Origin of the sequence: Sphingobium cupriresistens (assembly GCF_004152865.1) — a bacterium.
In the GTDB taxonomy this organism is placed as follows: domain Bacteria; phylum Pseudomonadota; class Alphaproteobacteria; order Sphingomonadales; family Sphingomonadaceae; genus Sphingobium; species Sphingobium cupriresistens.
On sequence record NZ_SEOO01000030.1, the window covers coordinates 1 to 45,006 of the forward strand.

Here is a 45,006-nt window from a genome sequence, read left to right on the forward strand (position 1 = left end):
TCCCGGCCCAATATCTCCACCGCCGTCCCTCGCTTTGGCTCAGGACGTCCATAACGACGTCCTTATGGACGTCTCTTACGCGCTCACATCACAGCAAGGCAGGCGGCCTCAACCGGTCGGTTACGGAGAATGTACATGACGGATCAGGTGACGGACGCACTGGAAGCGCGGTTCGATGCGGTGGTGCAGGGGGAGCGGATCGATGGACTGGAGGGGGAGATTGCGGCGCTGAAAGGGGCTTTGCTGGCCGCGCAGCGACCGGCGCTGGATGGCGTGAAAGGGGGCGCGGTCGATCCGGCGCGGGCGGCGTTTGTCGATCGCTATCTGCGGCAGGGGCATGAAGCGGGCGTGGAGCTGAAGAGCTTTTCCGGGGCGAGCGGTGGCGCGGGCGGCTATGCGGTGCCGCGGGAGATCGACCAGTTGATCGGATCGACGCTCAAGGCCATTTCGCCGATCCGCGGCATCGCCAATGTGGTGCGCACCGGAACGGCGGGGTATCGCAAGCTGGTGACGTCGGGCGGCATCGTGTCGGGCTGGGCGAGCGAGACGGGCGCGCGGGCCGAGACGGGGACGCCTGTCTTTAACGAGATCGCGCCGCCCAGCGGCGAGCTGTTCGCCAATCCGGCGGCCAGCCAGGCGATGCTGGACGATGCGCAATTCGATGTCGAAGCCTGGCTGGCGAGCGAGATCGCGCGCGAATTTGCGGCAGCGGAGGGCGCGGCCTTCGTCAACGGCAATGGGACGAACAAGCCCAAGGGTTTCCTGACCTATACCACGACCAATGAGGTCGACGGCGTGCGCGCCTTTGGCTCGCTGCAATATCTGGCGTCGGGCGCGGCGGGCGCCTTTGCCGCGTCGAACCCGCAGGACAAGCTGATCGACCTGGTCCAGAGCCTGCGCGCGCCCTATCGCCAGGGGGCGAGCTTCGTGATGAACAGCGCCACGCTGGCGGCGGTGCGCAAGATGAAGACGAGCGACGGCGCGTTCATCTGGCAGCCGGGGCTGAGCGGCGGACAGCCCGCAACCTTGCTGGGCTATCCGGTGGTCGAGGCGGAGGACATGCCCGATATCGCCGCCAACAGCCTGTCGATCGCTTTCGGCAATTTCCAGGCCGGCTATGTCATCGCCGAACGCAGCGAGACGAGCATCCTGCGCGATCCGTTCAGCAACAAGCCGTTCGTGCATTTCTACGCCGTCAAGCGGATCGGCGGCGCGGTGGCCAATAGCGAGGCGATCAAGTTGATGAAGTTCGCCGCTTCGTGATGGGATGGGGGGAGGCTGCGTGTCCTTCCCCCTCTTCCAACTGCGCCTGAGCCCTGCGGGCTAAGGCTTCGTATCTTTCTCCGCTGGGGGAGAAGGTTCTGGGGGAGCGTCCTTGCGCTCCCCCTTTTTTGTGAGGGGGCGGGCGTGGCGATCACGGAACTGGAGATGGCGGACCTGGTGCGCGAGACGTGCCATGCGGGGGGGCGCGGGGCCGCTGGCGCTGGGCGGGCCGTTGCCGGGCTATCGCGGCTTTGCCGCGGCGACTGGTCCTGGCGCGACCTTTCCCTATGTCATTCAGGGCGTAGCCGATCCCGGCCAATGGGAGGCGGGGACGGGCGGAATCGATGACGAAGGCCGCCTGGTGCGGGCGCCGCAAGCCTCTTCGGCGGGCGGCGGCGCGGTGGATTTCGTTGTAGGCGAGAAGCATGTCGGGCTGGCGCTGCACGCGGGTTGGGTCGCACAGGTCAACGATCATGGCCATGGGTTGGATGAGATTGCGGGGCTGGATACGGCGCTGGCGGGCAAGCAGGCGGCAAGCGACGAATTGAGCGCGATCGCGGCGCTGGCGACGAGCGGGTTCGGACGGGGATTGTTGACGCAGGCCGACGGCGCGGCGGTGCGATCCTATGTCGGGGCGCTGGGGGGCAGCGGCGAGGCGCAGATATCGGCCGGTACGCTGACGGTCAATGCCAGCGGCGCAGCCTTCACCCCGATCGCGAGCGAGACGATCACCGCCTATCGCAATGAAGGGACCGCCATCATGGCGGTGCGCGGCGATGGGATCGGCGCGTCGATGCGGGCCTATGCCCATGGCGCCAGTTCCGCGTCGATGCGGCTCTATCGGGCGCTGGGATCGCAGGCGTCGCCGGCCAATCTGGAGAGCGGCGCGGTGATCGGCGACGTCGCTTCCTTCGCCTATATCGGCGGCGCGTTCGAGGAAGTGACGCGAATGCGCGCGACGCTGATATCGGCGTCGCCGGGCGCGTCGAACAAGCAGGTCATGTTTTCCTGGCACGCGACCCGCGACGGGACGAGCGGGGGGCCGGCCAGCCTGATGCGGTTGCAATATGGCATGGTCGATTTCGCCGGCCATGTCGCGCCGTTGACCGACAATATCTATGCGCTGGGCGGCGCTACGACGCGCTGGAGCCAGGTATATGCGGCGAGCGGGACGATCAACACGTCCGACGCGCGGACCAAATGCGATGTCGGAACGGTCGACGATGCCCTGATCGACGCCTGGGGCGCGGTCGGCTGGCGCCGCTATCGCTTCGTCGAGGCGGTGGCCGAGAAGGGCGACGCGGCGCGCTGGCATCTGGGGCTGGCGGCGCAGCAGGTGCGCGATGTGATCGATGCGCGATTGGGCGAAGGCGCGGCGATCCGCTGGGGGCTGTTGTGCCACGATAGATGGGACGCGGAGCCGGAATTGCGGAGCGAGGACGGCGCGATCGTGCGGGCGGCGCGGGATGCGGGAGAGCGGTGGGGCCTGCGCTATGACGAATGTTTCGCGCTGGAGGCGCTGTGGCAGCGGCGCGCGATCGCGGCGCTGGCGGCGCGTCTGGATGCGCTGGAAACAGGAGGCGGCGATGCTGGCGGGTGAGGCGATCGGCGCGGGCGCGCTGGGCGCGGTGCGGGTGGCGACGCCGGGGCCGTGGGACTGGGGCGTCCGGCCGGGGCAGGGCGCGCGGGTGGCCGCGCGCGAGGGGGCGATGCGGCCCGATCAACATGAGGGGAGCAAGGTCCGATGAGCCTTTTTGTCAAAGACCCGCAGGCGCGGGTCGATCATGCGATCGACTGGTCCGCCTATCTGGCCGGGCAGAGCCTAGTCGCCAGCCTGTGGCGGCGGAGCATTTCGTGGCGCGGGGCGGCGAAAGCGCGCCGCCGGCGGTGGTGAGCGCGCTGTGGCGGCCGTTCCGGCGGATGCGGCTGGCATGAGGGCGCGGCTGGTGGCGCTGGTCGAGGCGCGGGCGGCGCGGCGGCGAGCGCGGATCGTCGCGGCGCTGGAGGCGGCCGGGGTGGCGGCGGTTGTCGAGGGCGCGGCGGTGCGGGCGTCCGCGCCGGGGCTGGCGGCGCGCTGGTGGCGCGATCTGGCGGTGCGGGACGCCGGGAGGAATGGGCTATGAGTGCGGAAGTGGCGGCGCGGGCGGCGGTGATCGCCGCATTGCGGGCGGACGGGGCGCTGATGGACGGGCTGAACGACCTATATGATAGCGAGCCGGGGCGGGCGAGCGCGCCCTATGGCCATGTGGGCGAATGTATCGGCGCGGACTGGGGCGGCAAGGATGTCGAGGGGCGCGAGGTGCGGCTGACCATCGGTCTGCGGAGCGCGGACGAGACGCCGGCGCGGCTGGCGGGGATGATCGCGCGGATCGATCCGGCGATCGGCCAGGCGCAGGCGCGCGATGGATGGCGGATCGTCACCGCGCGGCTGGTGCGGTCGCGGGTGGCGCGGGATGGCGCGGGCGCGGCCTTGGAGTGGCGGGCGGTGATCGACTATCGGTTGCGGGTGGTGCGGGAGGGGTAATGCCCCTCCCGATGGAAGTTAGCCCGACTGGCTGTTTTCCTCATATTCGCTGGTGATCTTGTCGACATATTCCGCGATCTGTTCGTCGGCGTCGCTGTTGGCGGCGGCGTCGGGCATCTTGTCGGCCTTGTTCTGGGCGACGATCGCGGCGCGGAAGGCGGCTTCCTTGTCGGCGCAGGCTTTTTTCATTGCGGACTGGAAATCGCCGACCGGCAATTTCTTTTCCAGCGCGGGCTGAACCTGGGCGCTGAGGCATTTGGAAAATTCCTTGCGCCCGGCGCCGACAGCGTCAGCGGACGGGGCGGCGGCCAGCATCATCACGAGCGAAGCGGCAACAATCATAGAAACCTCTCCATAGCGGCGTCTTCACGTCGATGGCGGCGTGTCCACGCTGCGACCGGATGGTCGAATGCCATCCGAGTCTTTTATTTTTTCGCGATTTTCCGGGCGGCAGCAGGGTGCTTGCCGCGTCGGGGTCGCTTGGCTGGAGAATGCGCCATGGGCGTCGAAAAGGGAAGTGCGTTTCTGCTCAAAGTGAGCGACGGAAACATGCCTGCAACATATGCGACGGTGGCCGGGATGCGGACCACCCAGTTGTCGGTGAATGGCGAGGCGGTGAACATCACCAGCAAGGATTCGGGCGGCTGGCGCGAATTGCTGTCGGGCGCGGGGGTGCGATCGGTCAGCGTGTCGGCGGCGGGGCTGTTCACTGGCTCTGCGGCGGAGGTGCGCATCCGCAACCATGCGCTGTCGGGCACGATCGAGGATTATGAGCTGAGCTTCGAAAGCGGCGAGCGGATGCGCGGGCGATTTCTGGTGACGCGGCTGGACTATGCCGGGGACTATAATGGCGAGCGCAATTATGCGCTGAGCCTGGAAAGCAGCGGCGCGGTGGTGAGCGAATGAGCGGGGCTGGCGCAAACCTGGAGCGGCCCAATCCCGAAAGGGGCGAGGCGGCGCTGGCGCTGGGCGGGGAGGTGCTGGCGCTGCGGCCGAGCTTTGCCGCGCTGGTGGCGGCGGAGGCGGAACTGGGGCCGCTGTTCGATCTGGTCGAGCGGGCGGCGGAGGGCAAGCTGTCGCTGGCCGATCTGGTGGCGTTGTTCTGGCATTGTCTGGTGGATCGCGAGGCGGTGAGCCGCGAGGCGCTGGGCGAGGCGGTGGTGGCGGTCGGGCTGGCGAAGGTGACGCCGGTGCTGAAAGCCGTTTTGCAGCAGATATTGGCGGGGAAGTGACGCGCTTTGCGCAGGCCGCGGGGCGGCTGGCGGGGGTGGCCGGGTGGCTGCTGGGCTGGCGGCCGGACGAGTTCTGGCGCGCGACCCCGGCGGAACTGGCGGCGGTGTTGAAGGCGGCGCGGGGGGACGAGGCGCCGGGGGATGGCGTGGATGGCAGGGAGTTGGCGCGGTTGATGGGGGCGATGCCGGATTAAGCATGAAGGTAGGTGTGTGGGGCGCGCCCCCACCCCAACCCCTCCCCTGAAGGGGAGGGGCTTTTTAGGTTGGGAGGCGGGCTGTGGACGAGGAAATCGAGACGCTGGTGGTGCGGGTGCGGGCCGACACGCAGGGGTTGAACCGCGATGTCGAGGCGATGCGGGCGGGGCTGGAAGGGTCGCTGGGCGATGGGGCGGACCGGGCCGGGCGGCGGATCGAGCAGGGTCTGATGCGCGCGGTGCGGACCGGCAAGTTCGGGTTCGAGGATCTGCGCCGGATCGCGGTCAGTGTGCTGGACGAGATTGCAGCGAGCGCTTTGCGGTCGGCCGTGGGCGGCGGGAGCAGCGGGGGCGGGTTGGGGAGCCTGGGCGCGTCGCTGCTGACGTCGGCATTAGGTTTGCCGGGACGGGCGACCGGGGGGCCGGTGACGCCTGGGCGCGCCTATATGGTCGGTGAGCGCGGGCCGGAGATGTTCGTGCCCACGAGCAGCGGGCAGGTGGTCGCGCATGGCGGCGGCGGGGCGCGCGACGTGCGGGTGAGCATCGCGATCAATGGGCGCGGTGGGGAGAGCGAGCCGCGGTTGCTGGCGCGCAGCGCGCGGCAGGTGGCGCGGGCGGTGAAGGGGGCGCTGGGCTGATGGGCAGGATCGAATATTGGCTGGCGGATACGCGGCGGGGACAGGAGACGCGCTGGATCAAGCGGTTCGCGGCGACGCACTGGACCGTCAATTTCCCGCGGCCGATGATGGCGAGCGTGGTGACGAGCGCGCCCGACGCATTGCGGGTGGACACGGTGTTTTACGGGTCGGGCGATCTGGCGGGGCTGATCTGGGACGCGGCGGACCAGTGGAGCCATCCCTTGCTGGCCTATGACACGGATCGGGATTTTAGGGACTGTGTGCTGTCGTTCCGCTGGCGCAGCGGCGGCGTGCGGACATTGGACGAGACGCATGGGCCGACGCTGACGATCGAGGGGCGGGATCAGGACGGCAATCCGCGCGCCTGGTATGTGCGGTTGTGGAACTATGCCAATGGCGTGCCGGAAGATGCTGTCATTACGCTGGATTTTTCCGTCATTATGGGCGGTTACGACCTGCCGGACGACGATGATCCGGTGTGGGCGGGCGATGTCGATCGGATGTTTATTTCGCTGGTGCCGCCCGGTTATGACGAGGGCGACACGCCCTTTGCCGGGCCGCAGGAGGGATGGGCGGAACTGAGCGAGATCGCCTGTGACGGGGCGGGGTCCATGCTGACGATCGGCGACGCGATGCTGCCCGAACATGGGCTGTCGATGGCGACCGGCTATGACGATTGTTTCAACCAGACGCCGGAGCGGGTGGTCGGCGCGATCCAGGCGCTGGGCTATCGCGGGGCGATCAACCATTATGTCGGGATGAGCCATTATTTCCGGCTCGAACGCTTGGGCGAGGGGCTTTACGTCAGTCTGGCTGGCGGGGTGCTCAATGCGCCCTGCGCGGCCTGGCATCGGGATTTTGCGGCGCGGGCCAGGGCATTGGGGTTCGGCGTCATCTGGTCACTATCCTATGAACTGTTCGATGCGCATTGCTGGAACGACTGGAAGCAGCGGGCCGAGAATGGCGATCCGGCGCTGACCGGATGGTCGCCGCCATCGACATTGCTGTCGCCGGCCCATGGCGGGGCGATGAGCTATTTGCAGCAGGTAGCATGGGCCTTTGTTTCCATTGGGTTGGAGGCGGGCTTGCCGATCCTGTTTCAGGTGGGTGAACCCTGGTGGTGGGTGATGCCGGGCGACGGGCGGATATGCCTGTATGACGATGCGGCGCGGGCGGCGCTGGGCGGCAGTCCGGTGTCGATCCCGGATGTGCGCGGCGCGCTGGACGGCGCGCAATGCGCGTTGCTGGATGCGGCGGGGGCCTTGCTGGCGGCGTCGACCGCGGCGCTCTGTGCGGCGGTGAAGGCGGTCGCACCGGGGGCGGTGACGCACTTGCTGGCCTATCTGCCGACCATATTGGACGCGCGCGCGCCGGAGGCGAAGCGAGCGAACATGCCGCTGGGGTGGGCGACGCCCGCTTTCGATGTGCTGCAACTGGAAGATTATGACTGGGTGACCGAGGGGCGGCCGGGACTGACCGCGCGGGGCGTGGAGATGGCGACGGCGCGGCTGGGCTATCCGATCGAAGAGCAGCATTATTTGTCGGGCTTCGTGTTGTTGCCGCAGCAGGCGGGGCAATGGCGGGAGATAGCCGCAGCGGCGCAGGCGTCGGTGGCGCGGGGGACGGCGCAGACATTCGTCTGGGCGCTGCCGCAGGTGTGCCGCGACGGCTTTACCTGCTTCAGCATCGATGGGGAGGATGATATGCAAGCCTTTGACGATATTATCTTTCCGCTGGCGATCGGGCGGGAGGCGAGCCTGTCGCCGGCCTTTTCGACGCAGATCGTGGAAAGCCCGTCGGGTCATGAGCGGCGCAGCAGCGACTGGGCGGATGCGCGGCTGTCCTTCGACGCGGGGCCGGGGGTAAGGTCCGAAGCGGACATCGCGACGCTGATCGCTTTCTTTCGCGCGCGCAGGGGCGCGGCGCGCGGGTTCCGCTTCACCGACCCCTATGACGACCGCAGCGGCGCGCCGGGCGTGGCGCCTTCGCCGATCGACCAGCGGCTGGGGATTGGCGACGGGGTGCGGGCGACGTTCCAGTTGATGCGCTATTATGGCGTGGGCGAGGAGGCGCAGGGGCGGATCATCACCCGGCCGGTGGCGGGGAGCATCCGGGTAGCGGCTGATGGGGGCGAGATGACCGAGGGGTGGAGCCATGCGGGGTTGGGCGTGATCGCGTTTGACGAGGCGCCGGATGCGGGCGTGGTGCTGAGCGCCGGTTATCGGTTCGACGTGCCGGTGCGCTTCGCCGAGGACCGGCTGGACATCAACCGGGCGACCTTTGCCGCGGGCGAAGCGCCGTCGGTGCCGTTGGTGGAGATACGGGAATGACCGATGCGGAACGGCTGGGTGCGCCGCTCAATACGCTGGCCTTTTGCTGGCGGATCGAGCGGCGGGACGGGGTGACGATCGGGCTGACCAGCCATGATCGGGATCTGGACATCGGCGGGCTGACCTATCGCGCCGCGCCGGGGATGACGCCCTCGGCGGTGCGCGCAGGCATCGGGCTGGACGGCGAGGATAGCGACGTCGCGGGCGCGCTGTCGAGCGATGCGATCGGCGAGGCGGACCTGATGGCGGGGCGCTGGGATGGGGCGGCGCTGGAATTGCGGCTGACCCAGTGGGAGGCTTTGGGGGAGGAGCCGGGCGCGCTGTGGCTGTTGCTGGCGCGGGGCGAGATCGGCGCGGTGGCGCGCAAGGGCGGGGCGTTTACCGCCGAACTGCTGGGCGCGGCGGCGGTGCTGGGCGGGCCGGTGGCGCCGTCTACCTCGCCTGATTGCAGAGCGCGACTGGGCGACGGGGCGTGCCGGGTCGATATGGCCGGGCGGCGCAAGATCGTGACGGTTGGCGCTATAGATGATGTGGACGTGGCGGTTAGCGGGCTGACGGCGGGCGTCTATGCCTTTGGGACGCTGCGCTGGCTGAGCGGGGCCAATGCGGGGCTGACGCAGGCGGTGGTCGACAATGGCGCGGATGGGGTGGCGCTGGCCGATCCGCCGGCCTTTGCGGTGGCGGCGGGGACGTTGGCGTTGTTGACGCAGGGGTGCGACCGGCAATTGGCGACCTGTGCGGCGCGGTTCGGCAATGCGCGCAATTTTCGTGGGGAGCCTTATCTGCCGGGCATGGACCTGCTCACCCGCTATCCCGGCGCATGAGCGCGGTGGTGGCGCGGGCGCGCGCTTTGGTGGGGGTGCCGTTTCGATTGCATGGGCGCAGCCGCGCGGGGCTGGATTGCGTGGGGCTGGCGGCGCTGGCGATGGGACGGGAGGCGCATGGCGCCTATGGCTTGCGGAGCGGGGATATCGAGCGGGCGGAGCGCTGGCTGGCGGCGGCGGGATTGCGGCCGGTGGCGCAAGGGCAGCCGGGCGATCTGGCGCTGGTGCGGCCGGGGCCGTTGCAACTGCATCTGATGATCGGGACGGGGGCGGGGTTTATTCACGCCCATGCGGGGATCGGGCGGGTGGTGGAGATGCCGGGCGCGTCGCCATGGCCGGTCTTGAGTTGGTGGCGTGCGGCATGAAGTCGCGCGCTCGTTGTTTCTCGACTGCGCTCGAAACGAACGGAGGATAATATTATGGCGACGGTGGTGCTGACGGCGGTGGGGACCGTGCTGGGCGGGCCGATCGGCGCTGCGATCGGCGCGGTGATCGGCAATGTCATCGACAATCAGATATTGTTCAAGGGGCGCGAGGGCGCGCGGCTGTCCGACCTGCAATTGCAGACGTCGAGCTATGGCACGCAGCTTCCCAGGCTGTTCGGGACGATGCGGGTGGCGGGGACGGTGATCTGGGCGACCGACCTGAAGGAGACGAAGAGCAAGAGCGGCGGCGGCAAGGGGCGGCCGAGCGTGACCAGCTATGCCTATTCGGCGAGTTTCGCGGTGGCGCTGTCGGCGCGGGCGATCGGGCAGATCCGGCGCATCTGGGCGGACGGGAACCTGCTGCGCGGGGCGGCGGGGGATTTCAAGACGGAGATTTCCGCCTTTCGCGTCCATGCGGGCGACGAGGACCAGCCGGTCGATCCGCTGATCGCGGCGGCAGAGGGTGTGGGCCTGACCCCGGCGCATCGGGGGATCGCCTATGTCGTGTTCGAGGATCTGGCGCTGGCCGATTATGGCAATCGCATCCCGTCGCTGACGTTCGAGGTGGAGGCCGATGCTGCGCCGGTGCCGATCGGTGCAGTGGCGGCGGCGTTGAGCGCGGGGCGGCTGGAGGGCGACGGACTGGCTGCGGTGGATGGCTTTGCGGCAAGCGGGGCGGACGTCCGGGCCGCGATCGCGCCTTTGGTCGAGGCGCATGGGCTGGCGCTGCGGTCCGGCGCCGATGGTTTGCGATTGACGGCCATAGGCGCTGCGGACGGGGCGATCGGGGCGGACGGGCTGGCGCGGCGGGTAAACGGGCAGGCGATCGATGCGGTCGAGCGATCGGGCGCAGCAGCCGATGGCGTGCCGGTGGCGCTGAGCCTGCGCCACTATGATGCCGCGCGCGATTATCAGACCGGGGTGCAGCGGGTGACGCGGCCGGGGCCGGGGCGGCAGGAACTGGGGATCGAACTGCCCGCGGTGATGGCGGCGGACGCGGCGCGGGCGGTGGCGGCGGAGCGGCTGGGCGCGGGTTGGACCGGGCGGGCGACGATGACGTTGCGCTGCGATTGGCGGGCGCTGGCGCTGGACCCCGGCGCGGTGGTGACGGTGGCCGATGCGCCGGGACTGTGGCGGATCGAGGAACGGGAATGGGAGGCGATGGCGGTGCGGCTGGCGCTGCGCCGGGTGCCGGGCGCGGGCGGGGCGCTGCCCGGCGGGGCGTCTTCGGGCGCGATCGTGCGGCAGGCGGATGCGCCCCACGGCGCGACGACATTGATGCTGGCCGACCTGCCGCAGATACAGGACGGGGCGGCGAGCGCACCTTTGCTGGTCGTGGCGGCGAGCGGCGGGGAGGGATGGCGCAACGCGGCGCTGTTCGTGATGGGCGAGAGCGGGGAGGCGATGCCGATCGGGCGCAGCGCGCTCCGGGCGGTGATGGGGGCGAGCGACGCCGCGCTGCCGGACGGGAGCGCGGCGCTGGTTGATCGGCGGCACGGCCTGCTGGTGACGTTGCTGGCGGCGGACATGGACTTGAGCGATGCGGATGAAGCGGGGTTAGCGCAGGGGCGGAACCTGTGCCTGATCGGGCGCGAGCTGGTGCAGTTCGAGACGGCGGTGCGAACCGGACCGGCCAGCTATCGGCTGGGTGGACTGCGCCGGGGGCTGCGCGGCACCGAATGGGCGATGGCCGGGCATGAGGCCGGCGAGCCGTTCCTGCTGATCGAGGAGGAGCGATTGGTTCAGCCGCTGGCGGCGCTGGGCACGGTGGGGGAGGTCGGGGCGACGCTGCGGCTGGCGGCGGTCGGACTGGGCGATGTCGAGCCGGTGGAGGCGGCGATCGCGATCAGCGGCGAGGCGCTGATGCCGCCATCGCCGGTGCACCTGAGGGTGCGGGGGCTGGATGGCGGGCAGGCGTTCGACTGGGTCCGGCGCAGTCGCGCCGGGTGGCGATGGAGCAATGGCGGCGACGTACCGCTGGGCGAGGAGGCGGAGCGTTATCGCATAGCGGTGATGGACGGAGCGAGCGTGATCCGCAGCGCGGAGAGCGGGGCGCCGGGCTGGACCTATTCCGCGGCGATGATCGCGGCGGATGGGACGGCGGGGCAGTCGCTGATGGTGGAGGTGCGCCAGTTGGGGACGCTGGCGCAGGGGCGGGCGGCGATGATCGGCTTTATCGCCTGACGCTTTTCACGGATGATCGAGGAGGAGACGAGCATGGACGAAACGCCGCGTTGGGCGTTGCCGCTGCTATTCGCAGGGCAGGCGCAGAAGGAAATCCAGCATAATGAAGCGCTGGTGGTGGTCGATGCATTGTTGCACGGACGAGTGGAGAGCGCCGACCTGAGCGCCCCGCCGGGTGCGCCGATGGTCGGCCAGTGCTGGATCGTCGCGGCCGGCGCGTCGGGCGACTGGGCGGGGCAGGCGGATACGGTCGCGCTATGGACGGAGGGCGGTTGGCGTTTCGTCGCGCCGCGCGCCGGGCTTCGGGTCGCGGCGGCCGACCGCGATCATGCCCTTTTCTTCGACGGGACACTATGGCGGAGCGATGCGGTGCGTGGCGATGGCGTCTATCTGGACGAAGAACGAGTGGTGGGACCGCGGATGGCGGCTATCGCGGCGCCGAGCGGGGGCGGCGTGATTGACGCTGAGGCGCGCTCTACGCTGATGGACATTCTGGCCGCCTTGCGCACCCACGGCCTGATCGCGACCTAATATTACGGGCCTGCGCATTTCTTGTTGCAGGCCCGCGTCAATAGTCTAGGATTCCTCCACATTAGCTTGGTAAAGCTGTGAAAGCCGGGCTAGTGCGTTATTTTTGCAACGGTTTCACTAATTGTGGACTTGCCATGAAACCTTCTTGCGAATACAGGGTTTCAGCAGTCCTTCGTGACACTCTTGAAAGGGGAATTCAAATGCGGAAGCTTGCCCTCGCGGCTGCGCTTGCGACCACCGTCCTGGCCACCCCGGCCATGGCGCGTGACAATAGCTGGTATGTCGGCGTCGACGCCGGCGTCCTGCTCGTCGAAGACCAGGACCTCACCTTCTCGTCCATTCCTCCCGGCGGTTCGGTCGTTCCTTCGATCGACTACCATAAGGGCTATGATTTCGACGCCAACATCGGCTACGACTTCGGCGGCTTCCGCCTGGAGGCCGAAGCGGCCTACAAGCGCGCCAAGATCGATTTCGACAAGACCGGCGGCGGCTTCGGCGGCGCAGCTTCGGCTTTGTCGTTCATGCTGAACGGTTTGCTGGACTTCGGTCCCGATGACGGCCTGCAGGGCTTCGTCGGCGGCGGTGTCGGCGTATCGCGCGGCAAGCTGGCTTCGGACATCGTGAACGACAGCGACACCGGTTTCGCCTGGCAGGCGATTGCGGGCGTTCGTTACCCCGTCACCAACAATGTCGATGTCTCGCTGAAGTATCGCTTCTTCAACCAGGACGACATCAAGGTCATCCCGGCTTATCAGAGCATCTACGGCCAGGCGGGTTCGACCGGCGACACCAAGCTGCGCACGCACAGCCTGCTGCTCGGCCTGACCTACAACTTCGGTGGCGAAACGGCTCCTCCGCCGCCGCCCCCGCCGCCCCCGCCGCCCCCGCCCCCGCCGCCCCCGCCGCCGCCGCCGGTTGCCGAATGCAACCCTGGCCCGTACATCGTGTTCTTCGAATGGGACAAGTCGGACATCACGCCTGATGCCGCCACCATCCTGGACAACGCGGTTTCGGCCTATAGCAGCTGCGGTAGCGCACAGGTCATGCTGGCCGGTCACGCTGACCGTTCGGGCGCCGCTTCCTACAATGTCGGCCTCTCGCAGCGCCGCGCTGACTCGACCAAGGCCTATCTGGCCTCGAAGGGTATCCCTGATGGTGTCATCACCACCCAGGCCTTCGGTGAATCGAAGCCGCGCGTCGATACCGCGGACGGCGTTCGCGAAGTCCAGAACCGTCGCGTGGAAATCAGCTACGGTCCCGGCGCGGGCATGTAAGCCGATTTCCATTCCTCGGAATGGAAATAGAATGGGGGGCTGGTCGCAGGACCAGCCCCTTTTTCTTTGCGCGGCGCCAAGAGAAGATTGTCTGGCCGGCATCTATTGCTCAGGTGATTGCGAAGCCCCGACGCGCCACGTTCGGTCCGATGTCCGGTCATCAATTATGCAACGCCGTGGCATGGCCGAACGGCGCGTGGTCTAGGGCCGGCCGGCGAGATGATGGGGCTGTTGCCGAAGCGTCGATCCCGCGCCATGGCGCGGCGAGGGGATGGCGCGACCGATCGGTTCTGTCGCCGTCAAGCCGACGTCGCTCATGACCTTGCGATATTGTCCGCCGGCGGCCAGTTCCCCGACATCGAACAGGTTCCGGCCATCAACGGTCAACCCGACCTATCCGACGTCACCATTTGCCCCGCCAGGATGGGTTCATGGAAGCAGACGACCGCTTCGGCGATGTAAGTGAACCGGGTTGTGATCCTGATCCAGCTTCTTGCGAAAGCTTGTCAGAAGGGCGGTGACAAATTGGTGCGGTTGGGCAACAAAAGCGCTCCAGCGGCGTTAGCGCCTTATCTTGCCCTTTTCTGGGAGCTATCCATGAAAATTATTCCGCTTCTCACCGCCTTGCCGATCGTCCTCGCCGCGTCGGCCTGCGCCACCACGACGGGAACCGCCAGCGCCGCGCCGACGGCTTCGGCCAAGCTGGCGGCCGCCGACGGATCGGCGCGCGGCATGGCGACGGTGACGCAGGCGGCCGACGGGTTGCATGTCGTGGTCAAGGCGATGGGGCTGACGCCCGGCATCCACGCGGTGCATATCCACACCACCGGCCAGTGCGCCGCGCCAGACTTCGCCAGCGCCGGCGGCCACTGGAACCCGACTGCGCGCCAGCATGGCAAGGATAATCCCGCCGGAATGCATATGGGCGACATGCCCAATATGACGGTGGGACCGGATGGCGCCGGCGCGATCGAATATCATATCGCCGACGCGATGATCGGCGAGGGGGTGACGCCTCTGCTCGATGCCGATGGCGCGGCGGTGGTGGTTCATGCGCAGGCCGACGACAATAAGAGCGATCCGGCCGGCAATGCCGGTGGCCGCGTGGCGTGCGGGGTGCTGGCGGCGGGTTGAGCGCGTCAGGGCGTGTTGCTGTAAACTCATGCGCACGCCGGCTGTTGACGCCGCATCGTCAAGCCATGACGACTTCAGGCTCCGCGATACGAGCAAAGGAAGCGCTCTGGACCTTCGGGTTCGGGGCGCTTTTGCGATGGGCGGACCGTCAATCCAGCGACGGTCGCGCCGCGCCGTTGGCGAGGTAGTCCGCTATCGCGTGATAGATCGCGCCCTGCTGACCCAGCCGGCTTTCGAACAGGGTGAAGCGATCGACCCTGAAGGGCGCGCGGTTGAGGGCGGCGTGGCGGGCCAGGAAGGGGTCGATCAGGCCGCCTGATCGGCCGAAGCGGGCAAGGGTGACATGGGGGAGATAGGCGCGGCTTTCGGGCGACAGGCCGATGGACACGCAGGCGCGGTCGATTTTCCGATGCAGCGCGGCCAACGGATCGCGCGGCTTCACGCCGGCCCAGAGCGTATCGACCACGCCCTTGCGGTCGAACGCGCCGACGCCTGTCAGATGGACGTCGAACGGGGCGAAGCGGATCGCGCCCAGCGCGTCGGCGATGTCGTTGGCGCGGTGGCGGTCGACTGCGCCGATGAAGCGCAGCGTCAGGTGCAGTTGATCGTCGCTTTGCCACCGTGCGCCATCGACCCCGTCCATCAGGGACAGGAGGTGGGCGCGCTGATCGGCGGGCGGGCGGATGGCGACGAACAGGCGGTGCATGGGGCCGATATAGGATGATCGACGCGATCCGTCACCGCTCGTGCCGGTTTGGCTTGAATCATGCGACCAATGCGCCGATAATAGGGATACCGGCAAGACATGCCGGTGAAGGAGACGATTTTCATGGCCAACTGGTCCGACCCCCGTTCCGACATTGCGGGCTTTGGCGGCGCCACCGCTGCGCGCGGCGAGGCGTTCGACGCCGGGCTTCGCAGCTATATGCTGTCGGTCTATAATTATATGGCGAGCGGCGTGCTGCTGACGGGCGTCGTCGCGCTGCTGTTCGCATCGAGCGGCATGGCGGCGTCCGTGTTCACCGGCCCCGGCATCCTGAAATATATCGTGATGTTCGCGCCTTTGCTGTTCGTTATGGTGCTGAGTTTCGGGATTAATCGCCTGTCCACCGTGGCGGCGCAGGGCCTGTTCTGGGCCTATGCGGCGGTGATGGGCGTATCGTTGTCCTACATCTTCCTGGCCTATACCGGCACGTCGATCGCGCAGACGTTCTTTGCGACGGCAGCGGCCTTTGCGGGGTTGAGCCTGTGGGGCTACACCACCAAGAAGGATCTGTCGGGTTTCGGCACCTTCCTGATCATGGGCGTGGTCGGTCTGCTGGTGGCGAGCCTGATCAACATCTTCATGCAATCGAATGCGATGAGCCTGGTCATCAGCGGCGTCGGCGTGCTGCTGTTCGCGGGTCTGACCGCCTATGACACGCAGAAGATCAAGAGCATTTATGCGCAGGTCGCGGGCACCGACATGATGGGCAAGTCGGTGGTGATGGGAGCGTTGAACCTCTATCTCGACTTCATCAACATGTTCATGTTCCTGCTGCGCCTGTTCGGCGATCGTCGCTGATCCTTGCGGACTTGTGCGTATAAAAGGCCCGGCGGAGCGATCCGCCGGGCCTTTTCGTTGATGAGACAATGGCCGGTCGTTTCGAGCGCAGTCGAACAACGCATGGGAAGCGCCAGCCGCTTCTCGACTGCGCTCGAAGCGAGTGGAGGGGTAGCTCAGCCCTCTTTCTGCATCGCGGCGATCAGGGCGCCGTCTATTTCTTTCTGCCGCTTATAGGCGGGGCGGTCGCGCAGGCGGGCGGCATAGGCTTCGAAAACGGGGCGACTAGGGATGGACTGGAAGCTGATGCCCCAGTCGATCTGCGAGCCGACATAAACGTCGGCGGCGGTGAATTGGTCACCGCAGATCCAGGCGTCACCCGATATCGCGGTTTCCAGCGCATCGATCGTGTCTTCGAACCTGCCATAGCCCGCTGTGCGCTCGCGCCCTTCGGGCAGGGCGAAGCCCATCGCCTTGTTGGTGACGGCGGCTTCGACCGGGCCGGCGGCGAAGAAGAAGAGCCAGCGATAATAGGCATGGCGATCGGCCGGGGGCGGGGCGAGGTTGGCGGCCGGGAAGGCGTCGGCCAGATAGGCGCAGATGGCGGCGCATTCGGTGACGATCCGGCCGCCATGGACGATGGCCGGCACCTTGCCCATCGGGTTGACCGCCAGATAGTCGGGCGCCTTCATCGACGCGGCATAATCGAGGACGACCGTTTCATAGGACGCGCCGACCTCCTCCAGCATCCAGCGGGCGATCTGCCCGCGCGACATGGGGTTGGTGTAGAAAATCAGCTCTTGGGTCATGACGCGCTCCTGAATCGCAAGGCGGCAAGGGTGGCGCACGGACGGGCCGAGCGCCACCCCGTTTCGATCAGCAGCCCACACCCATGGCGCCGCCGAGCATCCCGCCCAAGCCGCCGCGACACTTGTTTTTCTTCGGCTGGGGCGCGGGTTCGTCGCCTTCATCCGCGTCGTCGGCCTGGCTCATCATGTCCCCCATGTCCGGGCCGTTCAGCATCCACATTGTGTTGGCGCGATAGCGGACGCGGGCGATCCATTCCGGCTTCCAGGCGATCTTGGGATCTGCGGGGCGGGGCGGGTAGGCGAAGTTCGCTTCGGGACCATAGGCGTAGAGGCTGCCCATCAGCATCTCTCCGCCCGCCTGGGTGACCGCGGCGGGGACGGTGCAACTGGTCTGGCTGGGCGGCATGACGATTTTCTGCGCGATCATCTTTTGCACGGCGGCGGGCGACATCCAGTCCCAGACCGGGCCGCCGAACGCCTGGGTGGCGGAAGACGCCCACCAGACCATGTCGCCGTTGCCCTGCGCGCCGAAGGCCCATGCATAATAGCCGGTCGCCTGGGGCAGGCTGTTCCAGCTAATGATCGTGGCGCCACCGGCGATCTGCCGGGCGGCGCCGGTGATGGCGGGCATGAAATCCTGTCTCAGGGTGAAGGCGATGTCGGGGCTGTAATTGCCGGCGATGCGATGGTCGCCGAGCAGGGAGCTGTTGGCGGGGACGGTCTTACGGGTCTGGCCGTTGGGCCAGTCGCCATAGGTCTTGCTGTTCGAGGCGCGGATTTGCCATTCCTGTGGAATCGATGCGCCGCTCATGTAGAGGCCGGGGGGCATCTGACCCTTCGCAACCTTGGCGAAGTCGATCACGACCGGCTGGCCGGGGCCGGGCGTCGCGCCGCAGCCCCAATAGATGAGCAGGCGGCCCCTGGGGCGTTCGCCGGGGATGGGCTGGTCGTCGCTGGGGATGACGCGCGGGGTGACGAGCGGGACCGAAGCGCCCAGGCCAGCGGTGGCAGGCAGGAAATGGTCGGCCGCGGGCGCGCCGCTGGTGGGCGCGCGGGTGGAGCCGAGGCGCAGGACGAGTTCGTGGAGCGGCTGGTTGCGGCCGCCGCCCATTATCATGCCCATGGCCGCGCCCATGCCGCCTCCACCACCGGCCATGGCGGCCATGCCGGACATTGTGCCAGCGTCGATCGTGTAGCGGGCGATGGGGCCGGACGCCTGCTGGCTGGTGCCGGGGGCGGCGAGGAGGGTGAAGGATGCAAGCAGAAACGCGCCGCGAGCGGGGCGCGAAGTCAGGAGTTTGCGCACAACATCTGTTCCTTGATCGTTACGGAAGAGATGCGACCTTTTTTCTGGGATGGGCGCTTGTAGCAGAGATTCAGGCGGCCGGGGAGGGTCGTTCGAACTGACCATGGCGCAGAAAATGCGTGATCTGGTCGGTGACCGGACGGCGGTAGATCATGGCGGTATGGGCGACGGGAAGAACGAGATGATCGGTCTGGCCGGGCAGGTGCGTAGCGGCGACGCTGACCTTGCCGTCATTGGGTGCGCGGAAGACGAGGTGGGAGAGCGCGCTGATCATCGGGCGGTCGCCGGCTATAATGCCGAGAGGATAGTCGATCGGGCCGAACAGCGCATGTGTCGCGGCGTCGCGTCGGGTGCGCAGGAGCGCCCCCGAATTGTTGAGGATCGGGCGATCAAGGCGCAAACGATAGAGGAGATCTGCTAGTTCGCTGCCGCTGTTGGGCGTGCCGAGCATGACGACGCGGCCGAGATGGGCAGGACGGTGGCGGGCGAGATAGGCGCGCAGTAGCAGACCGCCCATCGAGTGGCCGACGCAATGGAGGCGGTGGGCGGTGTAGGCGGGAGCGGCGGTGATACGCTGGTGGAGATGCGCCAGCACGCGGTCGATCGGCCAGCGCCAGCTAGGGTAGCCGATGTTCGCGACGGTGTAGCCGGCAGCGTGGAGGCGGCGGGCGAGGAGGGTGGTCTGGAGCGGGTGACCGCCGAAGCCGTGGAGGAGGAGGATGGATTCGGTCGGCTGGGTCATGGGGTTAGGTTCATCTTGCGGTGTGTCGGCGAAAGCAGGCGTTCAAGTCCGCGAGCGGCTTTCCCCCCTCATCCAACTTCGCCTAACGCGCTGCGCGCTTGAGGCTGCGTATCCTTCTCCCCGCGGGGAGAAGGGCAAATAGAAAGGGCGGCCGTTGCGGGCCGCCCTTGTTTATCTTGCTGGAAGGCTCTTATTTCGTGCCTTCCGATGCCTTGGCCTTGCCGCCCTTCTTGCCCTTTTTGGGGGCGGCGGGGGTGATCTGGAAGGCCAAAGCTTCGTCCTTCATATGGACATGGACCTCGCCGCCATGGACCAGCTTGCCGAACAACAGTTCCTCGGCCAGCGGCTGCTTGATTTTTTCCTGCATCAGGCGGCCCATCGGACGGGCGCCGTACAGCTTGTCATAGCCCTTCTTGGTCAGCCAGTCCTTGGCATCCTGATCCAGGGTGATGTGAACGTCGCGGTCGGCCAGTTGCAGTTCCAGTTGCAGCACGAACTTGTCGATGACGCGGGCCACCACTTCGGTCGGCAGATAGTCGAACGGCACGATCGCATCGAGGCGGTTGCGGAATTCGGGGGTGAAGAGTTTCTTCACCGCATCCTCCTGCACATCTTCGCGGGTAAATTCGCCGAAACCGATGCTTTCCTTCGCCATGTCCGACGCACCGGCATTGGTGGTCATGATGAGGATGGTGTTGCGGAAATCGACGGTCTTGCCGTGATGATCGGTCAGGCGGCCATTATCCATCACCTGCAAGAGGATGTTGAACAGGTCCGGGTGCGCCTTTTCGATCTCGTCCAGCAGCAGCACGCTGTGCGGTTGCTGGTCGACGGCGTCGGTCAGCAGGCCGCCCTGGTCATAGCCGACATAGCCCGGAGGCGCGCCGATCAGACGGCTGACCGAATGGCGTTCCATATATTCCGACATGTCGAAACGCTGGAGCGGGATGCCCATGATCGATGCGAGCTGGCGCGCGACCTCCGTCTTGCCGACGCCGGTGGGGCCGGAGAAAAGATAGTTGCCGATCGGCTTGTCGGGATCCCGCAGGCCCGCGCGCGACAGCTTGATCGCGGAGGACAGCACCTCGATCGCCTTGTCCTGACCGAAGACGACGCGCTTCAAGTCCGTAGTCAGGGAACTGAGCACGGTCTTGTCGTCGGACGACACAGTCTTGGGCGGGATGCGGGCCATGGTCGCGATGACCTGCTCGATCTCCTTGGGCGTGATCGTCTTCTTGCGCTTGGACGGCACCACGAGCATCTGCATGGCGCCGACCTCGTCGATTACGTCGATCGCCTTGTCGGGCAATTTCCGGTCGTTGATGTAGCGCGCCGACAACTCCACCGCCGCCTTGATCGCGTCGGGCGTATATTTGACGTGGTGATGCTCCTCGAACGCGGTGCGCAGGCCGGCGAGAATCTTGATCGTATCCTCGATCGTGGGTTCGTTCACGTCGATCTTCTGGAAGCGCCGCAGCAGCGCACGATCCTTTTCGAAATGGTTGCGGAATTCCTTGTAGGTGGTCGATCCGATGCAGCGGATCGTGCCGCCCGACAGAGCGGGTTTCAGCAGGTTCGACGCATCCATCGCGCCGCCACTGGTCGCGCCAGCGCCGATCACGGTGTGAATCTCATCGATGAAGAGGACCGCGTGCGGCATCTTTTCCAATTCGGTGACGACGGCCTTCAATCGTTCCTCGAAATCGCCGCGATAGCGGGTGCCGGCCAGCAGCGCGCCCATGTCGAGCGAGTAGATGACCGCTTCCTTGAGCACGTCGGGCACTTCGCCCTCGACGATCTTGCGCGCCAGACCTTCCGCGATCGCAGTCTTGCCCACGCCCGGATCGCCGACATAGAGCGGGTTGTTCTTGGACCGGCGGCACAGGATCTGGATCGTGCGATCCACTTCGGCAGTGCGGCCGATCAGCGGATCGACCTTGCCCCGGCCCGCTTTCTCGTTGAGGTTGACGGTGAACTGTTCGAGGGCGCTGTCCTTCTTGGCCTTGCCGTCCTGCACCTTCTTTTCCTCCTCGGAAGCGCCCTTTGTCTCCTGACGCTCGGGCGTGGGCGTGCCCTTGCCGACGCCATGGCTGATGAAGCTCACGGCATCGAGGCGGCTCATATCCTGCTGTTGCAGGAAATAGACGGCATAGGATTCGCGTTCGGAGAAGAGCGCGACGAGCACATTGGCGCCCGTCACCTCATCCTTGCCGGACGACTGGACATGGAGGATGGCGCGTTGAACCACGCGCTGGAAACCGCTGGTGGGGGAAGGATCGCTGGACCCCTCGACCTTCAGGCTGTCGAGTTCGGTATCGAGATACTGGGTGACGGCGTCGCCCAGTTCGCCGATTTCCACGCCGCACGCCTGCATCACCTTTGACGCATGTTCGTCATCAATCAGCGCCAGAAGCAGATGCTCCAGCGTGGCATATTCATGCTTGCGCTCCGACGCATGGGTCAGCGCATTGTGCAGGGTGGTTTCCAGAGCGGGTGCGAAAGAAGGCATGTCTGTTCTACTCCTGGCCCCAAAGAGGGGCGGTATCGAACCATATGTCGGCATTGCTCGACGCGGGATCAAGGCCATGGCCCTGACCAGCGGAATTGCCTGACTGCCCAAGCCCAATGGCGCCCTTATCGGCGCAGGGGGCACGGCGCGGGTTCATCGCCTGAATAACGCCTCGGCACTTGCCTTATGGTTAACGGCGTTTTCTTTTGTCGATCTGGTGCGCGCGATTTCCGTTTCCAGAGCGCGGATGCGGGCGTCCAGTTCGGCAACGGACAAAGGCCCCAGATCCTGCCTGGGCAGGCGGGCCAGAGGATCATCTCCCTTGTTCGGCAGATCGTCATCCAAGTCCATGACGCCAATGTTGACCCTGCGGGCCACTCTGTCAATAAGGGCGCTGGCTCCGTCCGTCGATTTCTGGTGCGGTGCAACATGGTTAATCACCGGGGACAGTAAGATGGCGGATGTGGACGCAATAGCGCGCGAAATGACGGCGATCGCGATTCCCACGCCGGGCGGGCCGGAAGCGCTGGTGCCGGAACGGCGGCCGGTGCCGGTGCCGGGCGCGGGCGAGGTGCTGATCCGCGTGGCCGCTGCGGGCGTCAATCGGCCCGACGTGCTGCAACGGCAGGGCAAATATCCGCCGCCGCCGGGGGCTTCGGACATTCCGGGGCTGGAGGTGGCCGGAACCATCGTGGCGGCCGGCAGCGGCGCGGATAAGCTGGTGGGGCAGAAGGTCTGCGCGCTGCTGGCGGGCGGCGGCTATGCCGAATATGCGGTGGCGCCGGCGGGGCAATGCCTGCCGCTGCCCGACGATTATGATCTGGCCGAGGCGGCGGCGCTGCCCGAAACCCTGTTCACCGTGTGGACCAACTTGTTCGAGCGCGCCTATGCGGTGGGCGGCGATACGGTGCTGGTCCATGGCGGGACCAGCGGCATCGGCACGATGGCGATCCGCTTGTGCAACTTGTTCGACGTGCGCGTGATCGTGACCTGCGGGTCGGACGAGAAATGCGCACAGGCCAAGGCGTGGGGCGCGGACCATGCGGTCAATTACAAGACGCAGGACTATGTCGAGGAAGTGAAGACGATCACCGGCGGGCAGGGGGTGCAGGCGGTGCTCGACATGGTCGGCGGCGATTATGTGCCGCGTAACCTGTCCTGTCTGGCCGAGGATGGGCGGCATGTGTCGATAGCGGTGCTGGGCGGGCCGAAGGCGGAAATCTTCATCCCGGCGATCATGAGTAAGCGGTTGACCATCACCGGATCGACGCTGCGGGCGCGGTCGGTGGGCTTCAAGAGCCTGGTCGCGGATGAGCTGATGCGGACGGTGTGGTCGTTCGTGGGCGAGGAGAAGCTTCGCCCGGCGATGGACCAGAAGTTCGCGCTGACGGATGCGGCGAAGGCGCACGCGCGGATGGATGCGGGCGAGCATTTCGGGAAGATCGTGCTGGTGGTTTGATGGGGGTCATTAGCGAACCCGAAGGCTGTAAGCGTTGCGGACATCTCATCGGTTATCACTGGGATGGTGACGGGGAAATGTGGTGCACCGCCTGCGAGTGTAAGGGATATGTTGACCCCGATGAGCCAAAAGTCGTGAGCCGACGTCCTAATGCTGCGGATGATAAAAGGGAGATGTCACCCTGAACTTGTTTAGCTGCGCTGGCCTTCGGCTCAGGGTCCATTTTGCCAAATCGAGGGAAGGTTGGTGCCGCGCGATGGATGCTGAAGCAAGTTCAGCATGACAAATCAAATGAGGCGCGCTCCTCCGGTCAAGCCCCGCAAACCGTAGCATTTCCGTCATATTCTCTTCGGAACTGTAACATTGCGCGCTTAAGGATTCGCTCCCAAGGACATTGGTCTTTGGGGATCGTATCATGAACGCCATCACGCGCCTGCCCTTCCTGAGCGAGCTGGAAGAGGGCGCGGACGACCGCTTCCATATCCCTGAACGGGAAGGGCAGCGGCGCCGCTATCGCACCATCTGGATTTCGGACATCCACCTCGGCACGCGCGGTTGCAATGCCGCGATGCTGATCGATTTCCTCGACAATGTGGATAGCGACACCATCTATCTGGTCGGCGACATCATCGACGGTTGGCGGCTGAAGAAGCGCTTCTACTGGCCCGCCAGCCATAATGACGTGGTGTGGCGGCTGATGAAGCGGGCCAAGCGCGGCACGCGGGTCGTCTATATCCCCGGCAATCATGACGAGATGTTCCGGCAGTTCACCGGCATGAGCTTTGGCGGCGTCGAAATCCGGCGCAAGGCGATCCACACCACCGCCGACGGGCGGAAGCTGCTGGTGCTGCATGGCGACGAGTTCGACACGATCATGCTGGCGCATCGCTGGCTCGCCTTCGTGGGAGACGCGGCCTATACCACGCTGATGCGGCTCAACGTCGTGGTCAATGCGGTGCGGCAGAAGATGGGGCTGCCCTATTGGTCGCTCAGCAAGATGGCCAAGCACAAGGTCAAGAACGCGGTGTCCTTCATCTCCCGCTTCGAGGAGGTGGTGGCGCATGAGGCCGGGGCGCGCGGCGTCGACGGCGTGGTATGCGGCCATATCCACAATGCCGAGATGCGTGAGATCGAAGGCATCGACTATTATAATGACGGCGACTGGGTGGAAGGCTGCACCGCGCTGGTCGAGCATGATGACGGCCGGATGGACGTGCTGCACTGGGCCGACGAGATCGCCAAGCGGGAGCAGGGCGAGCAGGATGTTCGGGCGCGGATGGCGGCTTGAGGATTCCCGCCTGCGCGGGAATATGCTGGATTTGACGGGATGATGGAGTTGATCCCCATGCGCATAGCGATCGTCACCGACGCCTGGAGCCCGCAGGTCAATGGCGTCGTGCGCACGCTCCAGACGATCCGCGCCGAACTGGAGCAGATGGGGCATGTGGTCGAGGTCATCTCGCCCGATCTCTATGGCTCCATTCCTTGCCCGACCTATCCCGAAATCCGGCTGGCGCTGGTGCGATCGACCGTCGTGGGTCAGGCGATCGCGGCGTTCCAGCCCGATGCGGTGCATCTGGCGACCGAAGGCCCGCTGTGCCTGGCGGCGCGGCGCTGGTGTCTGCGCAGCGGGGTGCCGTTCACCACCGCCTATCACACCCATTTCCCCGATTATGTCGCGCAGCGCACCGGCCTGCCTGCGGCCTGGTTCTGGCGCTATATCCGCTGGTTCCACGGGCCGGCGCAGGCGGTGCTGGTATCGACCCGATCCGTGCGCGAGCAACTCCGCACGCATGGCGTGCCCAATGTGCGGCCATGGGGCAGGGGCGTAGACCTGGCTGCCTTCACCCCCGATGCGCCGCCGCCCGCGCTTTACGCCTATCTGCCGCGCCCGATCATGCTCTATGTCGGGCGGGTCGCGGTGGAAAAGAATTTGGAGGCGTTCCTGGCCACCGACCATGTCGGGACCAAGGTGGTGGTGGGCGATGGACCGGCGCGCGCGGCGCTGGCGCGGGCCTATCCGCAGGCCCGCTTCATCGGGCCGATGTTCGGTGCTGAACTGGCGGGGGCTTATGCCGGGGCGGATGTGTTCGTCTTCCCCAGCCGCACCGACACGTTCGGGCTGGTGATGATCGAGGCGCTGGCCTGCGGCACGCCGGTCGCGGCCTATCCGGTGACCGGGCCGGTCGATATCGTGACGGCGGAATGCGGGGCGCTGTCGGAGGATCTGGGGCAGGCGATCGCCGCCGCATTGCCGTGCGATCGCGCCGCCTGCGCCGCCTATGGGCGCAGCTTCAGCTGGGAGCGCAGCGCGCGCGAGTTCCTGGCGGGGCTGCACGCCATCCCGGCCACGCTGATCGAAAGCGCCGCCTGACGCTTTTCCTTGCTCAGCCTGCCGTCATGGACTATCTCTTATCCGTCGTGGCCGCCCTGCTTGGGCGGCCCTTATCGTTTTTACGCCGGAGAAGACCCCGTGTCCCAGCCCCTCATGCCTCACGCGACCGCCAGCTGGCTGATCGACAATAGCGCCCTGAGCTTCGACCAGATCGCGGAATTTTGCGGGCTCCACATTTTGGAAGTGCAGGCGATCGCCGACGACACCGCCAGCATCAAATATACCGGCCGCGATCCGGTGCGCGCCCATGAAATCACCATGGAGGAAATCCACAAGGGCGAGAGCAATTCCGACTATCGGCTCAAGATGCTCAAAGGCCCTGAGCCGGTCCGCCGCACCAAGGGGCCGCGTTACACCCCCGTCAGCAAGCGTCAGGACAAGCCGGACGGCATCGCCTGGATACTGCGCAATCATCCCGAAGTGTCCGATGGCGCGATCGGCAAGCTGATCGGCACCACGCGCACCACCATCGCGGCGATCCGCGACCGCACTCACTGGAACATCTCCAACATCACGCCCAAAGACCCGGTGACGCTGGGACTGTGTTCGCAGCGGGAGCTGGACGCTCTGGTCGCCAAGACGGCCAAGAAGCTGGGCATCGAGGCGCCGACCGATTCGCGCCTGGATGGCGACCGCGAGGCCTTGATCGAGGAACTGCGGCGGGAGCGTCAGGAGACGGTGCGCCGCGCCGAAGAGGCGTTGAAGGCCGAGACGGACCTGATTTCGGCGACAGCCACGATCCTCGATCCGTTCAGCAGCAACAAGGGCGAGGTGTAATGCCGTAGCGTCATCGGCGACTTGCTCCAAGTCGCGGCGACGCAGCATTTTTCAGGGCCGCGCGGTTCACGCCGCGTGGCCCTTTTTGCGTTGGTTGACGCTTGCGTAAAGTGCCCGGTGCCCATACACTTCGGGCATGGAGAGCATAGAAAAAATCTGGCGAGAACGCTATCAGCACCCCACGGCCTGGGACCAGACATTCCCCCCGTTGTCGATGGGCGACATGGTCACGAACAGCGCAACGGCCCACCCCGACGCGCCGATGATCGATTTCATGGGGCGGCATTTCAGCTATGGCGCGGTGCTGGAGCAAATTCGCAGGATCGCCTGCGGCTTGCAGGCCATGGGCGTGCGCAAAGGCGACCGGGTCGGCCTCTATCTGCCCAACACCCCCCATTATGTCGCGGCCTATTATGGCGCGCTGATGGCCGGCGCGATCGTCGTCAACTTCTCCCCCCTCTACACCGCGGCCGAACTGGAACATCAGGTCGAAGATAGCGGCACGAAGATTTTATTCACCCTGTCAGCCAAGGCGCTGCTGCCCACCGCGCTGCAGGTGCTGGACCATAGCGCGCTGGAGACGCTGATCGTCGGGTCGGTCGCCGAGATGCTGCCGCCGGTCAAATCGCTGCTGTTCCGTTGGTTCAAGGCCAGCGAGTCCACGCCCTTGCCGGACGATCCGCGCATCATCCGCTACGACCGGCTGGTCGCCAATGCGGGGGGGTGTTCCGTGCCGGAGATCGACCCGGTCAACGACGTCGCGTTGCTGCAATATACCGGTGGGACGACCGGCACGCCCAAGGGGGCGATGCTGACCCACCAGAACCTGACCGCCAATGCGCGGCAGGCGCAGGCGATCGATCCGCACGCGAACGAGCCGGATCGGATCATCGCGGTGCTGCCCTTCTTCCATGTCTTCGCCAATACCTGCACGCTCAACCGGACGGTGGTGAATGGGGGCGAGATGGTGATGCTGCCGCGCTTCGACGCGGCGCAGGTGCTGGCGGCTGTGCAGCGGGTCAAGGCGACGTCGCTGCCCGGCGTGCCGACGATGTTCCAGGCGCTGCTGGACCATCCCGCCATTCGCAACATCGATTTCTCCTCCTTGCGCGCCTGCATTTCCGGCGGCGCGCCGCTGGCGCTGGAGTTGAAGCAGAAGTTCGAGGCGGCGACCGGCGCCAAACTGATCGAAGGCTATGGCCTGACCGAAACCAGTCCGATCGTCTGCACCAATCCCTATGAGGGGTTGAACAAGAGCGGGACGGTGGGTCAGCCCGTGCCAGGGACGCGGGTGAAGCTGGTCGATCGTGAAGACCCGACCCGCCCGCCGGCCGAAGGCGAACCGGGCGAACTGCTCTTTGCCGGGCCGCAGATCATGAAGGGCTATTGGAACCGGCCGGACGCCGATGCCGAAGTGTTCGTCGGCGACTATGTCCGCACCGGCGATGTCGGCCTGATCGACGAGGACGGCTATGTGAAGATCGTAGACCGGTTGAAGGACATGATCGCGGTCGGCGGCTTCAAGGTGTTTCCAAGCCAGGTGGAATCGGTCCTGTATCACCATCCTGCGGTCAAGGAGGCGCTGGTGATCGGCATACCCGACCATTATCGCGGTGAGCAGCCCAAGGCGTTCGTGACCCTGAACGAAGGCGCGGAGATGGACGGCGGGGCGCTCATGGACTGGCTCAATCCGCAACTGGGCAAGCATGAGCGGGTCTGCGCGGTCGAGGTGCGGCTGAACCTGCCCAAGACGCTGGTGGGCAAGCTGTCGCGCAAGGAACTGGTGGCCGAAGAGCGCGCCAAGGCGGACGCGGCGCGGGCGGAGGCTGGAACCGCGGCGTGAGAATGCTTATCTGTGGCGTCGAACATGGATAAGGAATGAACATGGCGCAGGAAATCGCGACGCTGGCCGGTGGCTGCTTCTGGTGCACCGAAGCGGTCTACCAGAATCTCAAGGGCGTCGAGGGCGTGGAAAGCGGCTATATCGGCGGCGCGTTGCCCGATCCGACCTATGAACAGGTCTGTTCGGGCGCGACCGGCCATGCCGAAGCGATCCGCATCACCTATGATCCGGCGATCATCAGCTATGCCGACCTGCTCGACATCTTCTTCGCGACCCATAATCCCACGACCCTGAACCGGCAGGGCAATGATGTCGGCACCCAATATCGGTCGGCGATATTTCCCCATTCGGCGGAGCAGGAAGCGCAGGCGCGCGCGGGCATCGAACGAGCGCAGGCGGACCAGGCCGATCCGATCGTCACGACGATCGAGCCCGACGCGCCCTGGTATCCCGCCGAGGATTATCACCAGAAATATTGGGACCGGGTCGGCGACCGGAACCCCTATTGCATGGCGGTGATCCCGCCCAAGCTCGCCAAGCTGCGCAAGGGCTTCGCGGCCCGGATCGAGGGCTGAGCCGTCGCTACGGCCCGTCGCTTTTCGCGCCGTTCTTAGTGGGCTGTTCATGTCGCCCGTGTTAGGGAGGCGCGAACGACAAGTCGGGAATGGACGATGAAAAAATGGGTATTGCTGGCGACGCCCTTATTGCTGTTGGCGCTGCCGGCTTGCGTGCGCACGGTGGCGAGCGTCGTGACCGCGCCGGTGCGCGCCGGATCGCAGATCGTGGACTGGTCTACCACCAGTCAGGATGAAGCCGACCGCAATTATGGCCGCAAGATGCGCAAGCAGGAAGCGCGCGAGGGCAAGGAGCGCAAGAAGGCGGACAAGGAGCGGCGCAGACAGTGCCGCGACGCGGGTTATGACAATTGCGGGTGAGGCTGGGTTGAACGGGAATGCCAGGCGTTTGACCGGGGCGGAGCGTATGTCTGGTTTGGGTGGAGAGCGTACTGTCTACTTTGTGCGAGACTTCACGCGACAGGCAACGTAAAAATCCCGTCACCCCAGCGAAGGCTGGGGTCTCGTGCGGGGGCAAGCGGCGGTCCGGCTTGGCACATACTCAACCGCATCGCACTGTCGCCTGAGACCCCAGCCTTCGCTGGGGTGACGGTAGTGGGTCATCCGCTTGCCGATCATAAAGCCCGTCTGCTCAACGTCTGCTTTCTGTCGCGACCAACTAATCCCGATCAAGCCGCGGCCCGCCGCAGCCGGTCGTTGATCGCCGCGCCGATGCCCTCGTTCGGGATGGGCGCCACGGCGATGCGGGCGGCAGCGCTGGCGTCGGCGACGTGCAGGGCGGCGAACAGATGGGCCGCGGCCTCGCGCAGGTCCGCCTCCTGACTGAGGTTGATATGGCAGGGCATCAGCCCGAAGCCGATCAGATATTCGTCCTTTTCCGCCCGCAGCGCATTCAGTCGCACCGGCTTTGACGGCGCATAATGGCTTTCCAACTGGCCGGGCGCCTCGATCTTCCCATCATCGGTCATCATCACCGGCAGTCCGGTCGCTTGCTCCAGCATGGCGGCGGTGACGGGGCCGGGGCGCAGCAGGCGGACGCGATCCTCTGCGGGCGCGGCGATGGTGGATTCCAGTCCCTCGCTGGTCGGCCCCTCGTCCAATATCATGCGGATCTTGCCGCCCAGGCTGGCCAGCACATGTTCGGCGCAGGTCGGGCTGATCGATCCGCTGCGATTGGCGGAGGGGGCGGCGAGCGGGCAGCCGCTTTCCCGGATCAGCGCGCGCATCGCCGGATGAGCGGGCAGGCGCAGCGCGACGGTCGGCAGCCCCGCCGTCACCAGCGGCGACAGGCCGCTGTCGCTGCGCACCGGCAACACCAATGTCAGCGGGCCTGGCCAGAAATGGTCGGCGAGCAGACCCGCCACGGCCGAGAAATCGGCCAGCCGCTCCGCCATGGCGCGGTCGGCGACATGGACGATCAGCGGATTGAAGCTGGGCCGCCCCTTGGCGCTGTAGACCGCGGCGACGGCATTGCTGTCGGTGGCGTCGGCGGCCAGGCCATAGACCGTCTCGGTAGGCACCGCCACCGGCTCGCCCGCACGGATCAGCAAGGCCGCCTCGCGCAGGGCTTCGGCGCCATAGCGGCAGGATTTCGTCGAAAATGATGGATGAGCGATAGTCACGACCCCCGCGATATAGACCCCGGATTAGGCAAGTAAAAGGCCATTGCGTCAGGGAAATGACATCGACGCGCAGAGAGGAGCAGGGCGCTTGCAGCCGCGCGGATCGGCGGTTAAGCCGCGACCATGACCGACGCCCTCCTTATCCGTATCGCCGAAGCGCTGGAACGGCTCGCGCCGCCGCCTCCCTCGTGCGCCGATCTCGCCGCTTTCCCCGCCTATGTCTGGGACGGGCGGGCGATCCATGCGGTGGAGGCATTCGCGCCGGTGGACTATGCGCTGCTGACCGGGATCGATGCGCAGAAGGGCGCGCTGCTGGACAATAGCCGCCGCCATGCGGCCGGCCATGCCGCGCATGACGTGCTGCTGTGGGGCGCGCGCGGGACCGGCAAATCGGCGGCCGTAGCGTCCGTCGTCGGCCTGTTGCAGGCGGAAGGGCAGGACATCGCCCTGATGCAATGCGCAATCGATGAACTGGCGAGCCTGCCCGCGCTCTTTGCCCTGCTGCGCGGCACGACGCGCCCCTTCATCCTGTTCCTCGACGATCTGGGGTTCGAGGAACAGGGCGTGGGCGACGCGCGGGCGCTGCGGTCGCTGTTGCAGGGGGGCACGGCGGCGCGGCCCGCCAATGTCCGCCTCTATGTGACGTCGAACCGCCGCCATATTGTGCCGCGCCACCTGTCCGAACAGGATGATCCCATCAATCCGCGCGATGTGGTGGACGACAAGATGGCGCTGTCCGACCGCTTCGGTCTCAGCCTCGGCTTCCATGCGCTGGATCAGGACGCCTATGTTGCGATCGTGGGCGGCTATGCGGCCAAGCTGGACTTGGCGTTCGATCCGCTGGAGGCGATCCAGTGGGCGACCCAGCGCGGCAGCCGGTCGGGCCGTGTCGCCTGGCAGTATGTGGTCGACCTGGCCGGGCGCAATGGGCTGAGTGTGTAAAGCCTGCATCCGTTCGCTCGAAGCGAACGGATGATTGCCATCACTGCGCCTTCGTCACCCGCCACACCACGCCCCCGACATCGTCGCTGACCAGCAGCGCGCCCTTGGCGTCGGCGGTGACGTCGACCGGCCGACCATGCGCGGCGCCATCCTTGTCCAGGAAGCCGGTCAGCAGGTCCACCGGCTTGGCCTTGCCCGCTTCGCCATCGGCAAAGCCGACATAGACGACCTTGTAACCGGCGGCCGGTTTGCGGTTCCAACTGCCGTGCAGGCCCACGATCGCGCCGTCGGTATAGGGCGCGCCCAGTTGCAGCTTGTCGGCGAAGGTCAGGCCCAGCGGCGCGACATGGTTGCCCAGCGCATAGTCGGGCCGGTGGGTATATTCGCGGATTTCCGGTCGCTGCGGCTGGACGCGGCGATCTTCATAACCGCCCCAGTAATTCCATGGCCAGCCGTAGAAAGCGCCGAACTCCACCCGCGTCAGATAGTCGGGGACGAGGTCGCCGCCCAGCATGTCGCGTTCGTTGACCACGCCCCACAGCGCGCCGCTCTTGGGTTCGAAGGCAAGGCCCACGGGGTTGCGCAGGCCCGATGCGAATATGCGCTTATAGCCGGTCTTGGGATTGACTTCGAGCACGAGGGCGCGGCCCTTTTCCACTTCCAGCCCATTGTCGGCGACATTGCTGTTGGAGCCGACGCCGACATAGAGCAGCCCTTCGGGGCTGGCGGCCAGGCTCTTGGTCCAATGCTGGTTGGGCGCCTGCGCGGGCAGGTCGATGATCTTGCGCCCCTTGGCGGTGATCCTGATATCGCCTTCCTTATAGGGGAAGGCCATCAGCGCGTCGGTGTTCGCTACATAGAGCGTGTCGCCGATCAGCGCCATGCCATAAGGGGAGTTGAGGCCGGTCAGGAAAGCGGTCTTGGTTTCCGCCCGCCCGTCGCCATCGACGTCGCGCAGCAGCGTGATGCGATTGGCGGACGGTGCGCCAGCCCCCGCCTTGTCCATCAGATAGCTCATCACCCGGCTGACGATGCCGTTCTTGGGCCGCGGCGGGCTGTTGGTTTCGGCCACCAGCACGTCGCCATTGGGCAGGCGCAGCAGCGAGCGCGGATGGGCCAGGCCATCGGCATAGCGCGCCACGTTCAGTCCCTTGGCCGCGACCGGCTTTTCATCGCCGGTCCACGGCTTCACCTCGGCGATATTGACCGTCGGAATCATTTCGTTGCGCGGGGTAGTGAACAGCGGCTCGCGCCCGGTATCCGCGCCCGGCGGGAGTTGCGCCGTGTTGCCCTGGGCCAGATAAAGGAAAATGCCGCCCGCGATCAGGAGCGCGATGAGGGCGAGGGCGATGATATGCTTCTTCATGCGCTCACATCTATGCGGACGCAGGGCGGCGGGCAAGGCGGCGTGTGCGGCTTATTTGCCGCGTTCGCGCAGCCACAGCAGGACGGCGATCAGCACGCCCGCGCTTGCGCCCGCCAGCAGCCCGATGCTGGGCTGGCCCAGCAAGCCGCCGCCGATCGTACCGGCCAGGATGAGGAAGGCGATGATCGCGCCAGCGCCGGTCGGGTTTTTCGTCTCCTTGGTCATGGCGGCCCCTTGCCATGGACCGCGCGACAAGGCCAGCGGCTTTGAAGGCCATCCCGGACAGCCCCGTTTCGGGAAGCATCGTCCCGTGACGGGATGGCTGATCCATATCGGGACTTCCCTAATGGACGATTTACCGTCCAAACCAGCCATTCACGCCAAAGCGTTGAAATGGCACGGTGATTGAACAGCGTGCTCCATAATAAGGTCGCCAGGAACGAGTCGGGGGTCGCAATGCAGGTGCCATATCTTTCGAACCGAAAGAGCTATGAAGACGCGACCGAGCTGATGGCGGCTTTCGGTGACAATGCCGGCTATGAAGCCGCCGCGCGCGCCGACCGCAGCCTGGATCAGGGCAATCATATCCATTTCTGCCATTGGCGTCAGATCGAGCGGCTGATCGTGCTGCTGACCTACGACCAGCCGCTCGGCACCATCCACTAAAATCCACGGCCGCAGTTACAACCGCAGGCCCGCGGTTTCGGGCAGGCCCGCCAGGATGTTGAGATTCTGCACGGCCGCGCCGGCCGCGCCCTTGCCCAGATTGTCGAGCGCCGCCACCAGCCGGGCCTGCCCGCTGTCGGCGTTGCCGCAGACGAAGAGCGCCAGCCGGTCGGTCGCGCCGACATGCTCCAACGCCACCTGGCCGATGCTCAGGCTGTCCTCCAGCGATGCCACGCTGACGATTTGCGACCCGGCATAAGCGGCGGCAAGAGCGGCATGGATGTCGGCCAGCGCCGGCGCGCCCGGCATCGCCCGCAACTGCAACGGCACTTCCACGATCATGCCGCGATAGGCGTCGGCCACCGCGGGCGCGAACAGCGGCGGGTGGGTCAGCCCCGAATAGCGAGTCATTTCCGGCACATGCTTGTGGCCCAGGGCCATGCCATAGGGACGGAAGGCGCTGGGCGCGCCGGTATCGCCCTCATAGTCCGCGATCATCGCCTTGCCGCCGCCCGAATAGCCCGAAGCGCCTGACACCGTCACCGGCCAATCGGCGGGGATCAGCCCCGCCAGCACCAACGGACGGACGAGCGCCAGAAAGCCGGTCGGCCAGCAGCCGGGATTGGCGACGAAGCGGCTGCCCGCCAGCACCTCACGATGACCCGGCTCCAATTCGGGAAAGCCATAGGTCCAGCCATTGGCCACGCGATGCGCGGTCGATGCGTCGATGACGCGGGTGCGATCATTGTCGATCAGCGCTACCGCTTCGCGCGCGGCATCGTCGGGCAAGCACAGGATGACGATATCGGCGGCGTTCAGCGCATCGCGGCGCGCGCCGGCGTCCCGCCGCTGCTCTTCCGGCACGGTGATCAGCGACAATTCGGAACGCCCCGCCAGCCGGTCGGCGATTTCGATCCCGGTGGTGCCGTGACCGCCGTCGATGAAGACGTTGATGCTCATGCGCTGATCCTCCGCCGGGCGATGATCGGCTGCGGGTGCGCGTCGGCCAGCCGGGCGACGACGTCCGCCAGCGGCTCCTTCACAACCGCCATCCAATAGGCGTTGGCGTGCAGCAGGGTCTTGGCGTCGGCCATGATGCCGACATGGCCGGGGAAGAAGACCAGGTCGCCGCGTTGCAGCGCCGCGTCGCCGTCGATCGGCATCCCGATGCCTTCGCATTGCAGGTCGGTGTCGCGCGGGACGCTGATGCCCGCCTGCCCCAGAGCGGCCTGCACCAGGCCCGAACAGTCGATCCCGCGATGGCCGCGTCCACCCCAGACATAGGGCTGGCCCAGATAGCGTTCCGCCACGGATACCCAGTCGGATGACTTGGCATCGATCGGCTGGGCATGGCGGATATGGACGAAGCCTTCGGCGCAGGCGATGAAGTCGCCCTGTACAACGCCGGAAAACAGCGCGCCGCTCGGCCAATGTTCGGCAATGGACGACTTGATGTCGGCGGCGCTGAACAGTGGCGCGCTTTCCACCATGATGCGATGGCTGGGCGTTTCCAGAATGTCGAGCGCATCGCGGCGAATATAGCCGACATAGCCATCATGGCCGCAAAAGCCCCATGCCCAGTCGGTCATCACGTCGAGTGCATGGAAGGTTTCGCCGCGCAGCAATTCGCTGACGGCTTCGGCTGTCGGCGTGGGGGCCGATGTTATCGCGGCGCCGGGCGCAACGCAGGTGAGCGGCACGGCGCGGGCATAATGGGCGGAAAACAGGACGCCAGCCAGCGACAGGTCCGCCAGGTCGCCGCGCGCCGCATGGATGCGCCGATCCAGCGCGACCGACCGGCCATCAAGCTCGAAGCGGGTTCGTTCAGGCGGTCCGTTCCGCAGGGGTGTAATTATGCCGTTCATCGCGCGCGGTTCCTGCGATGAAATGGTGAAAGGCGTCAAGAAATTCCGCGCCTTTTGGCGTCCGGGTGATGAAAATATTACGACGGTCCGCCACATCGCGTTCCCGGCGGAGGTAGCCGAGCGCCGACAGCTTGTTCAGTGCGCGCGTGATGACGGGCTTTGAAACATGGAGCGCTTCGGCCAGGCCGCGCACCGTATGGGGACCGGACCCGATATAGACGGTCATCATCAACGCCATCTGGCGGTTGGTCAGGTCGGGTTTGCCCGATCGGACATAATCGACGAGGGTGCGCATCCATTGGCCAAGCGATTGCAGGCCGGGGCGGTCGATTTCGGTTGCGGATAGCGCGTTCATGTCACCTTAACGCACCATTCCCAATCCGGTTGCGTAACGGATGAGACGCAATCGCAGCCTTTATCCGGCCCGCCCATAGCGATGTTGCAGCAGGCGGAAGACCGCGCGCAGCCCCAGCGCCTCGCCGCCCTTGGGTCGGCCGGGCTTGGCGGAGGGGCGCCAGGCGAAGGTGTCGAGATGCAGCCAGGGCGTGTCGTCGGGCACGAAGCGCTTGAGGAACAGCGCCGCTGTGATCGCGCCGGCAAAGCCCCCTTCGCCCGCATTGTTGAGGTCCGCGATATCGGACTTCAGCATGTCGGCATAGCCATCCCATAGGGGCAGTCGCCAGGTCGGATCGTCCACCTCGCCACCCGCGACCGCCATATCGGCCGCCAGCGCATCGTCATTGGCGAACAAAGCGGGCAGGTCGGGGCCGACAGCCACGCGCGCCGCGCCGGTCAGGGTCGCGAAATCGACGATCAGTTCCGGCTTTTCCTCCCCCGCGCGGGTCAGGGCATCGCCCAGCACCAGCCGCCCTTCGGCATCGGTATTGCCGATTTCGACGCTCAGCCCCTTGCGGCTGCGCAATATGTCGCCGGGGCGAAACGCATTGCCCGCGATCGCATTTTCCGCCGCCGGGACCAGCAGGTGCAGCCGCACCGGCAACCGCGCCGCCATGATGAGCTGCGCCAGCGCCAGCGCATGGGCCGCGCCGCCCATATCCTTCTTCATCAGGCGCATTCCCGACGACGGCTTGATATCCAGCCCCCCGCTATCGAAGCAAATGCCCTTGCCCACGATCGCAATGCGCGGCGCGGCAGGGTCACCCCACCGCAATTCGATCAGGCGCGGCGCGAACCTCTTGTCAGCCGCCTTGCCGACCGCGTGGATCATCGGATAGCCCTGTTCCAGCGCATCGCCGCTGATGGTCGCCACATGCGCGCCAAAGGCGGCGGCGACCTTCTCCACCGCGGCTTCCAGATCGGGCGGCCCCATGTCGGCGGCGGGCGTGTTCACCAGGTCGCGGACCAGCGCGACGGCTTGGCCCAGTTGCACCGTCGGCGCGATCCGGGCGACATCGCTCGTCAGCAGGACGCGCGCGCCAGCCGACGCATCATCCCGGCGATAGCGGTCGAAGCGATATTGCGCCGTCAGCCACCCCAGCGCCGCGGCTCCCGCCGACCCCTGCGCCAGCCGATAGACGCCTTCGGGCAGGGTTTCGGCCGCCCGCGCCAGACACCATGATCCCAGGGCGTCGCCATGGGCCACCCCGGCGACCACCGACCAGTCATCGTCCCTCTCGCCCGGCAGAATCGCGACGTCATGGGGCTGGCCCCTGAATTTCTGCGCCGAAACCAGGGCGCGCGCCCGCGCCGGCTGGGCCGCGATCCATGCGTCATAACCCCTGGCGTCGACAAGCTGGATCGATCGGGCGGGTTGCTGGTTGTCGGCTTTGAGCAGGTCGGAAAAATCGGTCATTGCGCGGGTGTAAGGGAAAGGGAATGTGGATGGAAAGCGCAATTTTTTCATCGCGCACCCGGCACGTTCGGCCCTTTCTTCGTTTGCGCTGCGCACCGGGCGGGCCTAGATTCACAGGCATAGATTAAAGGAGACGGACAATGATTCACGGTGATGACCGGGGCCTTCAGGCCGCCAGGGCGCGCGCCTATGCGCTGGCCGAAACGGGCCAATTCGATAACAGCCATGCGGTGCAGCAAGCATTGATCGCGGAAGGCTGGCCCAATGCCGGCTTGGCGCTGGGCAGCGATTACGCGCGCAAGGCGGTCGGCGAACGCTGCCGCGCAGCGAAGGCGCATTGATGCGATCAGGCGGGGTCGGGGGCAGGGGACTGGTTCCGGCGGCGGCCCTGTTGGCCGCCGCCTGCACGCCTTCGCAGGATAATGGCGGCGGCGACGCGGCGGCCAATGCGGCCGCCTCCCGCTATGTGGGAAAGATGGTCGGCGTCGAAGCGCCGACGCCGCCGGCCAAGCCCTTTGCCGAGAAGGACAAAAATCCTTTCCTCGAATTTTCCTATGCCTATCCGGCGCAGGCCGCGGCGGTGCCCGTCATAGTGGAGAAGTTCGCGAAGGACAGGGCTGCATCCAAGGCGGATGCGCTGTCCATGGCGAAGGAAGACAGCGCCGCCGCCAAGGAGTCGGGCTTTCCGTTCCGGCCCCACAGCCTGGAAACCCAATGGCGCGTCGCTGCGGACACGCCGCGCTTTCTGGCGCTCCAGTCGGAAACCTATGTCTATACCGGCGGCGCGCATGGCATGACTGGCTTTGAGGCGCTGCTGTGGGACAAGGCGCGCAAGCGCGAGACGAGCGTCAAGGCGATGATGACGTCGCCCGCCGCCTTCGCAGCGGTGATCCAAGAACCCTTCTGCGCGGCGCTCGACAAGCAGCGCGCGGAAAAGCGTGGCGCGCCGGTGGTGCGCGGCGACGATGAATTCACCAAATGCATCGACCCGATGGAACAGGTTTTGGTGCCGACGTCGAAGGACGGCAAGCTGATCGACAGCATCACCGTGATCGTTGGTCCCTACAGCGCCGGACCCTATGCGGAAGGCAGCTATGACGTGCCGCTGCCGGTCGATGCGGCGATGCGCAAGGCGATCAAGACCGAATATCAGGATGGGTTCGTGGCCCGGTAACCTGTGGCGCAAAGTGACTGTGTTCCCGTGAAGGCGGGAACACAGTCCCGCCGTCTGAACTGGGTTCCGCCCTCGCGGGAACGCATGTCGTAATGTACGACCCTGACTTATCGCGTTTCAGTCCTGAACAGGCGTCCCATAAAGGTCATGCTCGTCGGCATCCTCGATCACGACGTCGAATATATCGCCTGCCCTCCGCCCTTCGCCGACATCGCGCAGGAAGACATTGCCGTCGATTTCCGGCGCATCCGCCTGGCTGCGCGCGGTCGCGCCGACGCTGCCATCTTCCTCGTCCGGCTCGCCCACTTCGTCGATGATGACGGGCAGCACCCGGCCGATCTTCGCCTGCAACTTGGCGGCGCTGATCGCGGCGGTTTTCTCCATGATCCGCTGGTAACGCTCTTCCTTGACCTCTTGGGGCAAGGCGCCCGGCAGGGCGTTCGCCGGCGCGCCCTCGACCGGCTCGAAGCGGAAGGCGCCGACGCGATCGAGCTGCGCCTCGTCCAGCCAGTCGAGCAGATATTGGAAATCGGCCTCCGTTTCGCCGGGGAAACCCACGACGAAGGTCGACCGGATCGTGATGTCGGGGCAGATCGCCCGCCATTTATGGATGCGATCCAGCACCTTGGCTTCGTTGGCCGGGCGCTTCATGGCTTTCAGTACCGACGGCGCGGCGTGCTGGAACGGGATGTCGAGATAGGGCGTCAGCAGCCCGTCGGCCATCAGCGGAATGACATGATCGACATGGGGATAGGGATAGACATAGTGGAGCCGCACCCAGGGCGCGACGTCATCCGCCGTGCGCAACTGCCCCAGTTCGCGGGCCAGGTCGGTCATGTGCGCGCGCACCTCGCGCCCCTTCCACAGGCGGGGATCGTGCCGCGTATCGACGCCATAGGCCGACGTATCCTGGCTGATGACCAGCAATTCCTTCGTGCCCGCCTGCACCAGCTTTTCGGCTTCGCGCAGCACCGCGTCGATCCGGCGCGACACCAGGTCGCCGCGGATCGAGGGGATGATGCAGAAGGAGCAGCGATGGTTGCAGCCCTCCGAAATCTTCAGATAGCTGTAGTGGCGCGGCGTCAGTTTCAGCCCGCCTTCGGGCACCAGGTCGACAAAAGCGTTGGGGATGGGCGGCGACGCATCATGCACCGCATTGACCACCTGCTCATATTGATGCGCGCCGGTAACGGCCAGCACCTGCGGGAATTTCGCACGGATGACATCCGCCTCGTCGCCCATGCAGCCGGTCACGATCACACGGCCATTTTCGGCCATCGCCTCGCCGATCGCCTCCAGCGATTCCTCCTTGGCGGAATCCAGGAAGCCGCAGGTGTTGACCAGCACGACGTCGGCGCCGGCATAGTCGGGCGACATCTGATAGCCGTCGGAACGCAGCTTCGTCAGGATGCGCTCGGAATCGACCAGGTTCTTGGGACAGCCGAGCGAAACCATGCCGATCTTCGGCGCGTCAGGAAATTTGGTTGCCATGATGGTCGCGCACATAGGGATTTACGCGCCAAATGTCACGCGCCGCCATAGCGTCCCCGGAATCAGTCGCCGTCCGCAGGTTCGGGGAGGCCATTCCCTTCGGTGATCTCGATGATGACGTCGCCGCTCTGGAGCCGCTTGGCCTCCTCCTCCCAAAAGCCGATCGGGCGGTCGCCGCGATAGATGCGCAGGCCAAGGCCGGTGCCGATCGCCGACAATGGCCCGCCCACCTCTTCGGGCAGCACGGTTCGCTCGTTCAGCTTCACCCGCCCGCCCGATGCGGCCAGATCCGCCATATAATCGGCGATATGCCGGCCGCTGGTGCTGCCGGCCAGCAGCAGTCCGGCAAAACTGACCGGGTTGATGACCGTGGTCGCCCCGGCCTGCCGCGCGGGCAACTCATTATCTTCGTTGCGCACGACGATGCTGATCGGCAGGCGCGGCGCCAGGTGGCGGGCGGTGAGCGTGATGAGGATCGAGGTATCGTCGCGCCCCGCCGACACGATCATGCTGCGGGCGCGGTGGATCGCCACATCCTTGAGCGTGCGGTCGCGCGTCGAATCGCCGCACAGCACATTGCATCCCTGCGCTTCGGCCAGTTCCAGCGCCTTTTCGCTGCCGTCGATGACGACGATCTCGCGCGGGTCGGTGCCGCGGGCGAGAAGTTCATGCACCGCTTCCTGCCCGCTGGTGCCGAAACCGGTGACGATGATGTGATTGTGCAGATCAGCCTGAATACGCGCCATGCGCCACCTGTAGAGGATGTTGCGGAGGAAGAGGTTATAGGCCGTGCCGAGGAAGATCAGCCAGACGAACAATCGGATGGGGGTGACGAGCAGCGCTTCGAACAGCCGTGCTTCCGGCGTCACCGGGACGATATCGCCATAGCCGACCGTCGTCACCGTGACCGTGGTGAAGTAAAGGACATCGACGAAGCTGATATCGTTGTCGAGATTGTCCTTCAGCCCATCGCGCCCGACCCAGTGCAGCAACAGCACCAGCGCGATCAGCCCGAACACCAGCGCGACGCGCCACACCAGGTCCGCCCACATCGGCATAGACGATCGTCGCCGCAGAAAGCCAGCGGCGCCAAGCGCGGGGCGGGCTTCGTTGATCCTCATGCCGGCGGCAACTGACCGATCGGGTTCACCGGCGCCCGGTCCTTGCGCAATTCGAAATGCAGCTTGGGCTTGCTGGCGTAACCGGTGTCGCCGACCAGGCCGATCACCTGACCCCTGGTCACCTTCTGCCCGCGCACCACATCGACACGGGCGGCATGGCCATAGGCGCTGACCCAACTGCCGCCATGGTTGATGAGGACCAGGCCGCCGAACACCGCCACCTTGTCCCCGGCATAGGCGACGACGCCGTCCGCGGTCGCACGGATCGGCGTGCCGGCGGGCGCGGCGATGTCGATGCCGTTGTTCTTCGCGCCGCTTTCACCGGGGCCGAAACGCGACAGGATCACGCCCTTGACCGGCCAGGCGAAGCTGCCGGCGAAGCGCGTGGGCTGGGCGATCGGCACGTTGGAGGGCAGGGGGCGTGGCGCGCTGGATGCGACGGCGACCGCCGCATTGTCGGCCGCGGCGGGCTGGCCGCCGGTCAGCACATCGTCGATATCGATGCGGAAGGCGGCGGCGCGTTGCTCGATGCCCGGCGCGCGGGCGGGCGCGTCGCCGGGCAGCAAAAGCCGCTGGCCCCGCCGCAGCATATAGGGTTCGCTCAGGTCATTGACCGCGACGATCCTGCTCCACGCGACGCCATAGGCCGATGCGATGGCGATGCCCGTCTCCCCCTCCGCCACCAGATGATAACGGCCGCCGGGGATGTGGAGCTTCTGCCCCGCCCGGATCGCATAGGGCGCGGTCAGGCCATTGTGGCGCGCGATCGCCTCCGACCCTGCGCCGGTGCGATTGCCGACCCCGCGCAGCGTATCGCCGGGCTGCACGACATAGGTGGCGCTGGCCACGGTGCGGGCGTTCGCCACAACCTGCTGCGCGGTCCAGACCGGCTGCTTTTCCGCCAGTTCGACGGTCGATGCGTCCGCATCCATCTGCGGCGGCGGCGTGGGCGCCGGATCGGCGCGTTCGGCCTGATAGGGAATACAGGCGGCCAGCAGGAGCGTGCCGAGCGGCAGGATCAGAAGAAACGGGCGCTGCATCGCGCCGTGTGTATCTGATCCTGCCATGGTTTCCAGCATTTTCAGTCCGCAGCGAGGCGGAGCGTGATTCAGTTAGTTAGCTAACTAAAAAATAGCGCAATCGCGTGCAACTGTCGCACTCCCTGTCTCAAACGCCCGTTCGGTTCGCGCCTGTCGAGAACCGAACGGGGCAGGGTTCAGCGCGGCTCCAGCTTCGTGATCCCGCCCATATAGGGCGCCAGCACGTCCGGCACGGTGACGCTGCCATCGGCCTGCTGGTAATTTTCCAGCACCGCGACCAGCGTCCGCCCCACCGCCAGTCCCGACCCGTTGAGCGTGTGGAGGAAGCGGGTCTGCTTCTCGCCCTCTGGCTTGTAGCGCGCATTCATCCGCCGCGCCTGGAAATCGCCGCAGTTGGAGACGGAACTGATCTCGCGATAGGTGGCCTGGCTGGGCAGCCACACTTCCAAATCCCATGTCTTGCGCGCGCCAAAGCCCATGTCGCCGGTGCACAGCAGCATCTTGCGATAGGGCAGGTCCAGCGCCTGCAAAATCCCCTCCGCCGCCGCGCACATGCGCGCATGTTCGGCCTCGGACTGTTCGGGCTTGGCGATCGCGACCAGCTCGACCTTCTCGAACTGATGCTGGCGGATGAAGCCGCGCGTATCGCGCCCCGCCGAACCGGCTTCGGACCGGAAGCACGGGGTCAGCGCGGTCAGCCGCAGCGGCAGGCTGTCGGTCGGCACAATGTGGTCGGCAACCAGATTGGTCAGCGAGACTTCGGCGGTCGGGATCAGCCAGCGGCCGTCGGTCGTGCGAAACAGATCCTCGGCGAACTTGGGCAACTGCCCCGTCCCGAACAGCGCCTCATCCCGCACCAACAGCGGCGGGTTGACCTCCTCATAGCCGTTGGCGCCCGTCTGGGTATCCAGCATATATTGCGCCAGCGCCCGATGCAGCCGCGCCATCTGCCCGCGCAGCGCCGTGAAACGCGCGCCCGACAGCTTCGCGCCGCCCTCGAAATCCAGCCCCAGCGCCGGCCCGAAATCGGCATGGTCCTGCGGCGGAAAGTCGAAATCGCGCGGCGTGCCCCAGCGGCTGACCTCCACATTATCCGCCTCGTCCGCGCCCTGCGGCACATCGTCGGCGGGCAGGTTGGGGATGGCGGCCAGCATCGCGGTCAGCGCGTCGCCGACCGCCTTGTCCTGGGCTTCCAGCGCGGGCGCGCCTTCTTTCAGCGCCGCGACTTCCGCCTTCAACGCATCGGCCTTGGCCATATCCCTGGCGGCCATCGCCTGCCCGATCGCCTTGCTCGCCTCGTTGCGGCGGGCCTGGTCCTGCTGCAATTGCGTCTTGATCGACCGACTCTGCTCATCCAGCGCCAATATCTCGGCGGAGAGCGGGGCCAGACCGCGCCGGGCAAGGTCAGCGTCGAAGGCGGCGGGGGTTTCGCGGATGAAGCGGATATCATGCATGGGGCAGTCCTATGCCGCCGCGCGACGGGCCGCGCAACCCTATGCGCCGCTGGCTCGTTAGTCCTGCATCAATCAAAAAGAAAAGGACGAAGCGATGCAGATCGAACATGACGCGATGGTGCTGGTGGCGGACGGCCGCAAGCTGCTTTTCTTCCGCAACAAGGGCGATGACGCCTTTCCCCAACTGGAGGCGGAAGAGGTCAAGGTGCAGGATAACCCCGCCAATCGCGATCAGGCTTCGGACGCGGCGGGTCGGTCTTCGTCCCCCATGGGCGGGCGTCAGAGTTCGATGGAGCAGGTCAACTTTCATGATCTGGAAGAAGCGCGCTTCGCCACCGAAGCGACCGACCTGCTCAAGCGTCGGGCCTTTGCGCAGGATTACGAGAAGCTGATCATCGTCGCCCCGCCCACCGCACTGGGCGAGATGCGCAAACATTATCATAAGGAAGTGCAGAGCCGCCTGGTCGGTGAGATCGCTAAGGATCTGACCAATCATCCGGTGTTGGAGATCGAGAAAATTATCGCAGCGGCCTGACCCGTCCGGCTTGGCACGACAAAAAGGGGCGGCGCCCGATGCCGGGGCCGCCCCTTTTTGTGGCGGGCGCTGCAATTAAGCGGCGGCCTTCGCCTTGCGTTCGGCGAAACGGCGGCGGGCGACAAGCGCCACGGCCGCCGCGCCAAACAGGAGCACCATGGGCGGAGCCGGAACATCGGTGCCCCCGGTGCTGCTCGAACCCCCGCTCGAACTGCTGGATGACGAACTGCTGGACGAAGAGGAAGAGCTGCCGCTCGACCCGCTGGAACCGGAACTGCCGCTCGATCCGGTGCTGCCCGTGCTGCCGAAGCTGGACGAGCCGCCCGACGAGGAAGAACTGCTGGACGACGAACTGGACGAGGAGGACGAACCGGACCCGCCGCTGGACCCGGAGCTGCCGCTGGACCCCGAACTGCCGCTGGAGCCGCTGCTGCCCGAACTGCCGCCGCTCGAACCGGGGTGACCCGGCTTGGGTGGCTTGCCGCCGCTCGAACCGCCCGAACTGCTCGACGACGAACTGGACGAGGAGGAGGAACTGGAACTGGAGCTGGACGAAGAAGACGAGCTGCTGCTGACATTGCCCGACGACGTCGACACATTGCCGGAAGAGGTCGACACATTCCCGCTCGACGTCGAAACGCCGCCGGTCGATGTGGACACGCCGCCGGTGGAGGTCGAGACGCCGCCCGTGGTCGAACTGGTCGAGCTGCTGATGCCGCCGGTCGAGCTGCTGGTCGAGGAGATCACGACCGATCCACCGCCGCTGCCGCCGCCACCGCCGCCGAAGAAACCGCCGATGAACCCGCCGCCGCCAAAGCCGCCGCCACCGCCCATCACGACCGGCACGGCGCCGCCACCGCCCGACATCATCGGCATTTCTGCGCGTGGCATCGGCGCGGGCAGCGGAATGGGCGCGGCCTGCGTCACCACCGTCACCGTCTGCGGCTTGGTGACCTGCACGGTCTTGACGATCTTGCGTTGCACCGTGCGGACGGCCAGGCGCTTCTTGGGCGCGGCCTTCATGCTCTTGCTGCTGTGAACCACCGCCGGCCGGGCGTTTTCGGCGACATGGACGGCGCCGCCGCCAATGATCGCTCCGCCGCAAGTGCAGGCGCATAATTTCGCCAAAGCCATCCGTACCGACATAGGATCCACTCTTCTCTTGTTACCCCGCGCCTCTCTCTGGATTTCCAGCGATGGGCTGACGGGAACTTCCTATGCGCATGAACGCAAAAGAAAGGGTTAACTGCAATCCCGTTAACCCTCAATATCATCTCTAAGAGCCGGATTCGGAAGTTTCTCAATTCTGACAATACCTTGCGGTTCTGCGTGTGAGCATGCGGATTGAGGCGATGAGGGCCCAAGCTGTTGATGAGGCGATGGATCGCTCCCAGTCTTTCGCGAGC

Annotated in this window: 50 protein-coding genes and 3 pseudogenes; 33 read left to right on the forward strand and 20 right to left on the reverse strand. The window is 66.1% G+C overall.

Annotation, left to right across the window (positions count from 1 at the left end; translation table 11 throughout):
- The first annotated feature begins 135 nt into the window (after window positions 1–135).
- From EWH12_RS16140 to gp17, 7 genes and pseudogenes are all read left to right on the forward strand, one after another.
- Window positions 136–1,263 carry a phage major capsid protein gene (locus tag EWH12_RS16140; protein ID WP_129927219.1) on the forward strand — a complete coding sequence of 376 codons (1,128 nt, stop codon included), beginning with the start codon at window positions 136–138 and terminating at the stop codon, window positions 1,261–1,263.
- A gap of 193 nt (window positions 1,264–1,456) precedes the next feature.
- Window positions 1,457–2,863, forward strand: coding sequence for a tail fiber domain-containing protein (locus EWH12_RS16145; protein ID WP_129927220.1), 1,407 nt, complete (start codon window positions 1,457–1,459; stop codon window positions 2,861–2,863).
- Window positions 2,826–3,011: a hypothetical protein gene (locus EWH12_RS22285; RefSeq protein ID WP_066601195.1), complete on the forward strand. Its 186-nt coding sequence runs from the start codon at window positions 2,826–2,828 to the stop codon at window positions 3,009–3,011. The genes EWH12_RS16145 and EWH12_RS22285 overlap by 38 nt, the downstream gene beginning before the upstream one ends.
- Window positions 3,008–3,067 (forward strand): annotated as a pseudogene (locus EWH12_RS22995) (phage fiber-tail adaptor protein); the annotation flags it as partial. The gene EWH12_RS22285 and the pseudogene EWH12_RS22995, both read left to right, overlap by 4 nt.
- Window positions 3,067–3,198 (forward strand): annotated as a pseudogene (locus tag EWH12_RS23045) (head-tail connector protein); the annotation flags it as partial. The pseudogenes EWH12_RS22995 and EWH12_RS23045, both read left to right, overlap by 1 nt.
- A complete protein-coding gene (locus EWH12_RS16150; RefSeq protein WP_066601199.1) occupies window positions 3,195–3,386 on the forward strand; it encodes a hypothetical protein in 192 nt (63 codons plus the stop codon). The pseudogene EWH12_RS23045 and the gene EWH12_RS16150, both read left to right, overlap by 4 nt.
- Entirely contained in the window at window positions 3,383–3,787 is a 405-nt protein-coding gene (gp17, locus tag EWH12_RS16155) for a tail completion protein gp17 (protein ID WP_066601200.1), read from the forward strand. The genes EWH12_RS16150 and gp17 overlap by 4 nt, the downstream gene beginning before the upstream one ends.
- A gap of 18 nt (window positions 3,788–3,805) precedes the next feature.
- Here gp17 and EWH12_RS16160 read toward each other — a convergent pair whose 3' ends face one another.
- A complete protein-coding gene (locus EWH12_RS16160; RefSeq protein WP_066601202.1) occupies window positions 3,806–4,129 on the reverse strand; it encodes a hypothetical protein in 324 nt (107 codons plus the stop codon).
- A 156-nt stretch (window positions 4,130–4,285) separates the two neighbouring features.
- Between EWH12_RS16160 and EWH12_RS16165 the strand changes: the two genes are divergently transcribed.
- The 10 genes from EWH12_RS16165 (at window position 4,286) to EWH12_RS16210 (ending at window position 13,419) form a co-directional block, all read left to right on the forward strand.
- Window positions 4,286–4,693, forward strand: coding sequence for a phage major tail protein, TP901-1 family (locus EWH12_RS16165; protein WP_066601203.1), 408 nt, complete (start codon window positions 4,286–4,288; stop codon window positions 4,691–4,693).
- Entirely contained in the window at window positions 4,690–5,019 is a 330-nt protein-coding gene (locus tag EWH12_RS16170; protein WP_129927221.1) for a gene transfer agent family protein, read from the forward strand. The genes EWH12_RS16165 and EWH12_RS16170 overlap by 4 nt, the downstream gene beginning before the upstream one ends.
- Window positions 5,016–5,213, forward strand: coding sequence for a phage tail assembly chaperone (locus tag EWH12_RS16175; RefSeq protein WP_066601205.1), 198 nt, complete (start codon window positions 5,016–5,018; stop codon window positions 5,211–5,213). The genes EWH12_RS16170 and EWH12_RS16175 overlap by 4 nt, the downstream gene beginning before the upstream one ends.
- Window positions 5,214–5,296: 83 nt before the next feature.
- The gene (locus EWH12_RS16180; RefSeq protein WP_129927222.1) at window positions 5,297–5,851 is read left to right on the forward strand and encodes a tail tape measure protein; all 555 of its coding nucleotides are present in this window, start codon (window positions 5,297–5,299) and stop codon (window positions 5,849–5,851) included.
- The gene (locus tag EWH12_RS16185) at window positions 5,851–8,181 is read left to right on the forward strand and encodes a DUF2460 domain-containing protein (protein ID WP_129927223.1); all 2,331 of its coding nucleotides are present in this window, start codon (window positions 5,851–5,853) and stop codon (window positions 8,179–8,181) included. Before EWH12_RS16180 ends, EWH12_RS16185 begins: the two co-directional genes overlap by 1 nt.
- Window positions 8,178–9,005, forward strand: coding sequence for a DUF2163 domain-containing protein (locus tag EWH12_RS16190; RefSeq protein WP_129927224.1), 828 nt, complete (start codon window positions 8,178–8,180; stop codon window positions 9,003–9,005). Before EWH12_RS16185 ends, EWH12_RS16190 begins: the two co-directional genes overlap by 4 nt.
- Window positions 9,006–9,013: 8 nt before the next feature.
- On the forward strand, window positions 9,014–9,370 hold the full coding sequence (locus EWH12_RS16195) for an NlpC/P60 family protein (RefSeq protein WP_129927243.1): 357 nt from the start codon (window positions 9,014–9,016) through the stop codon (window positions 9,368–9,370).
- Window positions 9,371–9,424: 54 nt separating this feature from the next.
- Window positions 9,425–11,614 carry a phage tail protein gene (locus EWH12_RS16200; RefSeq protein ID WP_129927225.1) on the forward strand — a complete coding sequence of 730 codons (2,190 nt, stop codon included), beginning with the start codon at window positions 9,425–9,427 and terminating at the stop codon, window positions 11,612–11,614.
- 33 nt (window positions 11,615–11,647) lie between these two features.
- Entirely contained in the window at window positions 11,648–12,145 is a 498-nt protein-coding gene (locus tag EWH12_RS16205; RefSeq protein WP_066605089.1) for a DUF2793 domain-containing protein, read from the forward strand.
- A 200-nt stretch (window positions 12,146–12,345) separates the two neighbouring features.
- Entirely contained in the window at window positions 12,346–13,419 is a 1,074-nt protein-coding gene (locus EWH12_RS16210; protein WP_129927226.1) for an OmpA family protein, read from the forward strand.
- Window positions 13,420–13,620: 201 nt separating this feature from the next.
- Here EWH12_RS16210 and EWH12_RS16215 read toward each other — a convergent pair whose 3' ends face one another.
- Window positions 13,621–13,806: a hypothetical protein gene (locus EWH12_RS16215; protein WP_129927227.1), complete on the reverse strand. Its 186-nt coding sequence runs from the start codon at window positions 13,804–13,806 to the stop codon at window positions 13,621–13,623.
- A 210-nt stretch (window positions 13,807–14,016) separates the two neighbouring features.
- Here EWH12_RS16215 and EWH12_RS16220 point away from each other — a divergent pair, with 210 nt between their 5' ends.
- Window positions 14,017–14,553: a superoxide dismutase family protein gene (locus tag EWH12_RS16220; protein WP_129927228.1), complete on the forward strand. Its 537-nt coding sequence runs from the start codon at window positions 14,017–14,019 to the stop codon at window positions 14,551–14,553.
- Window positions 14,554–14,701: 148 nt separating this feature from the next.
- On the opposite strand, the gene thpR is transcribed toward EWH12_RS16220, so the two are convergent.
- Window positions 14,702–15,259 carry an RNA 2',3'-cyclic phosphodiesterase gene (thpR, locus tag EWH12_RS16225; RefSeq protein WP_129927229.1) on the reverse strand — a complete coding sequence of 186 codons (558 nt, stop codon included), beginning with the start codon at window positions 15,257–15,259 and terminating at the stop codon, window positions 14,702–14,704.
- A gap of 123 nt (window positions 15,260–15,382) precedes the next feature.
- Here thpR and EWH12_RS16230 point away from each other — a divergent pair, with 123 nt between their 5' ends.
- Window positions 15,383–16,117, forward strand: a complete 735-nt coding sequence (locus EWH12_RS16230; protein ID WP_066605094.1) for a Bax inhibitor-1/YccA family protein — start codon at window positions 15,383–15,385, stop codon at window positions 16,115–16,117.
- A 155-nt stretch (window positions 16,118–16,272) separates the two neighbouring features.
- On the opposite strand, the gene EWH12_RS16235 is transcribed toward EWH12_RS16230, so the two are convergent.
- The 5 genes from EWH12_RS16235 to EWH12_RS16255 all read right to left on the reverse strand — a co-directional run bounded on the left by EWH12_RS16235 (window position 16,273) and on the right by EWH12_RS16255 (window position 21,813).
- Window positions 16,273–16,905, reverse strand: coding sequence for a glutathione S-transferase family protein (locus EWH12_RS16235; protein ID WP_129927230.1), 633 nt, complete (start codon window positions 16,903–16,905; stop codon window positions 16,273–16,275).
- A gap of 67 nt (window positions 16,906–16,972) precedes the next feature.
- Window positions 16,973–18,211, reverse strand: a complete 1,239-nt coding sequence (locus EWH12_RS16240; protein WP_066601224.1) for a hypothetical protein — start codon at window positions 18,209–18,211, stop codon at window positions 16,973–16,975.
- 70 nt (window positions 18,212–18,281) lie between these two features.
- Entirely contained in the window at window positions 18,282–18,953 is a 672-nt protein-coding gene (locus EWH12_RS16245) for an alpha/beta fold hydrolase (protein WP_129927231.1), read from the reverse strand.
- 190 nt (window positions 18,954–19,143) lie between these two features.
- A complete protein-coding gene (clpA, locus tag EWH12_RS16250; protein ID WP_129927232.1) occupies window positions 19,144–21,462 on the reverse strand; it encodes an ATP-dependent Clp protease ATP-binding subunit ClpA in 2,319 nt (772 codons plus the stop codon).
- Window positions 21,463–21,615: 153 nt separating this feature from the next.
- The gene (locus EWH12_RS16255; RefSeq protein WP_129927233.1) at window positions 21,616–21,813 is read right to left on the reverse strand and encodes a DUF1192 domain-containing protein; all 198 of its coding nucleotides are present in this window, start codon (window positions 21,811–21,813) and stop codon (window positions 21,616–21,618) included.
- Window positions 21,814–21,946: 133 nt separating this feature from the next.
- On the opposite strand from EWH12_RS16255, the gene EWH12_RS16260 reads away from it, so the two are divergent.
- From EWH12_RS16260 to EWH12_RS16290, 7 genes are all read left to right on the forward strand, one after another.
- Window positions 21,947–22,921: an NAD(P)H-quinone oxidoreductase gene (locus tag EWH12_RS16260; RefSeq protein WP_422917738.1), complete on the forward strand. Its 975-nt coding sequence runs from the start codon at window positions 21,947–21,949 to the stop codon at window positions 22,919–22,921.
- A 415-nt stretch (window positions 22,922–23,336) separates the two neighbouring features.
- Window positions 23,337–24,209: a UDP-2,3-diacylglucosamine diphosphatase gene (locus tag EWH12_RS16265; protein ID WP_129927235.1), complete on the forward strand. Its 873-nt coding sequence runs from the start codon at window positions 23,337–23,339 to the stop codon at window positions 24,207–24,209.
- A gap of 57 nt (window positions 24,210–24,266) precedes the next feature.
- Window positions 24,267–25,295: a glycosyltransferase family 4 protein gene (locus EWH12_RS16270; RefSeq protein ID WP_066605097.1), complete on the forward strand. Its 1,029-nt coding sequence runs from the start codon at window positions 24,267–24,269 to the stop codon at window positions 25,293–25,295.
- A gap of 114 nt (window positions 25,296–25,409) precedes the next feature.
- On the forward strand, window positions 25,410–26,093 hold the full coding sequence (locus tag EWH12_RS16275; protein WP_066601244.1) for a DUF1013 domain-containing protein: 684 nt from the start codon (window positions 25,410–25,412) through the stop codon (window positions 26,091–26,093).
- 136 nt (window positions 26,094–26,229) lie between these two features.
- The gene (locus EWH12_RS16280; RefSeq protein ID WP_066601246.1) at window positions 26,230–27,936 is read left to right on the forward strand and encodes a long-chain-fatty-acid--CoA ligase; all 1,707 of its coding nucleotides are present in this window, start codon (window positions 26,230–26,232) and stop codon (window positions 27,934–27,936) included.
- Between the two features lie 41 nt (window positions 27,937–27,977).
- On the forward strand, window positions 27,978–28,511 hold the full coding sequence (gene msrA, locus EWH12_RS16285; protein ID WP_066605100.1) for a peptide-methionine (S)-S-oxide reductase MsrA: 534 nt from the start codon (window positions 27,978–27,980) through the stop codon (window positions 28,509–28,511).
- Window positions 28,512–28,607: 96 nt separating this feature from the next.
- Window positions 28,608–28,871 (forward strand): hypothetical protein, encoded by a 264-nt coding sequence (locus EWH12_RS16290; protein WP_129927236.1) that lies wholly within the window; start codon window positions 28,608–28,610, stop codon window positions 28,869–28,871.
- A 308-nt stretch (window positions 28,872–29,179) separates the two neighbouring features.
- On the opposite strand, the gene EWH12_RS16295 is transcribed toward EWH12_RS16290, so the two are convergent.
- The gene (locus EWH12_RS16295; protein ID WP_066601250.1) at window positions 29,180–30,133 is read right to left on the reverse strand and encodes an L-threonylcarbamoyladenylate synthase; all 954 of its coding nucleotides are present in this window, start codon (window positions 30,131–30,133) and stop codon (window positions 29,180–29,182) included.
- A gap of 123 nt (window positions 30,134–30,256) precedes the next feature.
- On the opposite strand from EWH12_RS16295, the gene EWH12_RS16300 reads away from it, so the two are divergent.
- A complete protein-coding gene (locus tag EWH12_RS16300; RefSeq protein WP_129927237.1) occupies window positions 30,257–31,075 on the forward strand; it encodes an ATP-binding protein in 819 nt (272 codons plus the stop codon).
- 40 nt (window positions 31,076–31,115) lie between these two features.
- Here the strand turns inward: EWH12_RS16300 and EWH12_RS16305 are convergent, their stop codons facing one another.
- Both EWH12_RS16305 and EWH12_RS22295 read right to left on the reverse strand, forming a co-directional pair.
- A complete protein-coding gene (locus tag EWH12_RS16305; RefSeq protein WP_066601254.1) occupies window positions 31,116–32,441 on the reverse strand; it encodes a PQQ-dependent sugar dehydrogenase in 1,326 nt (441 codons plus the stop codon).
- A 51-nt stretch (window positions 32,442–32,492) separates the two neighbouring features.
- A complete protein-coding gene (locus tag EWH12_RS22295) occupies window positions 32,493–32,666 on the reverse strand; it encodes a hypothetical protein (RefSeq protein WP_165363646.1) in 174 nt (57 codons plus the stop codon).
- 231 nt (window positions 32,667–32,897) lie between these two features.
- Between EWH12_RS22295 and EWH12_RS16310 the strand changes: the two genes are divergently transcribed.
- Window positions 32,898–33,107, forward strand: coding sequence for a hypothetical protein (locus tag EWH12_RS16310; RefSeq protein ID WP_201785474.1), 210 nt, complete (start codon window positions 32,898–32,900; stop codon window positions 33,105–33,107).
- A 15-nt stretch (window positions 33,108–33,122) separates the two neighbouring features.
- Here EWH12_RS16310 and argC read toward each other — a convergent pair whose 3' ends face one another.
- Genes argC through EWH12_RS16330 form a run of 4 tightly spaced genes read right to left on the reverse strand, consistent with a single transcriptional unit; the run spans window position 33,123 to window position 36,785 of the window.
- Window positions 33,123–34,067 (reverse strand): N-acetyl-gamma-glutamyl-phosphate reductase, encoded by a 945-nt coding sequence (gene argC, locus EWH12_RS16315; protein WP_129927238.1) that lies wholly within the window; start codon window positions 34,065–34,067, stop codon window positions 33,123–33,125.
- Entirely contained in the window at window positions 34,064–34,972 is a 909-nt protein-coding gene (locus tag EWH12_RS16320; protein ID WP_066601256.1) for a C40 family peptidase, read from the reverse strand. Before EWH12_RS16320 ends, argC begins: the two co-directional genes overlap by 4 nt.
- Window positions 34,932–35,327, reverse strand: a complete 396-nt coding sequence (locus EWH12_RS16325) for a MarR family transcriptional regulator (RefSeq protein WP_066601257.1) — start codon at window positions 35,325–35,327, stop codon at window positions 34,932–34,934. Before EWH12_RS16325 ends, EWH12_RS16320 begins: the two co-directional genes overlap by 41 nt.
- A gap of 60 nt (window positions 35,328–35,387) precedes the next feature.
- Complete coding sequence (locus EWH12_RS16330; RefSeq protein WP_066601262.1) at window positions 35,388–36,785, reverse strand: leucyl aminopeptidase family protein; 1,398 nt, start codon at window positions 36,783–36,785, stop codon at window positions 35,388–35,390.
- A 140-nt stretch (window positions 36,786–36,925) separates the two neighbouring features.
- Here EWH12_RS16330 and EWH12_RS16335 point away from each other — a divergent pair, with 140 nt between their 5' ends.
- Window positions 36,926–37,126 (forward strand): hypothetical protein, encoded by a 201-nt coding sequence (locus EWH12_RS16335; RefSeq protein ID WP_066601263.1) that lies wholly within the window; start codon window positions 36,926–36,928, stop codon window positions 37,124–37,126.
- Window positions 37,126–37,959 carry a DUF4163 domain-containing protein gene (locus EWH12_RS16340; protein WP_129927239.1) on the forward strand — a complete coding sequence of 278 codons (834 nt, stop codon included), beginning with the start codon at window positions 37,126–37,128 and terminating at the stop codon, window positions 37,957–37,959. Before EWH12_RS16335 ends, EWH12_RS16340 begins: the two co-directional genes overlap by 1 nt.
- A gap of 117 nt (window positions 37,960–38,076) precedes the next feature.
- Here EWH12_RS16340 and rimO read toward each other — a convergent pair whose 3' ends face one another.
- The 4 genes from rimO to serS form a co-directional block, all read right to left on the reverse strand.
- On the reverse strand, window positions 38,077–39,465 hold the full coding sequence (gene rimO, locus EWH12_RS16345; RefSeq protein WP_207212424.1) for a 30S ribosomal protein S12 methylthiotransferase RimO: 1,389 nt from the start codon (window positions 39,463–39,465) through the stop codon (window positions 38,077–38,079).
- A gap of 47 nt (window positions 39,466–39,512) precedes the next feature.
- A complete protein-coding gene (locus EWH12_RS16350; RefSeq protein ID WP_066601265.1) occupies window positions 39,513–40,571 on the reverse strand; it encodes a potassium channel family protein in 1,059 nt (352 codons plus the stop codon).
- Entirely contained in the window at window positions 40,568–41,638 is a 1,071-nt protein-coding gene (locus EWH12_RS16355; protein ID WP_422917739.1) for a peptidoglycan DD-metalloendopeptidase family protein, read from the reverse strand. Before EWH12_RS16355 ends, EWH12_RS16350 begins: the two co-directional genes overlap by 4 nt.
- A gap of 149 nt (window positions 41,639–41,787) precedes the next feature.
- Complete coding sequence (gene serS / locus EWH12_RS16360; protein WP_129927241.1) at window positions 41,788–43,065, reverse strand: serine--tRNA ligase; 1,278 nt, start codon at window positions 43,063–43,065, stop codon at window positions 41,788–41,790.
- Window positions 43,066–43,159: 94 nt separating this feature from the next.
- Between serS and EWH12_RS16365 the strand changes: the two genes are divergently transcribed.
- From EWH12_RS16365 to EWH12_RS16375, 3 genes are all read left to right on the forward strand, one after another.
- Window positions 43,160–43,600, forward strand: a complete 441-nt coding sequence (locus EWH12_RS16365) for a host attachment family protein (RefSeq protein ID WP_066601267.1) — start codon at window positions 43,160–43,162, stop codon at window positions 43,598–43,600.
- 157 nt (window positions 43,601–43,757) lie between these two features.
- Window positions 43,758–44,063, forward strand: a complete 306-nt coding sequence (locus EWH12_RS16370) for a hypothetical protein (RefSeq protein WP_242496094.1) — start codon at window positions 43,758–43,760, stop codon at window positions 44,061–44,063.
- Between the two features lie 6 nt (window positions 44,064–44,069).
- Window positions 44,070–44,639, forward strand: a complete 570-nt coding sequence (locus EWH12_RS16375) for a hypothetical protein (protein WP_129927242.1) — start codon at window positions 44,070–44,072, stop codon at window positions 44,637–44,639.
- 261 nt (window positions 44,640–44,900) lie between these two features.
- Here EWH12_RS16375 and EWH12_RS16380 read toward each other — a convergent pair.
- A pseudogene (locus EWH12_RS16380) lies at window positions 44,901–45,006 on the reverse strand (IS5/IS1182 family transposase); the annotation flags it as partial.

Bases quoted from the DNA above. Each gene is read 5' to 3' on its own strand.
- EWH12_RS16230 (WP_066605094.1), top strand. From the start codon at position 15,383: ATGGCCAACTGGTCCGACCCCCGTTCCGACATTGCGGGCTTTGGCGGC.
- thpR (WP_129927229.1), bottom strand. From the start codon at position 15,259: ATGCACCGCCTGTTCGTCGCCATCCGCCCGCCCGCCGATCAGCGCGCC.
- EWH12_RS16340 (WP_129927239.1), top strand. From the start codon at position 37,126: ATGCGATCAGGCGGGGTCGGGGGCAGGGGACTGGTTCCGGCGGCGGCC.
- EWH12_RS16185 (WP_129927223.1), top strand. From the start codon at position 5,851: ATGGGCAGGATCGAATATTGGCTGGCGGATACGCGGCGGGGACAGGAG.
- serS (WP_129927241.1), bottom strand. From the start codon at position 43,065: ATGCATGATATCCGCTTCATCCGCGAAACCCCCGCCGCCTTCGACGCT.
- EWH12_RS16140 (WP_129927219.1), top strand. From the start codon at position 136: ATGACGGATCAGGTGACGGACGCACTGGAAGCGCGGTTCGATGCGGTG.
- EWH12_RS16245 (WP_129927231.1), bottom strand. From the start codon at position 18,953: ATGACCCAGCCGACCGAATCCATCCTCCTCCTCCACGGCTTCGGCGGT.
- msrA (WP_066605100.1), top strand. From the start codon at position 27,978: ATGGCGCAGGAAATCGCGACGCTGGCCGGTGGCTGCTTCTGGTGCACC.
- EWH12_RS16330 (WP_066601262.1), bottom strand. From the start codon at position 36,785: ATGACCGATTTTTCCGACCTGCTCAAAGCCGACAACCAGCAACCCGCC.
- EWH12_RS16305 (WP_066601254.1), bottom strand. From the start codon at position 32,441: ATGAAGAAGCATATCATCGCCCTCGCCCTCATCGCGCTCCTGATCGCG.
- EWH12_RS16210 (WP_129927226.1), top strand. From the start codon at position 12,346: ATGCGGAAGCTTGCCCTCGCGGCTGCGCTTGCGACCACCGTCCTGGCC.
- gp17 (WP_066601200.1), top strand. From the start codon at position 3,383: ATGAGTGCGGAAGTGGCGGCGCGGGCGGCGGTGATCGCCGCATTGCGG.
- EWH12_RS16355 (WP_422917739.1), bottom strand. From the start codon at position 41,638: ATGGCAGGATCAGATACACACGGCGCGATGCAGCGCCCGTTTCTTCTG.
- EWH12_RS16350 (WP_066601265.1), bottom strand. From the start codon at position 40,571: ATGAGGATCAACGAAGCCCGCCCCGCGCTTGGCGCCGCTGGCTTTCTG.
- EWH12_RS22295 (WP_165363646.1), bottom strand. From the start codon at position 32,666: ATGACCAAGGAGACGAAAAACCCGACCGGCGCTGGCGCGATCATCGCC.
- EWH12_RS16165 (WP_066601203.1), top strand. From the start codon at position 4,286: ATGGGCGTCGAAAAGGGAAGTGCGTTTCTGCTCAAAGTGAGCGACGGA.
- EWH12_RS16150 (WP_066601199.1), top strand. From the start codon at position 3,195: ATGAGGGCGCGGCTGGTGGCGCTGGTCGAGGCGCGGGCGGCGCGGCGG.
- EWH12_RS16260 (WP_422917738.1), top strand. From the start codon at position 21,947: ATGACGGCGATCGCGATTCCCACGCCGGGCGGGCCGGAAGCGCTGGTG.
- EWH12_RS16270 (WP_066605097.1), top strand. From the start codon at position 24,267: ATGCGCATAGCGATCGTCACCGACGCCTGGAGCCCGCAGGTCAATGGC.
- EWH12_RS16255 (WP_129927233.1), bottom strand. From the start codon at position 21,813: ATGGACTTGGATGACGATCTGCCGAACAAGGGAGATGATCCTCTGGCC.
- EWH12_RS16365 (WP_066601267.1), top strand. From the start codon at position 43,160: ATGCAGATCGAACATGACGCGATGGTGCTGGTGGCGGACGGCCGCAAG.
- EWH12_RS22285 (WP_066601195.1), top strand. From the start codon at position 2,826: ATGCGCTGGAAACAGGAGGCGGCGATGCTGGCGGGTGAGGCGATCGGC.
- EWH12_RS16320 (WP_066601256.1), bottom strand. From the start codon at position 34,972: ATGAACGGCATAATTACACCCCTGCGGAACGGACCGCCTGAACGAACC.
- argC (WP_129927238.1), bottom strand. From the start codon at position 34,067: ATGAGCATCAACGTCTTCATCGACGGCGGTCACGGCACCACCGGGATC.
- EWH12_RS16310 (WP_201785474.1), top strand. From the start codon at position 32,898: ATGCAGGTGCCATATCTTTCGAACCGAAAGAGCTATGAAGACGCGACC.
- EWH12_RS16170 (WP_129927221.1), top strand. From the start codon at position 4,690: ATGAGCGGGGCTGGCGCAAACCTGGAGCGGCCCAATCCCGAAAGGGGC.
- EWH12_RS16290 (WP_129927236.1), top strand. From the start codon at position 28,608: ATGAAAAAATGGGTATTGCTGGCGACGCCCTTATTGCTGTTGGCGCTG.
- EWH12_RS16370 (WP_242496094.1), top strand. From the start codon at position 43,758: ATGGGCGGAGCCGGAACATCGGTGCCCCCGGTGCTGCTCGAACCCCCG.
- EWH12_RS16325 (WP_066601257.1), bottom strand. From the start codon at position 35,327: ATGAACGCGCTATCCGCAACCGAAATCGACCGCCCCGGCCTGCAATCG.
- EWH12_RS16265 (WP_129927235.1), top strand. From the start codon at position 23,337: ATGAACGCCATCACGCGCCTGCCCTTCCTGAGCGAGCTGGAAGAGGGC.
- EWH12_RS16160 (WP_066601202.1), bottom strand. From the start codon at position 4,129: ATGATTGTTGCCGCTTCGCTCGTGATGATGCTGGCCGCCGCCCCGTCC.
- EWH12_RS16145 (WP_129927220.1), top strand. From the start codon at position 1,457: ATGCGGGGGGGCGCGGGGCCGCTGGCGCTGGGCGGGCCGTTGCCGGGC.
- EWH12_RS16205 (WP_066605089.1), top strand. From the start codon at position 11,648: ATGGACGAAACGCCGCGTTGGGCGTTGCCGCTGCTATTCGCAGGGCAG.
- EWH12_RS16300 (WP_129927237.1), top strand. From the start codon at position 30,257: ATGACCGACGCCCTCCTTATCCGTATCGCCGAAGCGCTGGAACGGCTC.
- clpA (WP_129927232.1), bottom strand. From the start codon at position 21,462: ATGCCTTCTTTCGCACCCGCTCTGGAAACCACCCTGCACAATGCGCTG.
- EWH12_RS16200 (WP_129927225.1), top strand. From the start codon at position 9,425: ATGGCGACGGTGGTGCTGACGGCGGTGGGGACCGTGCTGGGCGGGCCG.
- EWH12_RS16220 (WP_129927228.1), top strand. From the start codon at position 14,017: ATGAAAATTATTCCGCTTCTCACCGCCTTGCCGATCGTCCTCGCCGCG.
- EWH12_RS16235 (WP_129927230.1), bottom strand. From the start codon at position 16,905: ATGACCCAAGAGCTGATTTTCTACACCAACCCCATGTCGCGCGGGCAG.
- EWH12_RS16335 (WP_066601263.1), top strand. From the start codon at position 36,926: ATGATTCACGGTGATGACCGGGGCCTTCAGGCCGCCAGGGCGCGCGCC.
- EWH12_RS16190 (WP_129927224.1), top strand. From the start codon at position 8,178: ATGACCGATGCGGAACGGCTGGGTGCGCCGCTCAATACGCTGGCCTTT.
- rimO (WP_207212424.1), bottom strand. From the start codon at position 39,465: ATGTGCGCGACCATCATGGCAACCAAATTTCCTGACGCGCCGAAGATC.
- EWH12_RS16280 (WP_066601246.1), top strand. From the start codon at position 26,230: ATGGAGAGCATAGAAAAAATCTGGCGAGAACGCTATCAGCACCCCACG.
- EWH12_RS16275 (WP_066601244.1), top strand. From the start codon at position 25,410: ATGCCTCACGCGACCGCCAGCTGGCTGATCGACAATAGCGCCCTGAGC.